Raw genomic sequence first — 49622 nt, 5'->3', positions numbered from 1 at the left:
AAAAAACGCCCGGGCGAGAGTTCTCGCTTCCGGGCGTTAATTGGTGTGTCGATCAGTTCGATACTTTTCGACGAGCTCCCTGTGCAGGCCCCTTATCGTACCCTTACCGTAACACTTCGAAAAAATTCTCTCTCACTTAAGTGAAGAGATGTCATGGGTTTGCGAGTTCCGAGTCCGTTTCGGTCGCTTGCCGATCGTGTGTGACGGGTTCGAACTTTGGCATGCTCAAAACATCTCTGGTTCGAACGTCACACTCGATCGCAATGTGGGCGTGTGTAACCCTGCTCGAACTTCTTGCTTGCCAGTAAACAGCGCGGCGCGAGATCCGACGGCAGATTGATTGAACGGAAGTGACCGCTGACTACCCTGAGGAGCCCAGCTGCGGGGTGCAAAAAGTACGCTCCGTCCCTTGTTTCGTTTGAAAATTCTCCGAATTTCTCGATGACCAGCTTTCGCAATATCGACACGTTGCTGATGCTTGTCATCACCAAGTCGACCGACAAGAAAATGGCCCGCCAGGTGAGCTACCTGAAAGCCGAGAACCAGATTCTGAGAAGCCGGCTGCCGGCTAGAATCATCTTAACTCAGCGCGAGAAGAACCGCTTGATTCGGTTCGCCAAGAATCTCGGATCCGCGTTGAATGAATTAGCGACGATCGTGCATCCGTCAACGATACGTGTCTGGATCCGAGAGCAGTCCGGAAACAAGAAGAAACAGCCGAAGCGCGGTCGTCCCCGTACCGCCGAGCAAATCGAAAAGCTGATCGTGAAACTCGCTAAGGACACCGACTGGGGCTACACCCGGATCCTCGGTGAACTGAAGAAACTCGGCGTCCAGTCCGTCACCCGCAACACGGTGAAGAACATCTTGAAACGCAACGTCTATGAGACCGGCCCGAAGCGAGCTCCGGGCATGTGGGACGAGTTCATCAAACGCCACGCAAAAACCATGTGGCAATGCGATTTATTCTCCAAGAAGATCGTATCACGAACCGGCCTACTTGACGTATTTGTCCTCGTGTTTCTAAACATCGAAACGCGGCGTGTCTACATTTCTCCGGCCACCTACAAACCCGACCAGGCATGGATGGTGGAGCAAGCGGAAGCGTTTATTCGTCACACGAAATCGGAAAGACTTTCCTGCAAGATTCTAATGCACGACAACGACGGCAAATACTCCAAGCCTTTCCTGGCGGTCTTCGCCGATCAGAAGATCAAGACCCAGCGGACCGCACTTCGTTCACCCAACACGGTCGCATTCGTCGAGCGTTTTGCCCAAACAATTGAGCAAGAGTGTCTCGACCGCTTCATTGTCTTCGGCGAAGCACACGTGAGTTTGCTCTGCACCGAATTCGGCGAACATTATCATCGCGCACGACCGCACCAGAGCCTGGAAAATGAGCTCATTCAGAAGCCACTCTCTAAGACGGGGAAGAAGTCTGGCTGTTCTGTCGATTCCATTCGCATCAGCGACATCCGCTGTCAAGAACGACTTGGCGGTATGCTGAAAAGCTACTCGCGAAGAGCAGCATAATCTGTTCGTGGATGAAAAGCGTTTGGTCTGCCGCCACAGGCGGGGCCCGAGCAGCATCTGCGCCCATCGAATCAATCGATGCCCACTTCCCGATTCAATAACACGTTCTGCATCCGCGACAGCGATCGACTGCCGCAAGTCGCCGAAGCAATCCAGTTCACATGCCTCGCATTTTGTGCGAAATCATTTTTTACACAGGGCGCTGCTGCGCGGTGCCGCCGTCTCAATCCGGTTTTTCAACGGCACCGCTGAATCTGGGCTCGATCTCGATCTAGAATTCGACCTTAGATGACAAACCCACCTCAGATTTCACCGACCCAAATGCTCGTTCGACTTTTTTGACCACACGGGATTGGAGACGGACTCGTTTCATTTGACCTTCTTCATCAACTCCATCAACTTGGTCAGCACCTCGTGAAGTTTTTCGTGCCCAGCTTTTACTTCATCATGCTTCTTGGCCATCGCCCCGTGTTCGGCTTTGAATGCGGCGTGCTCCTTTTCCAAATGCTCATGGTTGCTTGCATCGCCGTCCTTCTCATGTGCCGCGATCTCTTCGGCATGGTGCATCGCATGGTCTTCGTGAGCACGAATTTTTTCGTCATGCTCGACGAGTTCGGCTTCATGCTCGTAAATGTGAGCTTGCAGCTTGGCAATCATGGCGAGTGCTCGCAGATGTTCGACTCGCATCTTTGCATGCTCAGCCGCCCACTTGTCGTGCTGGGCATGTGCGGTTTCGTGTTCCTTTTTCATCCCTGCGTGATCGTCGGCAAAGACGGTTGGCAACGAGAGTGCGGATACGAACCCCATCGCGGCGAACATAAGTAATTTAGACATTTGCTTTATCCCTTTGTGCGAAAATTCAAACTACAGAAACGACACCGACATACCAAACGAAACCAGCCGTAATGGCTGGCACGTAGGCGTAGTCGCGTTGGCCGCGAAGCATCGCGACCAGCGAGAGTACGCCACCAAAGACGGACATTCCAAAACACAAAATCAATATACCGACCGGCCCCAACAACATTCTCAGCGAAGCGATCAACTTCGCGTCGCCGCCGCCGAGCCTCGCGAATCGAAACGGCTGCGGCACAAATCAACGCCACACCGGCGATGATCAAATCATACTCTACCAGGTACTGCCCTTGTTGTTACGAAGCATCTTACGCATGTTTGTCTTCTTTCAAGAAAACGAGTTACTGAGAAATATTGTGCCGCATGACCAATGCAGGCATGTGCGGCGGCGACGAACAAACCGCACACGATGTTTTGTTGGCTATCGTGCGATTTGCGGCGCACTGATAGCCTTGATATGTAAAAGCAGCCCCACCGCGCGAGCACAACCGATCGGGTTTGGTCGGACCATTGACTGATCGCACCGCACGCGGTGGGACGCATGAGGTCGTGAGTCCATCAGGAAGAAATGCACGCAAAATTTGCGCAACAACCCATCCCAAATGTGGTGGAGATACGATGGAAATAGCATCCAGCCGTCTCGATCAAGCAAGACAGGCAGAAAACCTATCTCAAATCGAGAAGCGAGAGCCTAAGCCAAGGCTGGTGGACCGCGAGGATGCGCGATCGAATGAGAAGCCGACGCGAACACACTGTCGGCTGGCAAAAGAGCGGGCTGAGAAACTAAACCTGTCACGAGCGGCAGGCTCAATTGCCAAGTTACGCCGAAGGGACTAGCAAGCGATTGACAGATCAAACAGTTGTCAGAATCATGCTCGTGATGTGAACCGCCGTCACCGGCATTTCGTAAACGATCCTTGGCGATTGCCGATGCATCATCATGGTGATGATGACAGCAGTGCGAACAAGTCGGCTCAGTTTTCTCGCCGGAAACAATGGCTTCCGTGTGGGAATGACCATCGCAGATGGCCACGTGCAACCATGCTGGTGCATGCCCAAAGACAATCACACAGCACAAGATACTCGATAGGAATGGCCGTATCATCGAAGTCATCAACGATGTTCGTTTCAGAGAGTTTGAGTTGCAAAATGGTCCGACCAAAGACAATTGCGTATCAATACGATGACCGCAAACACTCGGTTCGTCAAGCGACTGGAAAATAATCCAGAGATCGTTCGGTTCGCATGGTGACCGACCGGCATCTTACAATGACTTGGCGAAACGCAATCGATCTTCCGCGTCCGCTGAATCCAGACAGAAACGCATTGCCGGGCCCGACAAAGCGGCTTGCGAGTTCAGTGGTCCTCCCCTAGGACGGTGTTGGTTTGAGCTTGCTCCGATGTTAGAAGCTCGTTCATTCCTAACGGCAAAGTCGGGCCAAACGTTCGGAGCCAATACGAAAAATACAGTTCCACAATGTTCTGTTTCACTTTGGACGATCGGCGTTGCGACAACCAGCGGGAAGTCACGTCTTTCGGTAACATCAACTTGGCGAATGTGTCGTCAAAAATACTTGATGAATTTGACAAACGAACCATTCCGATTGACAGTTCGTAGGCATCCAGTAACAATCACAACATCCTTGGTCGGACCGTTGAAATTTGCCGCAAATGAAACATTCATTTCGGCGACTATTCTTTATCAGCGTTGGAAACCGACCTTTGAATTCGTTCCGAACCTTCACGACGTACCTTACCTTGGCTGCTTTGCTGTTTAGCAATGTCGCTGGTTGGGTTCACGTCGGTTGTGCTTCAGCGGACCATCAGAGAGCCGTTTCCCACCAAGCCGGTCATCGTTGTTGCTGCCACCACGATCACTGTGATTCTACACAGTCAGATCAGGAAGATTCGTCATCGGACGCGCCAACCAACCAGCACAATTCAGATCAGTGCAGCATCTGCCAAAGCTTTTTTGCGTCGCGGAACGCCGTCGTCATCACTGACACGGCAATCCACTGGACACCGCTGTTGATGGAGCGTTTCCGCTGCATCGTAAATCGCGTTAGCGTTGATGACACCTTTCTTTGCGGACTGTCGGTCCGAGGGCCACCGAACGCGTAACTACGTTCGTTGTTTCAGCGTGGCATAGGCTTCCAGCCTGTGAGTGCGATGCTCACAGGTTGGAATCCTGTGCCACAACCTCTTGAATCCCTCGTACCGAAGGTGCGCTCTCATGGCGATTGTCCATGCAGCGTCTGCGCGCGAAAGCTGGTTGTCGCGATTGATGACGACCGACTTTTGTCCGTGGGCAAATCGTTTCGTCTATTGGCTCAAAGAACCTGTCGGTTGGTTTGCATTGGCAACCGCGGTCAGTGTCATGATCGGTTTGTACTTCAGTCCGATCGGTTGGACGCTAGCCGCTTCGCTCTCGGCGATCATGGTTACCGGTATGGCGTGGCCGTGGATCGCAGTGCATGTAACGCGGTGTGGGTTGCGTTCAGAAACCGATGCGGTTCACGAAGACACACCGTTCCGAATGGTGTTGAGCGTGCGCAATCGCATCCCACTTCCTGTGTGGGGACTGGCCGTTGAAGGATTTTTGGATCGCGATTCAAGCGACGAAGCAAAACCAGCGATCGGTCTTGCATGCGTCCCGCCTCTTTGCACGGCTGACTATTGCGTTGATGTGACGCCAACACTTCGCGGCCATTATCCTGTTACCAAGCCGCAAGTCACCTGTTCGTTTCCATTCGGAATCTGGACGGCGCGGCGTGAATTAAGCGACGTCAAGCCGCTGACGGTTTGGCCAAAGATTTATCCCGTGTTGGGCGTAATGCCGATCGTCGGGAAAGCCAACGCGGACCAAGGTGATGGCAGCCGTGGTGGTCGCAGTGGAGACTTCGTTGGCGTGCGAGCGTTTCGACGTGGCGACTCTGCAAAGCATGTGAACTGGGTTGCTTCCGCTCGCTCCGATTCCATGATTGTGACCGAGCGTGGTGGACCGCAATCGGTGGAACTGGAAGTGCTGGTCGATACGAATTGTTACGAAGCAACCAGCCATGCAAGTCGTGAATCACTTGCCCGCCGTGTTCGAGTGGCCGCTAGCGTTCTGTCTTCGCTTCATCAATCGCGGATTGCTACAAGAGTTCGATTGGGGGATCGCTCGCTTGCGTACAGGTTCGACTCGCGAGCACGGCGCCAGATGCTCGATGCACTCGCCAGCATTCCGATCAATGGCGAACCTTGCGAACAGATCAGCCTTGGCAGTGCGCGAGTGAGAATGGTGATCTCGGGTTCATCCAGTGGTAAGGTGCTGGTTCAGATCAACAATCCGCTCGGTGGTCGACGTGCAGGCGGTGCGATTCGCGAGATCTTGCTTGGGCACAGCGATCACCTCGCCACTGCGATGGCGAACCTGTGGAAGGAGGTACGTGATGTCGACGTGGCTGCTTGAACGCAGATCTAGAGAAGTAATCGTGTTGGCGATATTGGCAATCACGACGGTAGGTTGCTTGCGATACCCTCTTGAATCTCGATTGCTTTTCGTTGCTGAAATGCTCACGATTTCGATTTTATTCGCCTCGGAAATGATAAGACCTTTCCGACGACATTATCTTTGCATGGCAAGCGTGGCGTCGCCGATCACCTTTGCCTTGATCGCAAGATCGACTGGTTCCCCGATCGCATTTGAAATGACAGTGCTCACCACTTTTGGTGCAGCCGCGGTGGCGATGACCATCGGATCGAACCGAACGCGAGCGATGTCTTTGGTCGTATCGGGATTCCTGACGCTATTCGCGGTCACGATTTCCGATAATCGCTATGCCGTGGTGTTAGCGATCGCTTGGATGGCGGTTTGTGTGTGGCATCTGGTGGCAAACCATTGGGAGCGTCTTGAGCTCTGCGCCGTGCAGCAAGTCCGTCGAGGCGCGGCGGTTCGTCCCGCTTCGGTTGTCGTAGCAATCGTCATTTGCATGATGAGTGGCTTGATCGTGCGCGACCGTTTTGGTGAAACCAAGCGATTCACCTCGGGTTTCATGCCAACCAGTGGTGGTTCAAAGTGGTCGGACCCGGCGGCTCGCAGTGGTGTGGGAACGGGTGATGCAGCGATCGCCGCGAAGGATCACGCAGAATCGTTTGGTGCGGTTGAGTCCGAACTATTTTTGGAATCGACTGAGTCCACACTGTTCGACATGTTCAGCGATTCCATTGGCGAGCCCAAGAAGAACAAGTGGGAGCGACGGCAAGGGCTGACGCCCGAGAAGCTGATTAAGACGCACGAGCAAACGGCCAAGAGCGAAAAGGGTGGAAGCTCGTTCTCGACGGAGCGCATGCCGCCGAAGAAGCATTTGCATTTGAATGATTCGGTCGAGAACGCTGTCGTGCAGTGGGCAGGACCCACGGGTATTCGTTTGGCGATGAACCGCTATGACACATTTGATGGTGTCGATTGGTCAAACAGCTCAACGCAACGAAACGAGAAATTGGCACGTCGGGAAATCGGCGGTGCGGCTTGGTTCTTTGACCCAGCGACATTGGTGGCGGGACGTGAGCCTTCCGCTTCGAGGACGGACGTCAACCTGTTGAAAGTGCTGCGTCTAGATTCAACGCGTCTGCCGACTCCGATGATGACCTCTGGATTACACATCAAGGACGTCGATCGACAAGACTTCGTTGGCATCGAAGACGACGGCTCGTACTTCATGCCGGGACGAGACCAAGTACCAGCGTTGACGGTGGTGAATGTGGCGTCGGCGAACGTGATGGAGGACGAATTGTGGAATAAGTTGCCTTTTCACCGTCCCGCAAGTGAAAAAGTGAAGCATGGTCAGCCAAAACTCTTGGCGAGTGTCGCGACGGACTGGACCGCGCAGTGCGATCACACATACGAGAAATTGCAGGCAATTGTCTCGCGTCTTCGTACTGAATTCACGTTTGATCGCAGCGTCCAAACCGTGTCGAGTGATCCGATTGCGGAGTTTTTAGAAACGCGTCGTGGCGGCGATCATTTATTCGCAACCACAGCGGCAATGATGGTTCGCGAGCTTGGTTTAAAGACGCGTTTGGTCACTGGGTTTTATGTTCGCCCGTCGGCAGCCGATATCGCGGACGGGCATACCAACGTTTTGCCCGAAGACGTTCACGTTTGGGTAGAAGTCAGGCTCGATGATGGTCGTTGGTTCGAGATCGAACCGACGCCTGAATACCGTCAACCGAACTACAGGCCCTCGACTTGGTTGGTCGCCAAACGCTATGCCACGAACTATTGGCTTCACGCGATTGGTCTGCTTGTGCTCGGTGGAGTGCTGTTGAGGACTCGCCTGCTTTGGATCGAACTTGGCTTGAGTGTTCTGTATCCCGTCGGCGCGTTGCTGTGGCCGCGGCGACGCATGAGGCTGGCAATGAAAGTTCTGCAAACCCGCGCCCTGCTTGCGGGATGTCCTCGTGTCGCAGGATGTCCGCAACGCGATTGGCTGTTATCGCTGACGGCCGGGAACGAGAACGTCCGTGAAGCCGCGCGTCGGTTCTGTGATGTAGCTGACCGAGCTGCGTTTGCCGGTCGAGAAGAAGCGTTTTACAAGAACAAATTTGAGAAGGAATTGTTGATGCATTTGAAGATCAAAACGTTACGGCGGATCCAGGAAGAGGTGCTCGTTTGATGATTGCTGGAAATGCGGTCGAGTTGCCAACAATCGCTCAGTCGCTCGATGGACTCCGCCGCCACCTCAATGGTGTGCTGCTGGGAAAGAAAGACGCGATCGAATTGGTGATCGCTTGTTTGCTTTCGCATGGGCATTTGTTGCTGGATGATTTGCCAGGAACAGGAAAGACGACGTTAGCCAAAGCGATCGCAGCATGCGTTGGCGGGAAACTGGCGCGTGTGCAGTGCACGCCTGACTTGCTGCCATCGGACGTAACTGGGTTCAATCTGTTCAACCAGAAAACTCGCGAGTTTGAGTTCCATTCTGGGCCAGTGTTTTCTGAAATTCTGTTGGCGGATGAACTCAATCGCACGACGCCACGAACGCAAAGTGCGTTGCTGGAAGCGATGGCAGAACGACAGGTCACGATTGACGCGGTGCAGTACACCTTGTCGAAAACATTCTTCGTGATCGCGACACAAAACCCCATCGACTCGCACGGTGCGTACCCGTTGCCCGAAGCTCAGTTGGATCGATTTACCATCAAGTTGGAAATCGGCTATCCCGACCGCACGTCACAGCTCGGCATCTTGGCGGCAGCGACTCGTGAGGAATTGCCAAACGATGCGTCGGAGAGTGTGCTATCGCTTGATGAGCTCGCGAGAATTCAGAACATGGTGCGAACGATTACGGTGCACTCGCGAGTGCGAGAGTATTTGGTTGATTTGGTAGAAGCAACACGCAATGACTCGGCAATCCAGTTAGGTGTGAGTCCGCGAGGAATGTTGCTATGGCAGCGGATTGCTCAAGCATGGGCGTTGCTGCAAGGCCGCGATTTCGTGACGCCTAGCGATGTCGCGCATGTGGCTCGGCCAGTTTTGTCGGTTCGTTTGCTGACGACGACGGATGATGTTGATGGTGTAATGGATCGATTGTTGGACAGCGTACCAGCACCGGAGTACCAATGATGCGAGTCTCAGTGTTCCCTAGGTTGCTTGCCTGTGTGAGTGGTGCAATCACAGGCTGGATGCCGATTTTACTTTTCCTGATCGTTCTCGTTGGTTGCGGTGGTCAAGGCGCAACGCCGAAAACGTCGCTGTTTGAAGACGATCACGCGGTCGCCGCGCATTGGCCAAGCGATCTTGCGGACGTTGCGGTGAAGCTTCGTGAACGGTTGTCGGATTCCGATGCAAACCCCCAGTCGCTTGCTGAAATCAAAGACCTTGTCAGTTGGACGGCGGAAGTGGCCGCCGACACCAACCTCTCGGAAGCAGACTGGTTGCCGCTGTACAAAGCTTCGGAATCGTTGATGACGGACCTTCGTGCGGCGAAGGACGGGCTGAGCAGCGATGACCGATCGCAGATCGAAGCATTGTGCCAACTGATTGTTGATGCGGCGCCCAAAATCCCTGAACAACTGGCCAACCTGAAGGTGACGTCACCATGAGTCAATCGGTTTCTGTGATGTTGCTTGGTGGGCTGATTCGTGTTCTGCAAGGGTTCGCCGCTTCCGCGCCGACGTTGCTGGTCGGCTTGCTGATCGCGTCGATCCTTCGCTACTACTTAGGTAGTGCGGGCACGCGGCGGTTGTTTGGTGGCGATACGTTGCGTTCGCTGCCACAATCGTGGTTGGTCGGCATGTTGTTGCCGGTATGCTCGATCGGTGTGTTGCCGATTCTGTGCGAGATGCGACGCGCGAAGGTAAAACCCGGTGCCATGTCGGCGTTCGCTTTGTCGGCTCCGTTGTTCAATCCGCTGTCGTTGCTGTACGGACTGACGCTCAGCCGACCGCTGGTAATCATCCTTTTCGCGTTAGGCTCGTTGGTGGTGGTGACGGTGCTCGGCCTGTTTTGGGATGCGTTTTCAAATTGGCGTAGGCTTCCAGAGAGCGATGCAGATGTTGATGCAGATGACAGGCTGGAAGCCTATCCCACGCCGGACCACCTGATCGGACTTCGCCGCGTCTTCGCAACCATCGTCCACTTCGCTCGCGAAACCACGGGAACGACGATGCTGATCATGCTCGTCGCGTTGTCGGGTTTGGCCGTACTCGCCGCCGTGTTGCCCTATGGTGCGATGCAACATGAAGTCGAACGCGACGACATTTGGGCACCCCTCAAGATGCTGTTTGTCGCGGTGCCGGTCTATGCCACTCCGATGTTGGCGATGAGTCAGATGGGCATGATGTTTCAGCACGCCAATTCCCCCGGTGCTTCTTTTACGCTGTTGATCCTTGGCGCCGGGATGAACTTTGCCACACCACTTTGGTTCGGACGTCACTACGGGTGGAAAGCGGCATCGTTGTGGCTGACATCGTTGCTTGCCATCGTGTTGTGTTTGTCTTACGCGGTCAATAAGCCACTCGTTCCGCCGGGCGTCGAACCCGCTGGGCATACGCATGCGTTTGACATCTATGCGAACCCATTGTCGAACTATCACTCGCTGAGTCTGCAAACGGTTCGTGATACGGTCGTCAAAGAAATGGACATCAGCGTCATCGCGTCGCTGATTGTGTTGGCAATCGTCGCGGCAGCGGGTTTGTTGTTTCGATTGATGAAGATTAACGAGATTTCGCTGATTAAGAACGCCAAAGCAGTCTCGTTCGCGTCATCGCTGCAGACCGAAGATGCAAAGCCGCGTCGTGGCTTGGACGTCGTCGTTCCGCCGGGAGTGATCGGTGCTACGATGTTGGCAGGCTTGGTCGCATTGAGTGTCGTCGCGTGCTATGCTTATTACCCTTCGCCAGACGAATGCCTCGAAGAGGTCAGTATGGCTCGAGCGGAGTGTTTATCAGCGGCTAATAGCGGGCAGGTCGATCATGCATTGTTCTGGCTGCCGGTCTGGGAAGACTGGAGCCGGCGTTTGGAGGTCGGCACGTTTATCCGCACTGGCCAGGTTCGTCCGTATCAGCGAATGCAAGGCTATCTGATCCGGAAAAAGTTGGAAAACCTGGAACATGAACTCGAGCACGATCCGTTTGAACCGGACGAAACGAAGCAGGTTGTGCGGAATATTCTGTCTACGAATTCCCGTTGGGTACGCTCATTTCGTCCGGCAGAGTGACTCGGGGCTTTACAGCAATTAGAATAGCTCGCGGTCGGACCGGGTTGATTGCACTTTTACGCGGATAATCCGTTTAATGATAGTTATAAAAAGACGTTATTCGCGTGGCTTCACGTTGATCGAGCTGTTGGTGGTCATCGGGATCATTGGCATATTGATCGCATTGCTTTTGCCTGCCGTTCAATCGGCACGCGAAGCCGCTCGCAGCACCGATTGCAAGAATCGTATCCGGCAACTTGCGCTCGCGACGCACCTGCACCATGACGCGGTTGGCTACTTCCCGCCAGCCCGATATGAATCGCGTCCCGACGCCGATCCGGTCAACCAATGTGGATTGGAAACACCTACATGGTTGGCTCGCGTCATGCCGTACATCGAGCAGGTTTCCCTCGGCGATCAATGGGACTTTTCAAAGCCTTGGCACCAGCATCCCGAAGCGGTTCGTACGGTAGTACCTGACATCTTTCTTTGCCCGTCGCGGCGAAGTGGCACGCGTCCCGTCGGCACTCGTAACTTGCGTACAACGGTCACCGGCGGCGGTGGTCGCCTGCCTTGTGGGTGCCCGATTCCGCCACGTCCAGTTGATGTGACACTCGATGTCGAAGGCGCTCTGAGCGACTATGCTGGCAACCATGGTGACCTCACACCCGGTGCAACTGGCGATCCGACCGATTTCTATTACGGCGGCAACGGTACTGGCGTCATCATCAGCGTCCGACCAAAGTGCATAGCGGGAAAAGCGATTGCGCCATCGGATCGGATTCGCATGGCATCGGTCAGTGATGGAACCTCCAGCACGTTCTTGTTCGGCGAGAAATTTGTGCCGCTCAATGGACTGGAACAGTTCCCCGAAGATTCCCCGGCCTACGATGGCGATCACTTGCCCGCGTCTTGCCGCTTGGCTGGCCCGGGGCTTCGATTAGCAAACGGCCCCAGCGACGTGCTGGCTGACATGTTTTCGTTTGGAAGTTGGCATCCCGCCGGTGTTCACTTTGCGATGGTTGATGGCAGCGTTCGACTTTTCAGTCCTGATACCGACACCAAGATATTGGGATCGCTCGCCAATCGGCGCGATGCACGCGTCGTGGAGCTAGAGAATTGAACGGTCGTCACCGTCGCACAGCCATGCTCGGACTCGTCACTTTGCTCGCCGTTCTCGTCAGTGGTTGTGCCAAGCCCAGCGGCAGCCACAAAGGCATCGTTCTTTTCGACGACGGGACTTCGGTGCAATCAGGCAGCGTTGAATTTCGATCGCTTGCCGACGGTTCCCGCTACGCCAGCCGGATCGCCGCCGATGGCAGCTTTGCGTTAACCGACCAAGACGGCGAGATCGTTTGCCCACCGGGAGAATACGAGGTCGTTGTAGTGCAAATTGTCCTGACCGAGGACCTCGCTGCCGAAGCACATGAGCACGGTAGAACCGTCCCACGCCGCTACGCCGACTACTACACCAGTGGCCTGCGAGTCACGACTCCGCAGCAGTCCGATTCTCCCATTCGAGTCACGTTGGAAACGAATCATTTTTGAGTCCGTAGTTGTTATTTCACTTGTCACCGTCGTCTCAAGGCAAGAAAAAAACAAAGCAAGAAAGGGCCACCCAAACAAAGGGCACCCATTTTCTTTAAGCAAAGAGCTTTTCCGGAGTATTTGCTTCGGACATGCTCCCCCTTTGGACGCGATCGGAGTGGGTAACCCTCCCTTCCTGCGAGCGCACATGCATCTTTACAGCACCGACCGCGCAGCACACAACGTCAATCGCAAAATCAGTTGCAGGTTCTAGCGTGCGGAACAGAATCCGCTACACCGAAGATAGTCCGAGTGGGTTCTCGGGAGCACACAGCCAGCCTTGACCACACCGGACTGCCTCGCGAGCAAGGCTCTCGGGCGTTCCTGCCGCTCGCTTAAAGACGCGACCAAACTTCTTCACAATGTCGCACCAACCATGAGTGTCGAGCCCAATGCGACTCAAGATAGGAGCCAAGAAAAGCAAGAAAGAAGCAAGAAAGAGCCACCCAAGTTTTCCAAAACAAGGAAAGAAGAGCAAGAAAAGGCCACCCGGGTTTCTGGAAACAAGAAAGGGCCACCCAGTTTTTGATTTCAGCAAATAGATTTTTTTGAGTCTTTGCTTTGGAAATATTCCGCTCCCCGTATGAGACTCTCCTCGAACTTTCTTCAGAGAGTTCGCGCGCGTACTTTCCAAAACAGCGTGATTTACGGGCTTTTCGCTGATGCGAAGGGTTGCACTCGGAACCCCTGATAAGACTCTCCTCGAAACAGAGTACTCTTGAAAATACTCTCGCTGTTAACCCAAACCAGAAATGTCACAACTTTGTCAGAATCGACACTCTGGTTAACAGCAAAGCGCGTACTTGAGTACCTCTCAACGGCTCTCGCCGGATAGGACTCGACTGCTTTGCATCGCCCGTTGGCGACTCAAACGCTCAGGCCGTCCGCCACTCAATTCCGTCATCACCAATGCCGCGCCACGAAAACTGTATCAATCAAATCGATTGATGGTGCAGCCGGTTGGCGTGTTGAACTTCGTTCCACCGAATTTGGATTCCATAGCCCCCGTACTCCTATACCCTCTCGTTTTGAGCGGGGTACAAAAAGGTTGCCACCTCGATTATTCAGTAAAACGCGAGGTCTTTCAGCGATCCATGGCCAAGTTCATCCATCCACTTTTGACACTCCTTGCATCGCTTACGCGCCCGCGAACTTGCCCAGCAGATCCGTTTCCTGAAAGCTGAAAACCAGATTCTTCGTGCCAAGTTACCTGATCGGATTGCGCTCGACAATCGCGAGCAACAGATCCTTGTTAGGCACGGAAGAAGCATGGTGGTGCCTTAAAAAATCATGTCGATTGCTTCCTATTCGACGTTTCGACGCTGGGTCCGAAGGCAAGAAGAAGGAGCACTCACGGCGACCAAGAAGCAAAAGGTGAAGAAGTCGAATCGAAAACCCGGCCGGCCAAAGACGCCTGAGGACATCCGTGACACGATCATCCGAAATCGCAAAGAGACGGGTTTTGGCTACACAAAGATACTGCAAGAACTGCGGCGGATGGGCGTTCACATTTCTCGCCAAACAGTGAAGAACGGGATCGTCGAAGCTGGTTTTCCAACGACTCCTGGCGACCATCCAGACACTTGGCACAAGTTCCTGAAGCGTCACGCAGAAACGCTTTGGCAGTGCGATTTCGCGTGCAAGAAGAAGTGGACGATCAAGGGGTTGGTTGATCTTTACTTCATCGTGTTTATTCACCTGGGATCACGGCGGATTTGGCTCTCCCCATGCACTGAGAATCCCACCGGCGATTGGACCGTCCAGCAAGCTCGGAACTTCAGCATGTGGATGGAAGATGAGGGTCTGGAATGCACGCACATGATGCGTGACCGCGACAAGAAATACACCGAATCGTTTGATGGCGTTTTCACATCAGCAGATTGCAAGATCAAAAAAACGCCTATTCGCTCACCGAACTTGCAGGCTCACGTCGAACGCCTGATCCAGACGATTAAACACGAAGTGCTCAATGCGTTCTGCATCGTGACCAACGCGCACCTCGATCACTTATTGAAACAAACGCCCATCTGGTACAATACCGAACATTGTCACAGTGCCCGCGATCACCTTCCTCCCCAGCGCAGTGGTGATCCCCCGGCTACGGTCGAATTCCACAAGAACGATGTCGTCTGCACTGAACGGCTGGGCGGGCACATAAAATCGTATTCGCAAGCGGCATCGACGATTGGCCCTGGCGCAACGGCCATCACATAGTCACCAATAAATAATGATCCTACACGTTGATATGGATGCTTTTTACGCATCCGTTGAAGAGCGCGAGCGGCCTGAATTCGTCGGGCGTCCGGTCGTGGTTGGCGGTACTCCTGAGGGACGCGGCGTAGTGGCTGCGGCAAACTACGCCGCCCGGAAATTTGGCATCCATAGCGCTATTCCCACGGCGACCGCATTGCGGCTTTGTCCGGGGCTCATTGTCTTGCCAGTTCGAATGAGCTACTACGCCGAGGTTTCTCGCCAAATGCACGACATCTTTTTCCGTTACACGCCGCTCGTTGAACCGCTCTCGCTTGATGAAGCGTTTCTGGATGTTACCGGTTGTCAATCACTGTTTGGCAAGGCGGAACAAATCGCAATCCGTATCAAACAGGAAATCAAGCAACAAACATCATTGGTCGCATCAGTCGGCGTTGCTCCGAACAAGTTTCTAGCGAAGATCGCCAGCGATTTACAAAAGCCTGATGGATTGGTTGTCGTGCGGCCCGATGAGATCCAATCGTTCCTCGATCCATTGCCGGTGGGACGACTGTGGGGAGTCGGGAAAGTGACTGGCGGCAGATTGGATCAACTTGGCATTCACACGATCGAACAACTTCGCGGGCTCCCGGTTGAAACACTCAGGCAAAACTTTGGTAGTCAGGGCGAGCACTTCTGGAAGTTGTCTCGCGGAATTGATGATCGAGCCGTTGTGCCAGACCGTGAAGCGAAGTCGATCTCGCACGAAACGACATTTGCCACGGACATCGTCGACAAGGATGTCTTACGGGCTAGGCTGTCAGAGTTGACCGAACAGGTCATGCGACGATTGCGACGTCAGAAGAAGCAAGCAAGAACGGTCCACTTGAAGATCCGCTTGGCCAACTTTCGGATTATCACCCGTTCCAGGACACTGCCCAATCCCACCGACGTGACGGCCGAAGTATGGCAGGCAGGGAAGGAGTTGCTCGACAACGCCATCTCAGCAGGTCATTTGCACCTACGTTTAGTCGGCGTCGGAGTCAGCAATTTCGGCGACGGAAGTGACAGTCGCTTGGTGCAGCAGTCACTCTTCGACGAAGATGATCAGGAAAGACAGGAACACGCAAAGCAGCGAAAGTTGGATTCAGTTGCCGATGCAGTGCGGGACAAGTTCGGAAGCACATCGTTAAGCAAAGGAAACTCGCGTCTTCAATCGCGAGCGGAAGATCGCAAAGCTTGATTACGTATTCACTCAGTGCTTTCAAGGTAGTGCTGACCATCTTTCGTTAGAAATCATCCCAAACGGCGATCGTATCAACCTTTGCCGGCGCGAAGCCCAAACTTGAACGCACACCTGGAAAAATTTTTCGGATCGTTGAAATCCGAGTGCCTTTACAAACGGATTCTCTTTGCCGAGAACCCGACTCGAAAGGCTGTTCGAAGCTTTCTTGATCACTATCACACCGAACGGAATCATCAGGGTCTAAACAACGAACTGATCGTGACGATGAATCGTCCGCCTGATATGGATGCTGAAATCGAAACGACCAAACGCCTTGGTGGCTTGCTTCGATCGTATCGCCGAGCTGCTTAACTCTTCCGGCCTTCATTCGCTCCGCGCCACTTCGGTCTCAAGACAATCGATGTGATATCTGCTGCGCGGTGCCGCCGTCTCAACCCGGTTTTTCAACGGCACCGCTGAATCTGGGCTCGATCTCGATCCAGAATTCGACCTTAGATGACAAACCCACCTCTGATTTCACCGACCTAAATGCTCGATCGACTTTTTTGACCCCACGGGGTCTGAGTAATGAGGTCATAAAAAAGGGAGAGACAACGAAAACAACTGCCACTCCCGTCGACGCAATGCGGTTGAGCGAAATACGCTGCAAAGAACGACTCGGTGGATTGCTGAAGAACTATTCACGGAGAGCCGCCTAGCCCAAGCTCAGCTCATTTTCTTCCCGCACCGGCTTTCTTGCGTTGAGCGGCGACGCCTTTGCTCGACTCGTTTTCCATGTCATCATCGCTTCCGCCTAAAGCAGCACGTCGCTGAAGGCGCACGCGTGCGTTGCCAAGAATCGTGGCGATCCGCTCTCGGCGTTCTTCGGGCGTCAGTTCGTCATGTTCTGATTTCATAGCGAGGGTCCTGGAGAGAAACGAAATTCCACTCAGACTTACCTCAACCAAACGCAGTGTTAAAGCGTGGGTCAGCGCGGCAGACCCACGGTTTACATCAGACGACGAAGTGTTGTGCTTTGTCGGTTATCGATGTCGCCTATATGGATTGCGCGTAGGCAGGCGCAACTTCCGATTCCTCTGCGCCGAATCGTGATTATCAAAGTCAACCGACGTGAGTTGAGCGGCACAAACACGCGAAGAATCGAATGGAACGACGACTAATGAAAGTGGACCGATGCGCCGAAAATTGATCGATCCATGGCCATTTCGATTGGTTAGTAGAGGGTGCGAAGTCGCAGTCCGAGGACTGTGACCGCGTTCTTTTGCAACGCGTTAGCGGGGTCGATGATGACTTGGATATCTGGCGAAAGGTGAGTGTGCGGCGTTAGATAGAAACGATAAAACGTTTCAATAGCGTACTGATCCCGCGCGCCGGCAGTTGACGGATCTTGCCAGGACGCGGCCACGCCGATGAGATCGTCGTTTTGATCAAAAACGTTCTCGACCCCCAGGCCGACCGATAGATTCTGGCGAATGTCATTCAAGCCGCGGTTTGCATGAGCGTAACGAAGAAACGGGACATACTTTCCGTCGCAGCCAAGTGGTTGTTCAAGCGTCAGCGCTAGTCCATGATCGCTTCCGCGGCCGTTTCTCTTGCGGGCGTCAATGTTCCAAAACGTCAGATGGTACAAACCTTCGTGCGGCTGATCGACATTGGGAAACCAACCGCATTCCATTGCTGTGAAGAACTCACCCTCCCCAAAGAACGTATTAAATCCGGCCGTCGTCCGCTTTCCATTCGCGTCATGAAGTCCTGCGGCGAGATACGTCGTCTCGGTCGGATACACTGCGCCCGCGATGCCCAACCCGGCACCCGGTAACGGCATCGGTGCTGTATCGGAGAAAGCGGGATTGAAGAAAGCATAATTCGCACTGACGTACCGCCCGCCGTCATAAATCAACGCCGGATCCATCTTGCCGACTCGCGCGATGTAGCGATCCTTGTAGTTGCCGGCTTCCAAATACAGCTGCACGAGTGAAAAGTCCTGCTCACCGAAACCGACGATCGTCCCACCTGCCGTGCCGGTGTTCAGTCGATTGGGGGCGACCGCCGAATATTTATGTCGGGTCTCGCTGCTGAAAACCAGCCCAAGCGAAGAACAGCGTTCACACCCCAACAGATTCCAACGACCGAAGAAGTCCAGGTCGCCGTCCCCGGCTTCTCGCGGACCCTGCTCCGTCGTGTCTGCCCACTGATAAATGGCCGTGTAATTGAGTCCAAGGTCCATTCGACGCGTTTCCTTGACGCGTTTCGTCGAGCGACTCCAAAAATCGTTTAGCGGCGTTAGCGGACCGTAGGGAAACAGCGAATCAATGTTCTCATCGGACTCGCTCAACTGGTATCCGACATCGTCCGGCACGTTGCTCAATTCCCGGTGACCAATCAACCCATGCAAACGCCCGGTTGTGGTTTGGCCTGAACTTGATGGCTGTGTATTCGCCCTGGTGGATGACTGGGCGCATACCGGGACCGCACTGACCAGGACGACGCTTAACGCCATTAATGAGGAAAACAATGATCGGTGCGTCATTTTACTGTGGATACCAATCCAAGCTCAAACCAAAGGAAAAGTCGTTGGCCACATCCCCCGAAACGGGATGCCAAAACTTTGTGATCAAGAAGAGTTGTTCGGAAAGCGCTACACCTGTGTCGTACTTCATTTGAAACGTGTGGCCGCGGTCACCGGTAAAGTTTTGAAAATAGTCAGGTGTGACCGATACCCAGTCGATCACCGCGTCCTGAAGCCCGAAGGTCATCATGACCTCCATATTGAAGGCACGAGTGTCGGATGGAGACTGGTCGACTTGCCCATCCGGTGGAACGGGAATCCCGCTGTCGGGTACGAGAAACGACCGCGGCGCGTCGGAGTGCACGTAACGAAAAAACGGGTAGATTGAGAAGTTCTCGGCCATTTGAAGCGCGAAAACCATGTTCGGCATCAGGATCCATGATCCGCCCCCTAAACCCTTGTTCTCGTCACCAGTGGGTGCAATCGCATCGAACGAAGGAACGACCGCGCGAACGAACTCGCTTTGCGTGCCAATTAGCCAAAACAGCTTCAGCCGTGTATCGCCGAGTCCGGTGTGATCGCCCAAGACGTCCGTGCCTGCGTAAGTAAGCGGAACTTCGAAGTTAAATAACAGACTCTGCTCCCCAATCTTGAAGGGGATGAATGGGCTGACTTTATAGGCGACCGTGTCGCCCTGGCGTTGTGACAGCTGGTTCCACTCCCATTCCTGCATCACATGAAAGTTTACCTGCGTGGGGTCGCTGGGATCTTGAGCCGTGGCGACGCCCATAAATGCAACGCAGCAAAAACACACTAAAGAGAGTCGACGAAGCATCGGGCGCATCCATGCGTGTACTGGGAACTGGTTTTAATTGCTATACGCGTCTTCTGGCATCGACGGTTCGTGCGGTTGGTGCCGATCAAATTAGTTGTCCACGTCTGCGATAGCCGCATCAAGGTCCGGTAATTCATGTTATGCCGACAATGACGCGTCCGTTGATATCAAACCCTCCCAGGCATGTGGGGCAGCGACAGGGCCGATTAGTTTCTTAATAGGGGTCGGTTATCGGGTTACCAAGCTACCCAAGTTCAAAAACGAATCGGACGTGGGGGCACGGAATCGACGAGTAGCGATGGGGCCACGACTTTCATTTCTCAGCTTGCCAATGCCGCCAGAGATCATTTGCGAAAACTGGAATCAAATCGTCGGCAAAGCACCGGATCCCGCATTTCAGGATCGCGCCATTGCAGCCATTCAATCGGCGTTTCCTGGTAACGAAACCGTCCAAACGAAGATGCGGGCGCATCCGCTAGAGCGTCTCAGCTATATCCAGTTGTATGTTCCCTGTGGGAAGAAGGATGACTACGGCCTGAAAGATCGCGACGAATGTCGACGCGAAGTCGCCGATGTGTTGGCTGGCGCGATGGATCACCTAGCGTTGGACGTGGTATTCACGCGAGATCCTCAATGGATCGCCGCTTCCACAGGTTACAAAACCGATTCGAAACGGGATAATGAGGCTTCAGGGGAATCACCCCAGGCAATCTCCGCCGACGACGTACCAGTCGGATAGGCTTCCAGTCTGTTCTTGGTGATCGAATCGTGCAGGTTTTCGGAATTTCAATCAACTGATTCGCCTTGAGAGTCGAGCCAGTGAATCTGCATTTCATTTGGTTTTTCAAAGTTTGGAGAGATTGTATTCACGTATCAACGATTGATTCTAGTTATAGTTTCAACGTCCCTCTTTATCTCGAGTGCCCGGTATCGTTGAAACACAACAATGCAATTCACATTTTCAAATCAGGCAAGACTGTTTGTCGCCACATGTATTCTCGCGGGATCGATCTTCAGTTCCTCAACCAAGGGGGCTGACAAAGTCGTGTTAGCAAACCTGGATAGGTACAACGCCTACCTGAAGATCGGAACAACCCGTCGAGAGATCAAGCCTGGTAAGGCTTCGGTCCTTGTGCCTCGGTCCTTTCCCATAACGATCGAGTTTTGGAAAGGCAACACCAGGAGCGCCTGGAAGACGCGGACAATCACAAGACCTGGAACCTACGGATTGAACTTCAAACGCGGCAACTGGGAACTGACCGAACTGAAGAAGCGAACGACCAGTTCGAAGCCAGTTGTAAGATCGGCGGCGAGGCCAAGTTCGCGGATCGTTCGCAGGCACATTATTGATCGACCAGTGCGACGATTGCCGCTCAACGCTGATCGCAACCGTTGGTCTCCGTTGGCCCGCGCTGTGTATGCGGCCGGGACAATCTATCAATTTGTTCGTGACGAACAGGATCGCGAACTTCTGCGTCATCTCTTGATCCGCGCTCGCGAGGACGAGGATTGGGAGCAGTTGGAGGATTGGATTCGTGACTGCAAGATTCCTGAGTTGTATAAGGATGACTTGCGAGATGCCTTTGATGACTTGAGCCGCTTGAGCGATGCCCAGTGGGACGATGTGGATACGGCAGACGAAAAGGACTGGGACGCGGCCCGAGCGGACCTGGGTGACTTGATGTCCAAGGCCGAATGGGACAATGTCACTGCGGACTTCGAAGAGATTGATTCCGCTGACTTCTGGCAAGACGACGTCGACCTTGACCTGAACGATTTGAACTTTGGGTTCGGTGATGACGCAATTGGATCGGGTGACAATGCGATTGATTTCGGCGGACGACTTGATCTTCAAGAAGATCTCGATGTTGGCGACTTTGGCATCGGCTACGACAACTATGATCTCGGTGGCTACGACGACTTTCGTGGCTACGACGGAGCGTTGGACGTCGACACAAATGACTTTGGCGGAGGCTACTTCGGCGACGACGACTACGGCGACTTCGGCGGATTTGACGACTTCGACTTTTAGATAGAAAAACGACTCCTCTGAAGAGCGTCGGAACAACTATTGGCGGGATTGGGATGTAGGATTGGCTTCCAGCCTGTCGTTTTGACCATGACAAGCTGGAAGACAATCTCATTTATTGTTCCGGCGATCCTAAAGACTTATCACTCCCCCCATCGACGCAAAAACGAAATTCAATGAACTGTCACATGAAAGCAATCGTGGGCAGTGTGTTCGCAATCGCGGTCTTACCCGCAATCGCGTTCGCTCAACAGAAACCGGCCGATACGTTATTCACCGGCGGCAAGGTCTACACCGTCAACGACGCTCAGCCTTGGGCCGAAGCGGTGGCAGTGACAGGCAATCAAATTGTGTTCGTTGGGTCCAGCGCCGATGCCAAAGCGTTTATTGGCGATGATACCGACGTCGTCGACTGCGCAGGCAAAATGGTGATGCCCGGCTTTATCAGCGCTCAGACCATCTGATCGCTTCAAGTTGGATCGCTCTGGGTGCGAATCTGTATGACGCCAAGAACAAGGCCGAGACGCTCGAGCAGATCAAAGAGTATGCCGAAACGCACCCGGACGAAAAGGTAATTCGGGGCGTCGGTTGGGTTGCCGACAAGCTTGGCGGACGACCAACGGCGAAAGACCTCGACACCGCCGTGCCCGATCGCCCGGCGATCATGCTCGATTTCACCATCCACGACGCGTGGCTCAACTCGGCGGCCTTGGAAGCGGCTGGCATCACCAAGGACACGCCAGACACGCTTCCTGGTATCACCTATTGGGAGCGGGACGACGATGGGAACCCCACTGGAGCGGCCATCGAGATTCAATGGATGCGGGCCTACATCGATATGGGTGCTTGGGACGCCGAGGCGATGGTCCGCCAAAGTAGTGAAGAACTCTTCACCATCGCTGCCCATAACGGCACGACCACCATCCTGAATCCTGGCATCATCACGCCGAACGTCAAAGACACGCACGGAGGAATGGAACGCGATTTCGAGGCCTCCATGGAGATCCTCGCTGAACTCGAGAAAGCGTGGTGTATGGCGACTATGTGCCGGGCCATTTCTGCGAGTTCACGTTGCCGGGAGTTTGGCGACCCAAGAGGTCCGATTCAAAGTGACAGGCAGTGATGTGTATCGCACATCCGAGGGCGACTAACGATACGTCGCATGAACGATTCGGTCCACGCGATGCCGATCCTAGCGACCATGGCGACGGACGAGCGGGATGTTCTCATGATTCATTCCTGCTCAGGAAGAGAGATTTCAACCCCCGTCAATCTCCCTGACCCGCAAAATCGGAAGGGGAGAGAGTCGCGGCGGGCTCCGAGGCGAAAGTCAAGGAAATATTCCCTTCGATATTCATTCTCAGGGTTGCGGCGGACCGATCTCAATTGCATTGAAATGACTGACTTTCGCGACCTCGTTGCAATCAACAATGCCTGCCATGTCCTCATCTCTTCCCAACTCTAACCGTCTTTTCGATTACATGAGGCGGATCGCCTGTTTGGCAGTGATTCTTTCGATGCATTGCATCACTGCGATGGATGCCCGGGGTCAAAATCGAGACCCCGAGGCGGTCTTTGAGCGGGCCGAGCAACTGGAATTAATGGGCGTTGATACGCATTGGTACGGCGGATGCTTCGCCGATTGCCTGAGTGATCTCAAACGCGCGTCGGACAATTTGGAGCGATCTGGTGGGCCGTCACTAATCGGCCTGTATGCGCCGATATGGCAGTTCGGGACTCAGGGTGGCAATAAATCGAACATGCTCAGCCAATCGTTCAATCTATACTCCGAATGGGAACTGCTTCATCGCCCCGGAAACGAAGGTACGCTGTATACCTTTTTTCTTCATGAATCTGACTCGCTGGGCCATTCAGCCGGCCAATTCGCCAACTCGGTCGGGACAACTATTCTGGCCAACGATGACGTGGGCGACGCCACCAACGCGTTGGGACACCTTGCGTGGACCCAGAATTTTCTTGACGGCAACGTTCAGATCAGTGTGGGGCAGTTGGCATTGAAGATCATGCTCGACCAAAACGATTACGCCGGCTGGGACCGAACGTCTTTCATGGCTCAACCGTTGGCGGGCAATCCTGTACGCAATTTCCCAATCGCCGGATTGGGAATCGACACCACCGTTCATCTGACCAACGACTTTCAGGTCAGCTTCTTGCTTGCTGACGCCGATGGTTATCCGTTCTATCCCGATTTCAAGAGTTTCGGACGCAGATTCGTTTACGTCCCCGGCTTCGTCTACACCCCGACGATTCACGGCTGGGGTAAGGGACGGTACGAAGTCAACTTCAGCCACATCGAACGAACGGAACGCTTCGGTGGCAGCGGTCCGTCCAGCAGCGTTTGGCTTTTTAGCTTCCAACAAGAGTTCTCACCGAAACTGGCCACGTTCTTCCGGTTCGGTACAGGGGACGGGCGTCGCACTCCCGTGCAGCAAGCGTTGTCCACGGGAATCGTGTTCACGCAGGCCTTGGGCTACAACAACGACCGGCTCGGGATCGGTTTCATGTGGCAGGACCCGACCGATTCGACCCGGCGCGACGACTACGGCATGGAGATGTTCTGGAAACTGCAGATGACAGAGAACATCGAGGTGACGCCCGATGTGCAGCTCTATTTCGACCCCTCGAACAGCCCCAGTCGAAACACGGAAGCGGCGTTTGGTTTGCGGGTCGGTTTTTCGTTTTGAGTCGATCAACCAACCGAGTAAGCGATCCGGAGATCAGGTGACTTAGTTATATCGTCCAGCTGTTCACGCATTTCTAGGTGGCAAAGAAATTCTTCAAACCGCCTAATAACATCTGCAGACCGATCGTGGCCAACAGCATCCCACCGAGCCGTAACATCAGGGCGGTTGCTCGATCTGAAAGTTTCGATAGTAGTCCCCCCAGAAATCGAAACGAAATAAAGGTCATCAACGCCACCGCTGCCGAGCCAATGAGAGCAGCCACCATTCCATCGTCGTTGGACGTTGAGATGGTAACCGAGGTGACAATGGCACCCGGGCCCGCAATCAAGGGAATCGCCAAGGGCATGATCAGTCCACCTTCCTCTTCGGCGTCCTGTTCGGTGGCCTCTTGACCCTGAGCCTTACTGCGTTTCCCGCCGTAGAGCATTTCGAATCCCATTCCGGCAACCACGATTCCTCCGACGACACTGAAGACGTCCAGATTGATGCCGAGTAATTCTGCAAACTCGGCACCGCCTAGTGCAGCGCCGCCCAGAATACCCGCCACGATCAACGCCACCTTGATCGCAGCCGCCATCCGTGACTGTCTGCTCTCGTCGACAATCGAATTGAATAGCAAGATTTTGGCCGGATCCGGCGGCGCCGTGATCACCAACATAGCGGTGACTGCCTGAGTAAGGAAATTCCAATCCACTGATCGCCTCTGGTTATTTGAACGACTTCGCGATTGCCCGAGCCAGCTTCAAGCTGACGACAATCGAAGGGTCGTCGCCGCTGCCGAAGAAGGCAACGACGACATCCCGCTGGGGTGAAAGATAGAGCCCCTGTCCGCAATGGCCGGCTTTGAAGAAGTCGCCGTCGGGCATCACGAAATCCCATTGGTAAGTATTGTGCATCGGTTGATCGTCAGGGAACACGCCGGTCCAATTCTTGCCGGCTCCCGCCTTGTCAAAGATCTCCGGCCTCCCGCCCTGCTGAATCTTCTTCAGGTAGGCATCGGAAACCAACTGGCGTTGGCTAACCGTCTGCCAGCTGGGAGTGAAAAGCAGGCCAAAACGCCCCAGGTCTCGTAGCGTGCTATTGATCGTACTGGAAGCGCCCGCGGAGGAAACCATCATCACGCCGTCGCTTTGGGCACCCATCGGCCGCCAGATCTTTTCGCTAACCACTTCGGCAAACGGTTTGCCCGTCACCGACTCGGCCAGCCAAGTCAGCACAAAGGTGTTGACGGTGGTGTATTCGTACGCCTCGCCGTTGGGACGATGGCGGGAAAGACCGGCCACGTAGTCGTAGGTTGACTTCGCGGTCTTCGCCGTCGCCGGTCGGTTTCCTACACTCGCTTCGTATTGGTAATAGCGAGACTTCTCGCCGGTCAACGCATCGGGGTCGTCGACCTCAACGCCCGATGTGCCGGAAGCCATGTCCAGAACATCGATGACCGGTACTCCGTCCCAAGCAGTTCCTTTCAACTCGGGGACGTAATTCTCGACCCCCAGCGACACATCCACTTTGCCCTCGTCTTCCAGCATGGCAATGACGGTTCCGACCAGTCCCTTACGCGTCGACCACCAATGGTGCTTGTCAAACGAACGCATTCGCGGGTACTGTTCGAACACAATCTTCCCGTGGTGCAGCACCAAGAATCCGTCGACCGTGCCGTCGGCGATCCACTGGTCCAGCGTGATATCCCCAATCGGCGTGCTAGCCTTGACTTTCCCGATTCGTGGCTGCTCGTCGGTTTGCAACAGCGAAATGGGGCCATCGCGATGCACCCACGCGTGCGTAAAGATCTGCGGACCATTGAGGTGCGCAAACCGTTTGGTTTCGTCGTCCTTGACGTCCCAGCGTGGGTGATCAAAGTTGCCTAGATGTTCAAGAGTCTCCGCCTGCGTGTAGCCCTGCCCGGCGGTGCGAGCAGTGCTGCCAATGATCGCTTCGGTATTGATGCCTTCTTTCGTTTCCTGCGCAATCGCTGGCACGGAAAACGAACTCAAGATCAGAACCGCAAACAACGATCGAATTTCGTTTTTTTTCACAGCGTGGTTTCCTCGGGTATTCAATGGATGGGGTGATTGCTAGTTGGAACGTAGCGTCTTGATGATTTCCAACGCCCTGGCGCGACAAGCAATCAGCTTGTCCGGTTCGGCATTGACGGCCCAATCGTGCATGAACACGACCGACACGCCCGTTTTCATGTCGCTGAATCCAAACTGTCCGTAGGAACCGCTTGAATACAGGACGTCATACTCCCCGAGAAAGTAACTCTGAGAGCCATACGTGATGGTGTCGTCACCGGAAAGGAGTTGCCCCGATTTGTTCTCTCCAAACCTGGTTTTGCTGGTATCCAGTGCGGAATCATAAAAGCACTTGGACGCTTGCCGGCGGGCGATCCACTGATGAAAGAGGGCGTAGTCCCTCGCAGTGATGCTAACGCCATAGTTCGCCGAACCGGTCCCGTCGCTGGTCAAAGCGATCGAACCGTCTGAATTGGCGCCAAATGCATCGAACAATTCCGACAAGAGTTGCCCGTACTTCTTTCCGCTGACCTGCTCGGCCAGCAGCCCCAGCACGTCCGTGTTCTTGTCGGAATAGTTGTACTCGTCGCCTTGTTTCGCCTGAGCTTTTGCTGCCTTGAGGTTATCGCGGTGACCTTTCGACTTGCCCGGCTGCAGGCCGATCTCGATCTCCCACAGTTGACCGGATGCACCGGCGGTGTGGTAATCCAGCAAGGTCGGCAGACCGCTGGTCATGTCCAGAACGTGCTGGATGGTCACACCGCCGATGTCGGTTCCTTCAAAATCCTTCATGTACTGCTGGACCTTGGCGTTCGGATCTAACAGGCCATCGTTGATTAACCGGTTCGTGATCACTCCCGCCAAGGTTTTTGACGACGATTGCAGGAGTTGCGTTTGATCGACCATGAACCCGTTGTCGTAAAACTCCGCCAGGATCTGATTGTCTTTCATGACAACGAACCCCTTTACCTGACTATCCAAAAACGCATCGATATAGCTTTCGCCTTCTTTCCACTGCTGGTTCAGATCAAAACGTTGATCGCCTTCCGCGACCGTCAGTTTGGTGGGCTGATTTGATCGTTTGATCTTCCTTGTTCCGTGCAGAGAGTATTCGTCCCAATGCGTGCTGACATATTTATAGTACGGCCACTTTTGCATGTTCGCTGGGGTGATGTCATCCAACGTGAAGGGCTTGTAGAACTCCTGCACGTCGAACCCCGAACCAAAAGCCGAGGGTTCATCGGCCGAAACTGACGGAAGGGACAGGAGGCATACTCCCATCGCGGCGACCAAGACGCTGCAAGTCTTCATTGTTTTTCCTATTCGAAGTTGGTTAATGTAGCGTCAGAGAATCTGACCGTCGTTCCGCGTGATCCTGAGGGCAGATTGCCCCTTGTCCTCCGCCAGAAGTGCCGCTTGGCACCAGCGTGTTATGCCCTCGCCATCTCGGGCGTGGGGCAGGCTCTTGGCTAGTCGCTGCTGGGGACCCGAAATGTCTGCTCCTCGGTCAGCACCCAAGTAGAACCGCGTCTGATCCAGATGGTAATGGAGCGTTTCTCAATTCGAAATGGCTTTCCGTCGTTCTTCCCTGTGCCGATCCATGTGCCGGTCTGAATGGCTGTGTCGCCGAGGACCCGAACCGTCACGTCAACGGAGTCGGAGGTCTCGAATTGCATGGAATCCGAGTGGTGGGAGAGGCAGTCGGAGATGTAATCCTGCTTGTTCAGTATCTTGCCATCCTCCGTTGTGAAATGCCCTTCATCGTCAATCAATCTGTCGAGTGTCTCTCGGTCCGAAGCAGCCAGGGCTGCGTCTTGCATCTTCACGAGTTCGGCAATCGCCTCTTCGTCGCTTTTCGAATCTCCGTTCAAACTGATTTTGGTGTACTTGGTGAATCGCGGGTTATCACCCGTCACATAGGCGCAACCGTTGACAGTATCAAAGATCATGGTTTCGACCGTTACGAAGCTCTTGTCGTTATACTTCGCCAAGTTGATGGGTCTCTCACTGAACAGATACTGCATCGCCTCAACGTTCAATTCGGGGCAGTAATCAAGGAAGGCCAACGCGTGCGATTCTCGAGCAAAAGTGTCAAAAAATGCATCATTCGCCTCGAACAAACTCATCTTCTTCAGCAATTCTTGCTTCAGCTGTTCGGAATGGTTTCCGCTTGCGCTGCCACGTGCACGCTGGTTCACGATTTCGAGGCCGTCGTTACTGACCCGGATAGCTGCATGATTCCCTTGATCATCTGCCACCGTAAAGTTGATCGGAACGATGGTGGTGAATCCCGTGATCTTCTTCTTAAAGTCGTCAATCGACTTCGAACCGGTGGCCGCTGCAAACACCGCGTCGGTTGAAACCAGATTGTCTTTCCCCAGGCCTTCTTCTCCACCAGTATCAACAACAACGTTCAGAACGATTCCGACATGTTTACCCATGCCCTGGAAGTGAGCACCGTCGGTCGGCAAGAAGATGGCGGTGTCGGTTTTGATCACCGTGGTGTCAGGTGTAAGGTGATCCAAACCCAAATCATTATTCTGCCCGACGATGCCGGTATTGAATGCGGCGGTCGTGCAGCCGTTCAGTGATTCAATCTCTTCGCCAGCGCCGAGGGCTTCCTTAACACCTTGGATGACTTTCCAATCTTCAACACTCGCTTCTGCAAAGAGTTGGTGAACAGGCACGCCACGCAGTTTTGCCTGCTGCTCCATCATGGCAACGTACTTCGGTGCAATTTTGCGGTTGTTTTCAACCGCCACCTTGAAACCGTCAATCACATTTTGTGGTGCGGCGCCCCGTTCCATTTCGGAAAGGTATTTCGCCAACTCCACATCACTCTTGCCCGCAAAATCGGCGACGATAACTTTTGTTTGGGCAGTTTCGCGGTCTGCATGAAAGTAAGAGAGATTGTCGCCAATCTTATTCTGCGCGAAAACAGAACTGGAAACGGTAAATAAGGCTAGCGCGAAGATGGATAAGTTGAGAGTGTTTAACTTCATGATGGATCTGTTGTTGGGATAGAGTGAATGATTAGAGGTTCGAGACGTGTACTGGTGGTTTCGTACCAAACCATTCCGGCTTGGTTCGTTCAATCTGAGCTGCGACTTGCATGACCCGGCCGTCGTCGCCCCACCGACCGTGCAATTGTGCGCCGCAAGGCAAGCCGCTTTTGAGCATCCCGGTCGGGAAACTGATCGCGGGAAAGCCCATTGCATTGGCCGGGATGAAGTACCGTGCGTCATCCATATGATCTTCGATCCAGTTCAGATAGTCCGCTTCACTTTCCAACGGTGCAAACAAGGAAAGCTCGCCTTTGCCGTTTGCCTTCATCGCGCCGTCGCCGTCGGACGGGGTGAGCAATAGATCGTACTCTGCGTAGAACTTGGCCCACTGGCCCGCCAGCTGTGCGTTCGCGGCGCGGGCCGCATCGACGAGTCCTGCTGGCTTAGGGTGTCTTTTCTGATGTTCGACCATCGCTCGGAAAGCGGGCTCGAGCGTCTTTTCGTTGATCGGCACGCCACTTTGCTCGGACTGCGCCGTCCAGTCATAGACATACAAGTAAAACCACTCGAATGCCTTGTAGAGTTTTTCAAAGTCACAGATCTGATCTTCGTCGACTTCGACGACCGTGTGTCCGAGTGACTCCAACTGCTTCGCTACCTGTCGCGTGCGGGCGATCACTTCCGGATTGACCGGGCGCCCACTCTTATCAGCCGCGCGGCGGCTCCAGTTCCCGGTGCTCAAAGCAATCCTGAGCCGCGTCGGGTCTCGTTTGATCCGCTCGGAAAAGGGCACGCTCGGCATTTGAACGGGGATAAAAGCCGGATCCGAAGGCGAACGCCAAATCATCTGGTCATAAGCATTGGCCTGATCGCGTACGCTCCGCGTGATGACGCCTTCGGTCACCATGTACGCCATGTCGTAGCTCATCCCGTCCAGGTTCGGCAGCAGGCCACGCGTCGGCTTGTGACCGACCAACCCATTCAGAGTCGCGGGACTGCGAGTGGAACCGCCGCCATCGGAAGCGTGACTCAATGGGACGATTCCCGAAGCAACCGAAGCCGCTGAGCCACCGGAAGATCCACCTGGCGTGTGCTCCAGGTCCCAGGGATTGAGCGTGAAGCCGGTCAGCAAACCTTCGGTGATATGAAGTGCTCCCATCGTCGCCCGTCCAAGGACATTGAATCCACCTCGCCGGAAGTTTCGCATCAGCGGATCGTCATAGTCAGATCGGCTGCCTCTGGAAAAGATCGAGTTCTTCTCTTGCAAACGCCCTTTCAAGTGCGAGCCCGTATCTTTGACGAACATCGGCACGCCGTGGAATGGCCCGTTGACGTTCATGCCATCCTTGAGCGGATTCTTGACCACATCTTCGAAGACTTCGATGACACAGTTCAACTTGGGATTGACCAGCTCAGATGCCTTTGCCGCCTGGGCGGCGACCTCGGCCGGAGTGATTTTTCCAGCCACCAGCAACCGAGCCATGCCCGTCGCATCCAGCTTGCCCCACTCGTCCCAACTCATTGCCAAGGCGTCTTGAGCAGCATGAGCCTGTGAGAAAAATGAGTTTCCAATCGCGAGCCCCAACGCTCCGAGAGCGGAGTTACGTGTGAATTGACGGCGATTCATTTGGCTGTGCGACAAGGGATCGTCCTTTCGTGGAACTGAGGGTGAGTGTTGGTGACACGTTGCCGCTTTGGGTGTAATGAATGTGTCTATGATTCTCTCCTCTCGCGGGCAATGTGTTAACGGAGCGCCTTGCGAATTGCGCGGGCGAACTTAAAGCTGTCGTGTTTCTCGCACGTGGCAAAGGAAGCGACCACGAGGTTCTTTGAGGGTGAGATGTACAGCGATTGGCCTTGGTAACCACCTTTGCCAAAATCGCCGTCTTTGGTAACGAAGTCAAATTGGAATGACCCCATTTTCTGTACCAGGGGTTATGAAAGGTTTGGTTAGGAAACAAATAGTGGTTCAGATTGTTCGCTGTGCTGATGGAGCGGAGTTCGCGCAGCGAACGGAGCGGAATCAGCACAGCGACGCGCGAACTCCGATGGGGTCAGGTAACCAAGCGAGCTGTGCGGGCGGTGGTCGTTGAAGTCCTCACGCCAGGCCCTTGCCTTGAGGCGTGCGTCAGCCTCGCTGAGAAGCTCTGTCTGGTGCAAATACTCATCACGAAGCTTGCCATTGAAGCTCTCGCAAAGCCCATTCTGCCACGGTGATCCAGGTTCAATGTAAAGCACATCAACGCCCAGGGTGCAGAGCCACCTTTTGATCGCCGATGAAATGAATTCAGGTCCGTTGTCGCAACGAAGACGCTTGGGAACACCGTGCATCGAGAACAGCTCAGCCAATGTGTCGATCGCGTCTTCGCTGGTGATGCTGCGACCAACCTTGATGCTCAAGCAAAGGCGTGTGTATTCATCGACGATGTTCAAGAATCGAAGCGTTCGCCCATCGACCGTCGATGAGTGCACGAAGTCCCATGTCCAAACGTCGTTCGTGAAGCCAGCGGGAACAACGTGGCAAGCGTTGTGTTTATTACCCGAAGATCGTTGTTTACGGCGTTTTCTTGGCACTTTCAATCCTGCTGTTTTCCATAGTCGATACATGCGTTTGTCATTAATCACTTCACCAGCTCGACGCAGAAGCACTGCGATCCGGCGATAGCCAAATCGAGGTCGCTGACGAACAAGTTCAAGAATCTTCTTGGTCAGCCGCGCATCTTCGTCCTTGGGTTGCCCTACATATCGCTGGCTCGATCGCGGCTGATCGAGAACCTCGCATGCCCGACGCTCCGAGACGGAGAACTTCCGCTGCAGCGCCTGCACCGCATCACGTCGCGACTGAGGGCTTGTCAGTTTCCCTTGGTGATTTCCTTGAGCATTTGTATGTCGAGGGCTTGATCCCCGACGATCTTCTTGAGCCGATTGTTCTCTTCCTCGAGCATTTTCAATCGTTTGGCTTCTTCGCTCTTCATGCCGCCGTACTGGCTTCGCCAGCGACTGAGCGTCGCTTCGCTGACCTCGAGCATCTGCAAGACTTCGCCAACGCTCTTGCCGGCCGCGAGCAACGCATCGGCGTCACGCAGCTTTTTGACGATCTGCTCGGGGGAATGTCGTTTTCGATTCTTCATTGAAAGTCCTTTCGTTAATCTTGGCTGATAGACTTTCATAACTCATGGAGCAGGTTTTGGGGAGCATTCCATCTGGACCAAGAGTGGCCTGACTACGTTCTATCTGCTCTTTGTTATGGAACTGAAAACACGGCGAGTCAACTTCGCGGGCTGCACCACCAATCCAAATAAAACGTGGATGAAGACAATTGCCAGCGAGTTGACCAACTACGAGGATGGTTTTCTCAAGAACAAGAAGTACTTGATCATGGACCGCGATGCAACGTTCAGTAAGGCGTTTCGAGACTTCCTACGCAACGAAGGCGTGAAACCAGTTCGGTTACCACCGCGAAGCCCGAACTTGAACGCACATTTAGAACGATTCTTTGGATCGTTGAAATCTGAGTGCCTTTACAAACTGATTCTCTTTGGCGAGAACGCGACGCGAAATGCTGTTCGGTGTTTCCTCGATCACTATCACACAGAACGGAATCATCAGGGTTTGGGCAACGAGCTCATCGTGCCCATGGATCGACCGCCGGACATGGATGCTGAAATCGAAACGACCGAGTACCTCGGTGGCTTGCTTCGATCGTATCGACGTGCGGCTTAGCTCGTCCCGTTCTCACTCGCTCGCACCACTCCGGTCTCAAGACATTGGTGTGATGCCTGCTGCGCGGTTCCGCCGTTTTGACACAATTTTCTAATGGCACCGCTTAATTCGGGATCGCTGTCGACCCAAATACCGACCGTATCTGACGACGCAACCTCGGTTTTCACTGACCCTAAATGCTCGTTTGACTTTTTTGACCACACGCCTATTTAGTAAGATACAGTTGCCCATTCGGAAACGTCTAGTTCGACGTCTAGCTGTTTCTGTAAAGCTGCGCCCATTTCGGTGAGTTTGAACTCGAAACAATCCTCGACTCTGAAATCGAAGTAAACATGCCCTAGCTCAATATTCCAAAGATTAGTCAGTTTTGAATTCGCAAATGCCCGCACCTGAAATCTAGGCATTTCAATCCCCATGTGACTCGCGGCTAAACGCACGGGAAGTGCAATGGATCGTTCCACGAGATCGTCCATGTCGTATTGCTCGTACCTCCCAATTTCGCATTGATTGGCCTCGCACCATCTGCATAGCCAAGCTTGGAAGGTATGGTGTGACCGGACCTTTTCAAGCCAAGTTTTTGCGTTGCCCGTTTCGACGAAACCAGACTGATCTGGTTCACTGAACCACGCCTTGAAGGAGGAGATTGTCTCACAAAACTCTGTGTCCGAAAGAAGTTGCTCTTTAACTAGTTCGACACCTTGCTTCGACAATTCCAACATCTTAACCACGGTCAGGTAGTGGACCAGCACGCCAGATTGGAGATCTACATCGGTACCCATTTAAATTTCTCAAACAGTGGAAAACTACGGAACAAAATCGTGGGCAAAATTAACTGCACATTGCATTGCGCTTCGACAACACAGGACCTTGCCACGCACAACTCTTAATCGTCTTCTTCGTCATCCTCGGATTCGTCTCCAAGTTTCGATCCTGGATCCTCTAAGCTGAACACGACCTCATCCCATTCCAGTACCCGCCGTTTCTGCTTCTTTAAAGCTTCCCTTGCTTCGTCACCTAAATTCAAAGGTCCTTCAATCTCAAGTGGATCCTCGTGTTTTGCCAAAGCAATCGCAGCATCGTCGGACAAATTGACTAGTGAATATAGGTAGAGTCGTCCACAATGATTGCCCAACGCTGTGGCGGCATTATCTGAAAGCGATTCAAGGGAGTAAAATGAAAGCTCGCACTCTTGTTTGGACAGCGATTCGGCAGCGATATCTGAAAGTTGTTCAAGGTTATAAAAGTCAATGCAGTACGACTGAGCAAGTTTGGCAGTAAGTGAAGCAAGTGACTCTGGGGAATTGTCCGATAGTGACTCCAAATCGTCGAGACACAGGCGGCCCTCATGGCGAGATAGCGCAACCGCAGCAACATCTGAAATTGACTCCAGACCGAGACACAAATCGCCTTTATGTTTCGCCAAGGCTTCGGCAGCGACATCTGAAATTGACTTCAGCTCACCGAGATCCAAATCGCCCTTATGTTTCGCTAAGGCTTCGGCGGCGACATCCGAAATTGAAGTCAAGCCCCGTAAGGTTAGGTCGCCACACTGTGTTGATAAGGCCTTGGCGGCACTCTCAGATATGGAAGTTAAGCCATCGAGACGCAATTCGTCGCAATGTTTCGCCAAGGCTTCGGCAGCGGCATCCGAAATCGAAGTCAAGCCGCTCAGATTCAAAAAATCGCAATTTTTTGCCAAGGCTTCGGCAGCGGCATCCGAAATTGAAGTCAAGCCACAGAGAATAAGGCTGCCGCCGACTGTCGACAAAGCTTCAGCAGTAGCTTCATCTGCTAACTCCGTATACTCTTCCACACTGTCCGAAGCGAATTCACCGCTGGCCAAAAGTTGTTCGACGATTTCTTTTGTAAGGACCATGCTATTGGACATAGTGGCTTCCATAAAATCAAGCAGGAACACAAACGTCTAAATTCTGATCTTCTTCATCCACGCATTTGCAACGGGCTGCTACTCATCATCCAAACTGGTTAGTTGATGGATTGCCACTCGATGCGAACAACCGAGGATTCTACTTCGCCAGCGTTCTGAAAACAATCAGGAACACGATTACTTGAACGAAAGAACCATCCGACTGTTTCGCAATAACAGGTAATTGCATAGGCTGCGAAGGGTACAATCGCTGCCCGGACAGATTGTCGCACACACTGCGAGCTTGACGTTGGTCATAGGCGGTTTTTCCGGTTGTTCACGAAGTCGCCAATTTGCATTGCAAATGAGTTTATGGACGAACGTCGGAGTTTCGTAAACGTGCATGACTTTAACGACACGTAATGCGTTACAATACATCGAGGTCCCTCTTTGCCTTCTTTCTCACCCCACCTTCCGGCAATTCCCAAACAGTACAAAGCTGGCCCTACTGATTTATGTCAGCGGGAAGTGAGAAGGCAATGGACGAACTAGATCCAATCACGATGTACGAACTCTGCTTCCCCGGTGCCTTGTTTGGTGAGACGGAAGTCACTTGTCCCCATTGCGACGAACTACTTACGGTCGATGTTGTTGACCCAATGGGGCAGGACAGTTTCCAGTGCTGCGAATGTGGTGGCAACTTTGATGTAGACTGGGGAGAGGGAACGGTCAGTTGGGTTTGAACGTCACGGGCTCTCGCATCTTTTGTACAATCATTCCCAACTAGGAGAAACACGTGCGAAAGACCAATAACTCTTATCAATTGTCGCCGACCGATTTGGCAAACTTCCTCGGCTGTCGGCACGCCACTTCGCTCGATATGCGGCGGGCGAATGGGGACTTGGAGATTCCGTTTCGCTCTAACGCCCGACTGGATCGACTCGCCGAAAAGGGCCTGCGTCATGAACATGCGTATTTGCAATCATTGAAAGACCGCGGGTTGCGTGTCGAATCGTTGAGCGAATTTGATGATACTCGCCAAGCCGAAATTACTGAAGAACTGATGCGGGAAGGCGTCGACGTCATTTTCCAAGCAGCGCTGTCTTGCGGGCCTTTCGCGGGTCGTGCCGACTTTCTGATTCGAGTGGATGCAGAAAGCAAACTTGGCGATTGGAGTTACGAGGTCGTCGACACCAAGTTGTCACAGGACACCAAAGCCGGCACGATTCTACAACTCTGCTGTTATTCGGATTGTGTTGCCGCGATCCAGGGCGGTCGCAGCATGTTTGCATATGTGGTCAAACCAGCGTCGACGGATCAACGGGAGGCTTTCGAGAAGGAGTTGTTTCGACTCGATGGCTATTGGGCCTACTTCGAGCTGATCAAACGCCAATTGATCGAGTCAACCGGGGGCGATTGCCTGCATAACCTCTATCCCGAGCCGGTCGCCCATTGCGAAGTCTGTCGTTGGTTCCCGCACTGTGATGATCGACGACGCAACGACGACCACTTGTCATTTATCGCAGGAATTCAAACGTCGCAAGCCAGCGAAGTTCGACGCCAAGGGTTGCCGACACTGACCGCATTCGCAGAGGCTGATGCCGAAAGTATCCAGCGTCCTGCAGTCGGATCCAAAGAGTCACTCCTGAAAGTTCACCATCAGGCTCGCATCCAGCAACGCGGCCGAACTAGCGGTGAAAACATCGTCGAGCATTTGCCAATCGTCTGGCCTGATGAAACGCTGGAAAAGCAGCCGCCGCCGATGGGGTTCTTGCGACTGCCTGAACCCGATCCCGGTGACATCTACTTGGATTTCGAGGGCGATCCGCACGCACCCGACGGAGTGCTGGAATACTTGTTCGGCTACGTCGATCGAGACGAGATTTACTCGATGGATTGGAGCCTCCATCGCCAATCCGAACGAGAGGCCTTTAATCGCCTGATGCGTGACTTGATTGATCAGCAGAACTCGCATCCGAACTTTCACGTTTATCATTTCGCACCGTACGAACCGGCGGCGATAAAACGGATGGCAAGCCGTCATCAATTGCACGAAGATGCGTTGGATGATTTTCTGCGGCGCGAAATGTTTGTCGACTTGCATGCTGTCGTTCGGCAAAGCATGGTGTTGAGCGTCGAGAGCTATTCGATCAAGAAACTCGAGGCGTTCTACAGCTACAAGCGACGAGCTGATCTAGCCGATGTCCGCCCGGCACTCAGCGAAGTCGAATGGGCAATCGAAATGGGCGGCATCGACCAGATTGAACCGCAGACGCTCGACTTGGTAGCGGCCTACAACCGGGACGATTGCGTATCGACATTAAAGTTACATCAGTGGCTAGAAGAACAACGAGCATTGGTGTCGTTGGATCACGGACCGCTGCCCCGCCCGACGCAATCGAGCGACGATCGCAAACCAGAAACTATCGAGCGTCAGGCTGCGTTCATTGATGTCCGCGAGCAATTGAAACTGCTCGCCGGCGACGTTCGTGACACCGAGACCCAGCAGGCAAGATGGCTTGCCGGGCATTTGCTGGAGTATTTCTTTCGCGAGGATAAAACGGTGTGGTGGGAGTACTTTCGCCACCGCGATTTGGAAGACGAGGAGTTGCTTTTTGAGAACGCGGCGGTTGCGGGTCTGGAACTCGTTGAACAGATCTCGCCGCAGGGTCGCGACAGGAATCCTACGTCTGTCTATCGCTATCCAGCCCAGGAACACAAGGTGCGTGTCGGGCATTGCCTGAAGCACCGCGATGGTCTTACCGTCGGAACGGTTGTCGATATCAATCCGCAGTCGCGAAGCATTTCAATCAAGAAGACTGGCAAATCGAGCGACTTTCATCCCACATCTGTTTTCGTTCACGATCTAGTCGCCCCCGGCACCCAACCCGATTCTCTGCTTGAGTTTGCTCGAGAAGTTGCGTCATCGTCATGGCCCAATGAAAACCAACGCTGTGCCCGAACCGACTTGTTGTGCGGGCGCCCACCGCGTCTACTGACGCTTTCCTTACCGCTCAACGGTGAATCAGTTTCGGTCGCGACCGCAGTGGCGTTGGATCTCGATCAAAGCGTGCTTCCGATCCAGGGACCGCCGGGAACAGGAAAGACGTACCACGCCGCCCGCATGATCGTGGCACTGGCATCGCAGGGCAAGAAGGTTGGGGTGACAGCGGTCAGCCATAAGGTGATCGCGAACTTACTGAATGAAGCCGCCAAATTCGACCAAGAAGGCAAATGCACCTTTGCGCACAAGCCAAAGAAGGGAGAAAAGGACACCGTCGACAGAATCACCGTTTTGAACAGCAACCCGGACGCTCTCGATGCAGTCAGCGCGGGCACCGTCGTGGGTGCGACCGCTTGGCTTTGGTCGAGCGAACCGGCCGAAGGAATCCTCGACTACCTGTTCGTTGACGAAGCCGGTCAGATGTCGTTGGCCGTCGCACTATCGGCAATGCGGGCCGCCAAGAACGTCATCTTGTTGGGCGATCCGCAGCAACTGGAACAACCACAACGCGCCGCTCACCCCGAGGGGGCCGACATCGCGGCACTTGCCCATCTGATTCAAGACGGCTCCACGATCAAAGACTCGCAGGGAATCTTTCTTGCCGATACCTATCGTTTGCATCCCGACGTGTGTGATTTCACATCGGAACAATTCTATGAGGGGCGTCTAAAATCTGAACCGAAGTGCCAGAACATCTGCATCCTCGGTAATGGCCCACTTTCCGGTACAGGCCTGCGGCTTGTATCGGTCGATCATGTGGGCAACCAAAACCGCAGCGACGAAGAAGTCGCGGTCGTATCCGCGATCGTGCAGCACCTGCTGACAAGTTCAACGCGATGGCGCGACAAGGAAAACGACATCAACGAACTCGAGCCTAAAGACATTCTGATCGTCGCCCCCTACAACGCACAAGTTGACGCGTTATCAGCAGCGATCGGTGACCGAGCCAGAATCGGAACCGTCGACAAATTCCAGGGCCAAGAAGCCCCGGTTTTGATCTACAGCACCGCCAGCTCCTCAGCCGATGATGCCCCACGCGGCATGGAGTTCCTGTACGATCCCAACCGACTAAATGTCGCAACGAGTCGCTCCAAGTGCATGACAATCATGGTTGCCGCACCCAAGCTCTTTGAGCCCGCTTGCCGAACCCCTCGTCAAATGCAACTTGCTAACACATTCTGCCGCTACGCAGAACTAGCAGTCCAGGTCGACCATTTCACTCAATCCTGACGCCCCATTTTCTACGGGCTTTGCTTTCCCGATCCGGTGAACGCCCACTCAAAACAAGGAACGATCGATAATGGCAAATACGAGAGCAAATCAGCTGCAAGTGTAGGCCCCTGAGGGACAACCACCCTCCCTCATGGTTAGCCAAGTCAACATTGGTCCCGTCCAGTCAAAATACTCAGCCGCGCATTAAACACCGTAACACCAGATTTTCGAGCAATCGACATCGGGATCTCTCCGCCGGAATGGCGTCTGCGGTTTTGTCGGCAAAGCCCTACCCTCGCCGTCCACCTTCGTAACATGTTACGCAGATCCGGTGGCTATGAATCAACATAAATCTAGTTGGAGGTAGGTGCCGTGGGGTAAAAAAACTCCGCCGAGCATTAGACACCGCGAAAACCTGTCATTCAAGCTATCGACATCGGTGGATATCGGCCGAATTGAAGTCTGCAAATTCGTCGGCAATCTTCCCGCAACCGTTCTCACCGGAACGGCTTCAAGCTCTGATCGCTCAGCAGCTTGTCAATGCTGGTTTACATTTGCCCCAGCACCAATGATCGTCTCGGGTTTTCCCGACCACCGAGACGCCGATGAAATTCATTCTACAGCCGTGGCAGTTGTTCGCTGTAATCCTTGCCAGTTGGATCAATCGACAACAACAAGATGCCATTGAGTACCTTCGCACCGAAAATGCCGTTCTCAAAGAGCAGTTCGGCAAGAAGCGAATCCTGCTGACCGATGCTCAACGCCGTCGATTGGCAGTCAAATGCAAAATTCTCGGACGCAAAGCACTTGAGCAGTTTGGGACTCTGTTCACACCGGACACAATCCTGCGATTGCATTGACAATTGGTTGTCAATAGGTGGGACTACTCCGATCGCAAAGAGAAGAAATATGGCCGGCCAACGGTGCGCCAAGTGATCGTTGATTTGACCGTGAAGTTCGCGAAAGAGAATCCGACTTGGGGCTACGATCGTATCAGCGGTGCGTTGTCGGACCTCGGCTACAACATCTGCGACTCCACCATTGGCAACATCCTCAAAGCCCACGGCTTTGAGCCGGCACCGGACCGCAAACGCACAGGATCATGGGAGACATTTTTGCAGGCGTACTGGGACGTGATGGCCGCGAGTGACTTCACCACCGTGGAAGTCTGGACCAAGAAGGGACTGACGACTTACTATTTGCTGTTTGGCATGGAACTGAAAACACGCCGTGTCCATTTCGCTGGCTGCACCACCAATCCGAACCAGGCGTGGATGAAGACAATTGCCCTCGAGCTGACCAACCATGAGGATGGTTTTTTCAAGGACAAAAAGTACTTGATCATGGACCGCGATGCAACATTCAGTCAATCGTTTCGAGACTTCCTACGCAACGAAGGCGTGAAGCCAGTACGGTTGCCGCCGCGAAGCCCGAACTTGAACGCACACCTGGAAAGATTTTTCGGATCGTTGAAATCCGAGTGCCTTTACAAACGGATTCTCTTTGCCGAGAACCCGACTCGAAAGGCTGTTCGAAGCTTCCTTGAATACTATCACACCGAACGGAATCATCAGGGTCTAAACAACGAACTGATCGTGACGATCTATCGTCCGCCTGATATGCATGCTGAAATCGAAACGACCAAACGCCTTGGCGGCTTGCTTCGATCGTATCGACGCGTTGCATAATTCGTTTGGCCATCACTGGCTCGCGCCACTTCGGTCTCAAGACAATCGATGTGATATCTGCTGCGCGGTGAGTGGGTTTTGGTTCAATTTTTCCTTGCCACAGTACAACTTCGCTTCAATCTCGACTCAAAACTCGAACTCACGTGCCGACGTAAACTCGAATTTAGTCGGTTAAAAGGATCGTCCGATTTTTTTGACCACAAGCGACCAACGTATCGCTGACCAGTTCTCTTACAGACATGATTCCATCCACTTTCTTCAATCAATTGACTTCCGCCAATGACACCACGGCAACCGACGAAAGAGAGGAAACCGGAAGTGGACGCGATTCCAGAGTAAAAATCTAGCAAATCGGATCGCGCCCCATCTGTCCCGCCACCGCAATAGCATGGGGCAGACGGAGACTTCAAAAACGAGCTCGCCCAAGCGGTTCTCTTTCGCACTCTCAAATGGGAACGGGCTGTTAATTATTTGTCTCTGTTAATCAGAGAGTCTGAGAGTTTTGGGCGAGGGTATTCGCAGAACGGATGAGAACGGGCGGTTCCGCTCCGTACTCCGAACGCGACTTCTCGAACCCGAGAGGTTTTCGAGATCGGCGAGAAGTTGAAAAACACCGCAAAAAAGCCGATAGAAACGAAAAAACGCCCGGGCGAGAGTTCTCGCTTCCGGGCGTTAATTGGTGTGTCGATCAGTTCGATACTTTTCGACGAGCTCCCCCGACAGGACTCGAACCTGTGACAGGCGGATTAACAGTCCGCTGCTCTACCGACTGAGCTACAGGGGATTCTTTCCCTTGGCGAAGACAATAGTTTCTGTCCCGATTGATCACCAAGATTCGGGAAATTTACTTGAGCTTTACGCCGCTCGCAAGGGGAATACATGATTGTCTCGAATTTACTCGGATTCTCCGTCGCCGATGACCGGAACATCCAATCCATTCGGCACATCCAATACAACACAGTTTGGACCTCATCGCCCGTTCACGCAGCCGAAACCGATCGAACCAGCGCTGCGCAAAATTTTTGCATTTCTTTACCCCTTTTGGCGGGAAACATCCACTTTAATCCCCCTCGCGTGGATGCCATAATGGGCGGAAGCTAGAGGCGCGGGAGTGGTTCAAGCGATTGCGCTAGCGTCGACGCTGAAGAAGAACGCTCTTGTTCTTCTGTGTATTTGGCGTTTTCACGACAAAATGGCTGTTTAAAGTCCTCGATGGTGGGGTAGAAAGTCGCACCCCACCCTTTTGGCGAATTTTGCGCTTTTTGCTCTAATTCCCGCGTACTATAGTGGAATACTCCGGTAGGGGTCAATTTTTCTGCGCAGCTTACACTCACATCAAAATATTGGAAAAAGAAATGACTAAGAATGTGTTAATTGTTGATGACCACGAAGTGATCCGCGTTGGTGCTCGTATGCTGCTCGAGGGAACTGACATCAACGTCATCGGCGAAGCAGCGACGGCGGCGGACGCCTTGAGCTTGGTGGAATCTTTGTCTCCAGACGCTGTTTTGATGGACATCCGGATGGAGGGTGGGGATGGCTTGAACGCCCTGGGCCGCATTAAGCTTGACCACGCTGAACTTCCTATCGTGCTCTATTCGGCGTACGACAACCCAACCTACATCGCTCGCGCGGTTGCACTTGGGGCTGCCGGGTATGTCCTCAAGTCAGCTCCTCGGGAACGATTGATCGAAGCATTGCAAACCGCGCTGGCTGGCGAATCGGCTTGGACTCGCGAAGAGCTACGTCGCGTGACCGGTGCATTGGCAACACCTCGGCTCAGTACCGATATCGAAGTCCCTTTGACTCAGCGTGAAAGCGAAGTATTGCGTCAGATGGCTCTCGGATTGACGAACAAAGAAATCGCAAAGATGCTGGGCATCAGCTACGAGACGGTCAAAGAGCATGTACAACACATCCTTCGCAAGATTGGTGTAAGCGATCGAACTCAAGCCGCTGTCTGGGCCGTTCGCAAGAACTTGGTCTAAAGAGCAGCTTGCCTGACCGCCAGCCCTCTCGATGTGCCAGTGCTTACCGGTGGGCGGTTTGGCGGATCATGAATCAAGGTCGCCTGGGATTGTTCTGCAATCTCTTCTAAGATGGAGCCTAGCGTTTATCCGCTTTGGCTCCTTCTTCTTTAATGGCTCAACAATGCTACCGAACGATCTTGTTTCTTTTGCTTTAGAGGTGCGAAGCGAAACCTACAACTACCGAACTCCGATGAAGTTCGGTGGTCGCGTTGTCAATGACGTGACAATCCTTTCGGTTGATTGTGACGGTCGATCGAAAATAGGTGGGCGCGGTCGCGGACTTGGGTCCATGACCATGGGTGTCGTTTGGGCATGGCCCAATACCAACGGCGATGGCCCCAACCTGACTGACACCGAAAAGTTAGAAATTGTGATTGAGCTCTGCCAGCGATTGGTCACCGCTTTTAACGATTCGAAGTTGAGCGGGCATCCGCTTGACATTTGTCACCACATGGCTTCGGTTCGCCAAACGGTTGCGAAACAGTTGGCGGAGGACCGAAAGCTCTCTGAACCGATTCCTGACTTGGCGATTTTGTTGGCTGCTTCGCCGATTGAAGGCGCATTGTTTGACGCGCATGGCAAAGCGGCCGGCGTGAGCAGTTACGCATTACTGTCGCGAGCCGACATGATTCACGATTTGGCTCACTATCTTGGCGAGTCCGCGTATCGCGGTCTGTTTTTGGGCGATTTAATTTCACCGACGCCTGTCGACTCGATGCCTTTGTATCATCTCGTCGGAGCCCTTGATCCGTTAACCAACGCCGATGTGCAAACACCTGCTGGGGACGGATTGCCGGAAACACTATCCGAGTGGATCAAGCGTGATGGGTTGACGCATTTAAAGATCAAACTCAATGGCGATGACGCAACTTGGGATACAGACCGCATTGTCCATACGTATCGTGTTGCCAACGAAGCAAGGAATGGCGAGTGGGCATTTTCGCTTGATTTCAATGAACGGTGCCCCGACGAAGACTACGTGATGGAAGTGCTTGACGGCATCACCCGAAAAGAGCGGGATTCGCTTCGTGCAATCCGTTATGTCGAGCAACCAACGAAACGTGATTTATTGAAAGAACCGATCATCACAATGCATCGCGTTCGCGAGCGTTTGCCGGTAGTGATTGATGAATCGCTAGTGAATTTGGCCAGTTTGCGAACGGCGATTGGGCAAGGGTACAGCGGGATTGCTTTGAAGGCATGCAAAGGTCACGCCGAGGCGTTGCTGCTTGGCGCAGTAGCCCGAAATGAGAATTTATTTTTGTGTGTCCAAGATCTTACTTGCGTCGGTGCGTCGCTGTTGCATTCGGCTTCCTTGGCGGCACATATCCCAGGGGTCACTGCGATTGAGAGTAATGGGCGCCAATATGCACCAAAAGGGAACGAGCGATGGCTCGATAAGTTCGCACCATTTTTTGAAGTGCGTGGCGGTGCAGTTCCCACACGAATGCTCGCTCAACCCGGACTTGGCTATGGGAACGATCCGATTTTTCAGGACTGAGCAAGTCGGCAACGGTGGTCAATCGCGGTCATCCCGAGGCTGCACGGCGTTGGCAGTCACCAACGTGTTGGATTGAATATCGAGCGCAAGTTTGATTGATTCAGACAGGGCCAACAGGGTGGCGCAAGAAGCAATCGCACCAATGAGTACAGGGATCGCCAGCACAATGATGCTCCACCAAGGCTGTCCACTTCTGATGGTCAGGACCGTCATCACCAACAGATAGATTACGGCCAACGCAACAACCACGTATGCAAGTACCTTATAGAGGACTCGAATCGCATCGAGCACCGGGTACTCTCGCCGTGCTGGCAGTACTTCCATTGCGCCGCCACCTGTGTGCATCGGCTCGTTTTGCGGGGGCGTCGCAGTGTAAGGGTTCACGGCCGCCGCTGCTGCTGAGACCTGTTCTTCGATTGGCGTTTTTACTTCAGGAACAACCGATACCGACTTTTCAGCCTTCTTACCGCGTGGATCAGCCACGACGATGGATGGCATCTTGATTGGTGCTGGTGTCTCTTCCTTTGCTTCCACCTGCACGATTGGTTTTACATCGACGTTTTCGTCGGCGTCTTGTGACGCGACCGCAGCAGATTGCGTGACATTTTTTTCGTCAGCAACGGCGGGTGATTCGTTTTCAGGCTTTGCCTGAGTGACTGATTCCGGGGCCACAGACTCCGGGGTCACTGATTCCGGGGCCACTGATTCCGGGGCAGGCGGTTCTTCACCCACAAGGCAAGGCACCTTACATTTGGGACAACGGATCGTACGGCCCATCGCAGCCGCTTTGACTCGGAAAGCGTTTCCACATTGGCAACGAACGACGACTGCTTCGGCACTCATAATGACTCGATCGCGTACGGATGAAGGGAGTGAAACGGTAGTCTCAATACCCTGCCCAGTTTAGTCGAAATACACTCACGTGAAACCGAATCGATGGAAAGACGACGATTCCACCTAGTTTCCACCTAGTACCTGAGAAGGTCTGGCGCGGTCGTATGGCACACGCTGCTTCGAATCGCACCCGTCCGTCGGGGCAGAGTCTTGCGGGTATCCGCGACAACAAAGCGGATGTTATCAAACAAGCATTTGAATAGAACGAAAATCGAAAGGCGCTACATGAACGCTCACACGACAGAGACGATCAGACAGGTTTGCGAGTGTTTCAGCCCGGCAGCCTTTGCTGCTTGAATATCAATTTTCGAGTAGCAAGACTCGGAATCGAAGGCGAGACGGAATTCGAGTGCTTCGTCCCGAGAAAAATGGGGGTGGGCTTGGCAGCGGCAATTTGAGCTGGATGAAGCCCTAACGCGGCACCACGGAACGATTTGCAGTCGGCGCTTCCCAAACACTGAATTCGGCCCAAACAGGCAGATGGTCCGACACAGCCAGAGCTTGTTGTCGCGTCAACCCAAACGTTTTCTCGATATCGAACACACCCCATCGTCCGGTGAATTCGCGCGTTGTCGTCGTACTGAAAAGGATATTGTCGTAGGCTTTATTTTTTCGTGTGTTGGTCATTGCACCACGGACGACCCATCCCATTGCGGGGATGGTGCCCAATCGCCCCATCTGAGTTTCATCGGCATTGAGATCGCCGAGTAAAATGACATCATCTTCGTCTTTACGAGATCGCTGCATCACTTCAAAGGCATCGGCCAGTGCTGCGACCTCTTGTGGGACTTCATCAGGATCGGTGTGTGTATTGACCATCCAAAACGTGAAAGCATGTTGCGGCGATCCGGTGCGAGCACGGAAACGGGCAACGAATGGCTCACGGTGCAGCATGTCCGATGGATCGGTCATGGTACCGACGGCGTTGGGATCGTATTCGACACGAGTCTGATCGAATACGTAAACGTATTGTTCGGTGCTAGAGGTCCGACCGATTCGCGGGCCGATAATGAAACCATATTGGCTGCCGTCGGCGTTGATTGCACGAATGAAGTCGGGCAAAATATTGTCATCTTGCGCTCGCACTTCTTGAATGGCGACTAAATCAAAATGCCGGACGACTTTCGCGAGAACATCGACCACCTCGGGTTTTGCCATTTTGCTTTTGCCGAAGACTTGGATGTTGAATGTCGCAATGAGAAGCTTGTCGATGGGGCGTCGGTTCGTTGAATGTTGTGACGAGTTGTTTTGTCCACGAGCCGCTGCGTATTGAGCCGGGACAACTTGCCCATTTTGTATCGACGCATTTTGTCCGTAAGAGGTTTGTTCATACGGATTTGTATTGGGACGAATTTGGTTGACGACCGCATTCGTGGCGTTGTGGATTTCGTCATTAACAGCCTGGCGAATCAAGTTACCGTCGAGAGCTACGTCAGGGTTCTCTTGGCGCCAATGAATCAAGCTCGTAACAATCGGCCCAATAATCGGCCAATCGGGATTCAAGTAGCCACCGACACCGCCGCCTCCGGAAAAGAGCGTGAACAGCCAGAGTAGCAACGGGATGCGCGAGCGCGACTTGCTGCGAGATTTGGTCTTTCGTCTTGCCATGCCCGGCCTCCTTGCCCGACATCGTCATGAATCACCCACTACTGCGTGAGTGATTGTTGTGCTATCCGCGCCAACCGCGGATCGCCCGATGCGGCGGCCTGTTGGAGCGCTGCGATCGTGGCACTATCCTTGGCGCCAATTTTCCCAAGTGCCCAAGCGGCGCGTTGACGCGCGGAGCCATCGCTTGAATTTGAGAGGACATCAACCAAGGTGGCTGCCCCCCCAGACGCGTTCGTTTCGGCACGCCCCAGTAAAGTGATTGCCCAGTAGGCAGCTAACGGATCGTTCGATGTTGCAAGGGCGATCAACGAATCGATCGCACTGACAGGTGGCGGCCCCAATTCTTCGAGTGCTCCGACAGCAGAGGCGCGGACATCTTCTTCATCATCCGCACAGGCAGCAACAAGTTCAGCCGCAACAAAGGAGGCATCTTGCCCCATTTGACATAGCTGCTCAGCTGCCTCGAGACGCTCGGCTGAAACCGAGCTTGCTAATAGCGTCTGAATCCGCTGTTTCGCATCCATTTCGTGCCCTACACGAGTTTCGAAAGAAAACCACTCGACAAGAGAATCGCTTCCAAGCTGCTGGCTTAGGAAGTTTTCGAGGGTATCCGCAAGGGCAAAAAATGGATTACGCAGCGACTTACGCAGCGACTTACTGAACGTCGATACGGATAGCGACAGCGATTTCGTTGTTTACTTTCTCGGGCATCGTCACCTGCAACCCCGAATCATCGCGTGTGAATGCTAATGATTCGCCTGTGTCGAGTATGGCGACCGATTTGATATCGGTGTTCGCGCCCGCCATCTCTTTCCCGAACGATCGAAGCGTCACTGACTCGCCACTACCAGGCCAGCCTAGAATCATCGCGTAGACGTGCTTACCGTCTTTGGAACGTGTGAAACGAACGTCTTTATCGCTGTACTCCAAATTGGTGAACTTCGAATGGCTCTTGAATCCACCCGCGGGTTCTTGCGTTGGCCCTTCGCCATACGATTCCCAAATCCGAGTACGGTAGATCGCTTCGCCGTTGGCTTTCAACCATTTTCCCAACTCGGCTAGCACCGCACGTTGGTTCTCAGGAATGGTTCCATCGGCCATTGGGGACACATTCAACAACATCACTCCATTTTTTGCGACGGTATCGATCATTGAATGGATAATTTGTGGCGAACCTTTGATCTTCAGATCATCGGTATAGCACCAACTACCTTTGCTGATCGTATCATCGGTCATCCACGTTTCGGGAAGTGCTTTGGGTTCACGCGATTTTTCATGATCGTTAACAGTGAAACTGAGCGGCAGATCATCTTGTTTGCGAACAATCACCACCTCGCTTCCCATCTTTTCCGCTTCGTTCAAGTAGTAAGCGGCGAATTTTTGGCGATAGGCTTCCGGGATCTTTTCCAACCAACTATCGAACCAGATGATGTCGGGTCGGTATTGGTCGATGACTTCCTTCAACTTAGCGAACCAAATCTCTTCGAGCCATTGTTGCTCGGGCATGTTTCCATACAAACGCTGCAACTTCGCGTCGTCGGAGGACGTCGGGTAGCCTTCGACATTCAAATAGTGGCTGCTGGATCGATCGCGTCGATCAACGTCACCTTCCTTTGGTTCCGGCATCGTCGGATATCGCTGCAAGTTACGAGCGTGATGAAACGTAGCGATCGTTTTCATATCAAGCTTGCGAAGTGACGCGAACAATTCGCCTGTGATGTCTCGCTTGGGTCCCATGTCAGCTGCGTTCCAGGGAGTCGCATTGGAATCCCACATCGAAAAACCATCGTGATGTTCGGCGACCGGGCCAGCGAACTTTGCACCTGCGTCGTAGAACAATTTTGCCCAATCATCTGGGTCGAACTTTTCGGCAGTAAACATCGGCACGAAGTCGTGATAACCAAACTTACTAGGGTGACCGTATGTTTCGACGTGATGATCGAATACTCGACCGGGGCGGTGCATATAGAAGGGATACCATTCCGAAGCGAAGGCCGGAACCGAGTAAACGCCCCAGTGAAAATAGATTCCCACCTTTGCATCTTGGAACCATTCAGGAGCCGCTTTGTGCGTGGCAAGTGATTCCCATGCCGGCTCGAACGTCTGTGATGCAACAGCGGTTTGGGAATAGACAGCGTTGGGAACGAGACAAAAACTCACAACAGCGATTATCGACAAACAAATCGATTTCATAGCGAATGGGCCTTCGAGGGAGGGTGAGGGGGACGGGAACATGTTTCATCGTCCGCAGTTTTGTGATGCCCGCGGCAGACATTTGCATCCCGCGGGAAACAACGGCCTATGATAATCTAGCAAAGGCAACCGAAACACCGTGCAGTGACAAAATGTCACAGTCCCGAACGGTTCCCAAATCAGGCTTTTTTGCAGGAACAACAAAAAATGACATGCGGAAATCGAGCGAATGTGACACAATATCGGTTCGCCATTCGAAACACACCCTGATTTGGAAAACCGCATTCACAAGAGTTCGGTTTTGTTGATGCCACAAGATCGCTGGGGTTGCTTTCCAGGATGATCTCAGACGAATCAAAGGAAATGAAACATGAGCATCGACCTAACGACGCACTATGGGGGTTTGGTACTGCGTTCGCCCGTTGTGGTCGGCTCATGCCCGTTGACTGCACAAGCACCGATGCGAATGACGTTGGAACGTTCCGGCGCAGGGGCAATTGTGTTGCCGTCGCTTTTCGAGGGCCAGGTGTTGCGTTGGAACGAGAATCGCGGCCACGTGCTCAGGCCGCGCGAACAGCGGGTCTTAGAACGTGCAAAGCACGTAAAACCTCCTGCGTTTAGTTCCGACGCAGACTCGTATATCAAGCTCGTTGAGGAAGCCAGTTCTCAAATGTCGATCCCCGTGATCGTTAGTTTGAATTCCGAAAACGCC

At 53.5% G+C, this 49622-nt stretch carries 42 protein-coding genes, 1 tRNA gene and 2 pseudogenes; 24 read left to right on the top strand and 21 right to left on the bottom strand.

All coding sequences use genetic code 11. From position 1 onward, the window contains the following. Positions 1-441 precede the first annotated feature (441 nt). Complete coding sequence (locus tag CA13_RS28145) at positions 442-1533, top strand: integrase core domain-containing protein (protein ID WP_146402357.1); 1092 nt, start codon at positions 442-444, stop codon at positions 1531-1533. Positions 1534-1902: 369 nt separating this feature from the next. On the opposite strand, the gene CA13_RS28140 is transcribed toward CA13_RS28145, so the two are convergent. The 3 genes from CA13_RS28140 to CA13_RS28130 all read right to left on the bottom strand — a co-directional run bounded on the left by CA13_RS28140 (position 1903) and on the right by CA13_RS28130 (position 3499). Then, complete coding sequence (locus CA13_RS28140; protein ID WP_146402355.1) at positions 1903-2367, bottom strand: hypothetical protein; 465 nt, start codon at positions 2365-2367, stop codon at positions 1903-1905. 25 nt (positions 2368-2392) lie between these two features. Continuing rightward, positions 2393-2623, bottom strand: a complete 231-nt coding sequence (locus tag CA13_RS28135) for an A24 family peptidase (protein ID WP_419194934.1) — start codon at positions 2621-2623, stop codon at positions 2393-2395. A gap of 453 nt (positions 2624-3076) precedes the next feature. Beyond that, positions 3077-3499 carry a DUF2946 family protein gene (locus tag CA13_RS28130; protein WP_146402354.1) on the bottom strand — a complete coding sequence of 141 codons (423 nt, stop codon included), beginning with the start codon at positions 3497-3499 and terminating at the stop codon, positions 3077-3079. A 1119-nt stretch (positions 3500-4618) separates the two neighbouring features. Between CA13_RS28130 and CA13_RS28120 the strand changes: the two genes are divergently transcribed. From CA13_RS28120 to CA13_RS28070, 10 genes are all read left to right on the top strand, one after another. Then, complete coding sequence (locus tag CA13_RS28120; protein ID WP_419194933.1) at positions 4619-5839, top strand: DUF58 domain-containing protein; 1221 nt, start codon at positions 4619-4621, stop codon at positions 5837-5839. 238 nt (positions 5840-6077) lie between these two features. After that, entirely contained in the window at positions 6078-8045 is a 1968-nt protein-coding gene (locus tag CA13_RS28115) for a transglutaminase-like domain-containing protein (RefSeq protein ID WP_419194932.1), read from the top strand. Further along, on the top strand, positions 8045-8995 hold the full coding sequence (locus tag CA13_RS28110; protein WP_146402349.1) for an AAA family ATPase: 951 nt from the start codon (positions 8045-8047) through the stop codon (positions 8993-8995). Before CA13_RS28115 ends, CA13_RS28110 begins: the two co-directional genes overlap by 1 nt. Next, positions 8992-9474 carry a hypothetical protein gene (locus CA13_RS28105; RefSeq protein WP_419194931.1) on the top strand — a complete coding sequence of 161 codons (483 nt, stop codon included), beginning with the start codon at positions 8992-8994 and terminating at the stop codon, positions 9472-9474. The genes CA13_RS28110 and CA13_RS28105 overlap by 4 nt, the downstream gene beginning before the upstream one ends. Then, complete coding sequence (locus CA13_RS28100) at positions 9471-11090, top strand: permease (protein ID WP_146402347.1); 1620 nt, start codon at positions 9471-9473, stop codon at positions 11088-11090. Before CA13_RS28105 ends, CA13_RS28100 begins: the two co-directional genes overlap by 4 nt. Before the next feature lie 76 nt (positions 11091-11166). Next, positions 11167-12192, top strand: coding sequence for a DUF1559 domain-containing protein (locus CA13_RS28095; RefSeq protein ID WP_146402346.1), 1026 nt, complete (start codon positions 11167-11169; stop codon positions 12190-12192). Beyond that, a complete protein-coding gene (locus CA13_RS28090) occupies positions 12189-12617 on the top strand; it encodes a carboxypeptidase regulatory-like domain-containing protein (protein WP_419194930.1) in 429 nt (142 codons plus the stop codon). Before CA13_RS28095 ends, CA13_RS28090 begins: the two co-directional genes overlap by 4 nt. A 1329-nt stretch (positions 12618-13946) precedes the next feature. Next, positions 13947-14870, top strand: a complete 924-nt coding sequence (locus CA13_RS28080; RefSeq protein ID WP_146402344.1) for an integrase core domain-containing protein — start codon at positions 13947-13949, stop codon at positions 14868-14870. Between the two features lie 13 nt (positions 14871-14883). Continuing rightward, positions 14884-16089 (top strand): DNA polymerase IV, encoded by a 1206-nt coding sequence (gene dinB, locus CA13_RS28075; protein ID WP_419194929.1) that lies wholly within the window; start codon positions 14884-14886, stop codon positions 16087-16089. An 81-nt stretch (positions 16090-16170) separates the two neighbouring features. Further along, positions 16171-16443, top strand: coding sequence for an integrase core domain-containing protein (locus CA13_RS28070; protein ID WP_146402342.1), 273 nt, complete (start codon positions 16171-16173; stop codon positions 16441-16443). 359 nt (positions 16444-16802) lie between these two features. On the opposite strand, the gene CA13_RS28065 is transcribed toward CA13_RS28070, so the two are convergent. The 3 genes from CA13_RS28065 to CA13_RS28055 all read right to left on the bottom strand — a co-directional run bounded on the left by CA13_RS28065 (position 16803) and on the right by CA13_RS28055 (position 19436). After that, entirely contained in the window at positions 16803-16988 is a 186-nt protein-coding gene (locus CA13_RS28065; RefSeq protein ID WP_146402341.1) for a hypothetical protein, read from the bottom strand. A 317-nt stretch (positions 16989-17305) separates the two neighbouring features. After that, entirely contained in the window at positions 17306-18622 is a 1317-nt protein-coding gene (locus CA13_RS28060) for a carbohydrate porin (protein WP_146402339.1), read from the bottom strand. 1 nt (position 18623) lies between these two features. Further along, complete coding sequence (locus CA13_RS28055) at positions 18624-19436, bottom strand: hypothetical protein (RefSeq protein ID WP_146402337.1); 813 nt, start codon at positions 19434-19436, stop codon at positions 18624-18626. Between the two features lie 298 nt (positions 19437-19734). Between CA13_RS28055 and CA13_RS28050 the strand changes: the two genes are divergently transcribed. From CA13_RS28050 to CA13_RS28030, 5 genes are all read left to right on the top strand, one after another. Further along, positions 19735-20175, top strand: coding sequence for a hypothetical protein (locus tag CA13_RS28050; protein ID WP_146402336.1), 441 nt, complete (start codon positions 19735-19737; stop codon positions 20173-20175). Between the two features lie 207 nt (positions 20176-20382). Next, positions 20383-21468: a hypothetical protein gene (locus tag CA13_RS28045; RefSeq protein WP_146402334.1), complete on the top strand. Its 1086-nt coding sequence runs from the start codon at positions 20383-20385 to the stop codon at positions 21466-21468. A gap of 173 nt (positions 21469-21641) precedes the next feature. Then, positions 21642-21929 carry a hypothetical protein gene (locus tag CA13_RS28040; protein WP_146402332.1) on the top strand — a complete coding sequence of 96 codons (288 nt, stop codon included), beginning with the start codon at positions 21642-21644 and terminating at the stop codon, positions 21927-21929. Then, positions 21878-22588 (top strand): amidohydrolase family protein, encoded by a 711-nt coding sequence (locus CA13_RS28035; protein ID WP_146402331.1) that lies wholly within the window; start codon positions 21878-21880, stop codon positions 22586-22588. The genes CA13_RS28040 and CA13_RS28035 overlap by 52 nt, the downstream gene beginning before the upstream one ends. Positions 22589-22904: 316 nt before the next feature. Continuing rightward, positions 22905-24170, top strand: a complete 1266-nt coding sequence (locus CA13_RS28030) for a carbohydrate porin (protein ID WP_419194928.1) — start codon at positions 22905-22907, stop codon at positions 24168-24170. Between the two features lie 73 nt (positions 24171-24243). Here CA13_RS28030 and CA13_RS28025 read toward each other — a convergent pair whose 3' ends face one another. The 8 genes and pseudogenes from CA13_RS28025 to CA13_RS35760 form a co-directional block, all read right to left on the bottom strand. Continuing rightward, the gene (locus CA13_RS28025; RefSeq protein ID WP_419194927.1) at positions 24244-24864 is read right to left on the bottom strand and encodes a MarC family protein; all 621 of its coding nucleotides are present in this window, start codon (positions 24862-24864) and stop codon (positions 24244-24246) included. Between the two features lie 13 nt (positions 24865-24877). Continuing rightward, a complete protein-coding gene (locus CA13_RS28020) occupies positions 24878-26206 on the bottom strand; it encodes a serine hydrolase domain-containing protein (protein WP_419194926.1) in 1329 nt (442 codons plus the stop codon). 39 nt (positions 26207-26245) lie between these two features. Next, entirely contained in the window at positions 26246-27496 is a 1251-nt protein-coding gene (locus CA13_RS28015; protein WP_146402325.1) for a serine hydrolase domain-containing protein, read from the bottom strand. A 158-nt stretch (positions 27497-27654) separates the two neighbouring features. Beyond that, on the bottom strand, positions 27655-29187 hold the full coding sequence (locus CA13_RS28010; RefSeq protein WP_419194925.1) for a DUF4440 domain-containing protein: 1533 nt from the start codon (positions 29185-29187) through the stop codon (positions 27655-27657). Positions 29188-29218: 31 nt separating this feature from the next. After that, positions 29219-30817, bottom strand: coding sequence for an amidase (locus CA13_RS28005; protein WP_146402321.1), 1599 nt, complete (start codon positions 30815-30817; stop codon positions 29219-29221). A gap of 116 nt (positions 30818-30933) precedes the next feature. After that, positions 30934-31110 (bottom strand): hypothetical protein, encoded by a 177-nt coding sequence (locus CA13_RS35765; RefSeq protein ID WP_419194924.1) that lies wholly within the window; start codon positions 31108-31110, stop codon positions 30934-30936. A 30-nt stretch (positions 31111-31140) separates the two neighbouring features. After that, the gene (locus tag CA13_RS28000; protein WP_419195167.1) at positions 31141-32187 is read right to left on the bottom strand and encodes an IS3 family transposase; all 1047 of its coding nucleotides are present in this window, start codon (positions 32185-32187) and stop codon (positions 31141-31143) included. After that, a pseudogene (locus CA13_RS35760) lies at positions 32160-32321 on the bottom strand (transposase); the annotation flags it as partial. The pseudogene CA13_RS35760 and the gene CA13_RS28000, both read right to left, overlap by 28 nt. Positions 32322-32499: 178 nt before the next feature. On the opposite strand from CA13_RS35760, the gene CA13_RS27995 reads away from it, so the two are divergent. Further along, positions 32500-32913, top strand: a complete 414-nt coding sequence (locus CA13_RS27995) for an integrase core domain-containing protein (protein WP_419194923.1) — start codon at positions 32500-32502, stop codon at positions 32911-32913. Positions 32914-33122: 209 nt separating this feature from the next. On the opposite strand, the gene CA13_RS27990 is transcribed toward CA13_RS27995, so the two are convergent. Next, entirely contained in the window at positions 33123-33692 is a 570-nt protein-coding gene (locus CA13_RS27990) for a hypothetical protein (protein ID WP_146402318.1), read from the bottom strand. 104 nt (positions 33693-33796) lie between these two features. Continuing rightward, positions 33797-34801: a leucine-rich repeat domain-containing protein gene (locus CA13_RS27985; RefSeq protein ID WP_146402316.1), complete on the bottom strand. Its 1005-nt coding sequence runs from the start codon at positions 34799-34801 to the stop codon at positions 33797-33799. A gap of 518 nt (positions 34802-35319) precedes the next feature. Between CA13_RS27985 and CA13_RS27980 the strand changes: the two genes are divergently transcribed. From CA13_RS27980 to CA13_RS27965, 4 genes are all read left to right on the top strand, one after another. Further along, entirely contained in the window at positions 35320-35523 is a 204-nt protein-coding gene (locus CA13_RS27980) for a hypothetical protein (protein WP_146402314.1), read from the top strand. Between the two features lie 53 nt (positions 35524-35576). Continuing rightward, positions 35577-39014 (top strand): TM0106 family RecB-like putative nuclease, encoded by a 3438-nt coding sequence (locus CA13_RS27975; RefSeq protein ID WP_146402312.1) that lies wholly within the window; start codon positions 35577-35579, stop codon positions 39012-39014. A 587-nt stretch (positions 39015-39601) separates the two neighbouring features. After that, the gene (locus tag CA13_RS27970) at positions 39602-39856 is read left to right on the top strand and encodes a hypothetical protein (protein WP_146402310.1); all 255 of its coding nucleotides are present in this window, start codon (positions 39602-39604) and stop codon (positions 39854-39856) included. A gap of 3 nt (positions 39857-39859) precedes the next feature. Beyond that, positions 39860-40684 carry an integrase core domain-containing protein gene (locus tag CA13_RS27965; RefSeq protein WP_146402309.1) on the top strand — a complete coding sequence of 275 codons (825 nt, stop codon included), beginning with the start codon at positions 39860-39862 and terminating at the stop codon, positions 40682-40684. Between the two features lie 711 nt (positions 40685-41395). Here the strand turns inward: CA13_RS27965 and CA13_RS27960 are convergent. Next, positions 41396-41468, bottom strand: a tRNA-Asn gene (locus tag CA13_RS27960). A gap of 571 nt (positions 41469-42039) precedes the next feature. On the opposite strand from CA13_RS27960, the gene CA13_RS27955 reads away from it, so the two are divergent. Together CA13_RS27955 and CA13_RS27950 are read left to right on the top strand one after the other, a co-directional pair. Then, complete coding sequence (locus CA13_RS27955; RefSeq protein WP_146402307.1) at positions 42040-42672, top strand: response regulator; 633 nt, start codon at positions 42040-42042, stop codon at positions 42670-42672. A 163-nt stretch (positions 42673-42835) separates the two neighbouring features. Continuing rightward, entirely contained in the window at positions 42836-44215 is a 1380-nt protein-coding gene (locus CA13_RS27950) for an enolase C-terminal domain-like protein (protein ID WP_146402305.1), read from the top strand. Positions 44216-44233: 18 nt separating this feature from the next. Here CA13_RS27950 and CA13_RS27945 read toward each other — a convergent pair whose 3' ends face one another. The 4 genes from CA13_RS27945 to CA13_RS27930 all read right to left on the bottom strand — a co-directional run bounded on the left by CA13_RS27945 (position 44234) and on the right by CA13_RS27930 (position 48910). Further along, complete coding sequence (locus CA13_RS27945; protein ID WP_146402303.1) at positions 44234-45058, bottom strand: hypothetical protein; 825 nt, start codon at positions 45056-45058, stop codon at positions 44234-44236. A gap of 462 nt (positions 45059-45520) precedes the next feature. Beyond that, on the bottom strand, positions 45521-46717 hold the full coding sequence (locus tag CA13_RS27940; RefSeq protein ID WP_146402301.1) for an endonuclease/exonuclease/phosphatase family protein: 1197 nt from the start codon (positions 46715-46717) through the stop codon (positions 45521-45523). 38 nt (positions 46718-46755) lie between these two features. After that, positions 46756-47241 (bottom strand): HEAT repeat domain-containing protein, encoded by a 486-nt coding sequence (locus CA13_RS27935; protein ID WP_146402300.1) that lies wholly within the window; start codon positions 47239-47241, stop codon positions 46756-46758. Between the two features lie 130 nt (positions 47242-47371). Next, positions 47372-48910 (bottom strand): alpha-L-fucosidase, encoded by a 1539-nt coding sequence (locus tag CA13_RS27930; RefSeq protein ID WP_146402298.1) that lies wholly within the window; start codon positions 48908-48910, stop codon positions 47372-47374. Between the two features lie 370 nt (positions 48911-49280). On the opposite strand from CA13_RS27930, the pseudogene CA13_RS35755 reads away from it, so the two are divergent. Further along, positions 49281-49622: pseudogene (locus tag CA13_RS35755) on the top strand (dihydroorotate dehydrogenase); the annotation flags it as partial.

This window comes from Novipirellula herctigrandis (assembly GCA_007859835.1).
Taxonomy (GTDB): domain Bacteria; phylum Planctomycetota; class Planctomycetia; order Pirellulales; family Pirellulaceae; genus Novipirellula_A; species Novipirellula_A herctigrandis.
Note: the sequence above shows the minus strand (reverse complement) of the source record. Positions and strands in the feature narration are given on the sequence as shown.

Excerpts from the sequence above, each read along its gene's own strand:
- CA13_RS28110 (WP_146402349.1), top strand. The coding sequence starts at position 8,045 with ATGATTGCTGGAAATGCGGTCGAGTTGCCAACAATCGCTCAGTCGCTC.
- CA13_RS28100 (WP_146402347.1), top strand. The coding sequence starts at position 9,471 with ATGAGTCAATCGGTTTCTGTGATGTTGCTTGGTGGGCTGATTCGTGTT.
- CA13_RS28105 (WP_419194931.1), top strand. The coding sequence starts at position 8,992 with ATGATGCGAGTCTCAGTGTTCCCTAGGTTGCTTGCCTGTGTGAGTGGT.
- CA13_RS28130 (WP_146402354.1), bottom strand. The coding sequence starts at position 3,499 with ATGACTTCGATGATACGGCCATTCCTATCGAGTATCTTGTGCTGTGTG.
- CA13_RS28060 (WP_146402339.1), bottom strand. The coding sequence starts at position 18,622 with ATGACGCACCGATCATTGTTTTCCTCATTAATGGCGTTAAGCGTCGTC.
- CA13_RS27950 (WP_146402305.1), top strand. The coding sequence starts at position 42,836 with ATGCTACCGAACGATCTTGTTTCTTTTGCTTTAGAGGTGCGAAGCGAA.
- CA13_RS27930 (WP_146402298.1), bottom strand. The coding sequence starts at position 48,910 with ATGAAATCGATTTGTTTGTCGATAATCGCTGTTGTGAGTTTTTGTCTC.
- CA13_RS35765 (WP_419194924.1), bottom strand. The coding sequence starts at position 31,110 with ATGGGGTCATTCCAATTTGACTTCGTTACCAAAGACGGCGATTTTGGC.
- CA13_RS28030 (WP_419194928.1), top strand. The coding sequence starts at position 22,905 with ATGTCCTCATCTCTTCCCAACTCTAACCGTCTTTTCGATTACATGAGG.
- CA13_RS28080 (WP_146402344.1), top strand. The coding sequence starts at position 13,947 with ATGTCGATTGCTTCCTATTCGACGTTTCGACGCTGGGTCCGAAGGCAA.
- CA13_RS28055 (WP_146402337.1), bottom strand. The coding sequence starts at position 19,436 with ATGCTTCGTCGACTCTCTTTAGTGTGTTTTTGCTGCGTTGCATTTATG.
- CA13_RS27940 (WP_146402301.1), bottom strand. The coding sequence starts at position 46,717 with ATGGCAAGACGAAAGACCAAATCTCGCAGCAAGTCGCGCTCGCGCATC.
- CA13_RS28095 (WP_146402346.1), top strand. The coding sequence starts at position 11,167 with ATGATAGTTATAAAAAGACGTTATTCGCGTGGCTTCACGTTGATCGAG.
- CA13_RS28015 (WP_146402325.1), bottom strand. The coding sequence starts at position 27,496 with ATGAAGACTTGCAGCGTCTTGGTCGCCGCGATGGGAGTATGCCTCCTG.
- CA13_RS28050 (WP_146402336.1), top strand. The coding sequence starts at position 19,735 with ATGGGGCCACGACTTTCATTTCTCAGCTTGCCAATGCCGCCAGAGATC.
- CA13_RS28010 (WP_419194925.1), bottom strand. The coding sequence starts at position 29,187 with ATGAAGTTAAACACTCTCAACTTATCCATCTTCGCGCTAGCCTTATTT.
- CA13_RS27955 (WP_146402307.1), top strand. The coding sequence starts at position 42,040 with ATGACTAAGAATGTGTTAATTGTTGATGACCACGAAGTGATCCGCGTT.
- CA13_RS27980 (WP_146402314.1), top strand. The coding sequence starts at position 35,320 with ATGGACGAACTAGATCCAATCACGATGTACGAACTCTGCTTCCCCGGT.
- CA13_RS28120 (WP_419194933.1), top strand. The coding sequence starts at position 4,619 with ATGGCGATTGTCCATGCAGCGTCTGCGCGCGAAAGCTGGTTGTCGCGA.
- CA13_RS28005 (WP_146402321.1), bottom strand. The coding sequence starts at position 30,817 with ATGAATCGCCGTCAATTCACACGTAACTCCGCTCTCGGAGCGTTGGGG.
- CA13_RS28140 (WP_146402355.1), bottom strand. The coding sequence starts at position 2,367 with ATGTCTAAATTACTTATGTTCGCCGCGATGGGGTTCGTATCCGCACTC.
- CA13_RS27935 (WP_146402300.1), bottom strand. The coding sequence starts at position 47,241 with ATGGATGCGAAACAGCGGATTCAGACGCTATTAGCAAGCTCGGTTTCA.
- CA13_RS27995 (WP_419194923.1), top strand. The coding sequence starts at position 32,500 with ATGAAGACAATTGCCAGCGAGTTGACCAACTACGAGGATGGTTTTCTC.
- CA13_RS28040 (WP_146402332.1), top strand. The coding sequence starts at position 21,642 with ATGAACTGTCACATGAAAGCAATCGTGGGCAGTGTGTTCGCAATCGCG.
- CA13_RS27990 (WP_146402318.1), bottom strand. The coding sequence starts at position 33,692 with ATGGGTACCGATGTAGATCTCCAATCTGGCGTGCTGGTCCACTACCTG.
- CA13_RS27945 (WP_146402303.1), bottom strand. The coding sequence starts at position 45,058 with ATGAGTGCCGAAGCAGTCGTCGTTCGTTGCCAATGTGGAAACGCTTTC.
- CA13_RS27970 (WP_146402310.1), top strand. The coding sequence starts at position 39,602 with ATGAAATTCATTCTACAGCCGTGGCAGTTGTTCGCTGTAATCCTTGCC.
- CA13_RS28065 (WP_146402341.1), bottom strand. The coding sequence starts at position 16,988 with ATGAAATCAGAACATGACGAACTGACGCCCGAAGAACGCCGAGAGCGG.
- CA13_RS28045 (WP_146402334.1), top strand. The coding sequence starts at position 20,383 with ATGCAATTCACATTTTCAAATCAGGCAAGACTGTTTGTCGCCACATGT.
- dinB (WP_419194929.1), top strand. The coding sequence starts at position 14,884 with ATGATCCTACACGTTGATATGGATGCTTTTTACGCATCCGTTGAAGAG.
- CA13_RS28115 (WP_419194932.1), top strand. The coding sequence starts at position 6,078 with ATGACAGTGCTCACCACTTTTGGTGCAGCCGCGGTGGCGATGACCATC.
- CA13_RS27985 (WP_146402316.1), bottom strand. The coding sequence starts at position 34,801 with ATGTCCAATAGCATGGTCCTTACAAAAGAAATCGTCGAACAACTTTTG.
- CA13_RS28145 (WP_146402357.1), top strand. The coding sequence starts at position 442 with ATGACCAGCTTTCGCAATATCGACACGTTGCTGATGCTTGTCATCACC.